Origin of the sequence: Bacteroides luti (genome assembly GCF_900128905.1) — a bacterium.
Classification (GTDB): Bacteria; Bacteroidota; Bacteroidia; order Bacteroidales; family Bacteroidaceae; genus Bacteroides; species Bacteroides luti.
Window position 1 is genome coordinate 115,344 of sequence record NZ_FQTV01000008.1, and the last position, 57,671, is coordinate 173,014.

General features: G+C 35.4%; 51 protein-coding genes, 1 tRNA gene and 1 pseudogene (2 of these 53 cut by a window edge). 34 read left to right on the forward strand and 19 right to left on the reverse strand.

What is annotated here, in order from left to right:
* The 3 genes from BUC21_RS08940 to BUC21_RS08950 form a co-directional block, all read left to right on the forward strand.
* Positions 1 to 936, forward strand: the 3' portion of a protein-coding gene (locus BUC21_RS08940) for a polysaccharide biosynthesis protein (protein WP_073401393.1). The gene continues 606 nt to the left of window position 1, outside the view; 936 of the gene's 1,542 nt are visible here — the last part of the coding sequence; its start codon lies off the left edge, out of view; it ends in the stop codon at positions 934 to 936.
* Between the two features lie 61 nt (positions 937 to 997).
* On the forward strand, positions 998 to 2,014 hold the full coding sequence (locus tag BUC21_RS16770; protein ID WP_175550509.1) for an acyltransferase family protein: 1,017 nt from the start codon (positions 998 to 1,000) through the stop codon (positions 2,012 to 2,014).
* Between the two features lie 30 nt (positions 2,015 to 2,044).
* Positions 2,045 to 2,866, forward strand: a complete 822-nt coding sequence (locus tag BUC21_RS08950) for a glycosyltransferase family 2 protein (protein WP_073401397.1) — start codon at positions 2,045 to 2,047, stop codon at positions 2,864 to 2,866.
* On the opposite strand, the gene BUC21_RS08955 is transcribed toward BUC21_RS08950, so the two are convergent.
* The gene (locus tag BUC21_RS08955) at positions 2,861 to 4,027 is read right to left on the reverse strand and encodes a glycosyltransferase family 4 protein (RefSeq protein WP_073401400.1); all 1,167 of its coding nucleotides are present in this window, start codon (positions 4,025 to 4,027) and stop codon (positions 2,861 to 2,863) included. The two genes, BUC21_RS08950 and BUC21_RS08955, sit on opposite strands and share 6 nt — an antisense overlap.
* Before the next feature lie 370 nt (positions 4,028 to 4,397).
* Between BUC21_RS08955 and BUC21_RS08960 the strand changes: the two genes are divergently transcribed.
* The 12 genes from BUC21_RS08960 (at position 4,398) to BUC21_RS09015 (ending at position 18,893) form a co-directional block, all read left to right on the forward strand.
* Entirely contained in the window at positions 4,398 to 5,537 is a 1,140-nt protein-coding gene (locus BUC21_RS08960; RefSeq protein ID WP_073401402.1) for a glycosyltransferase family 4 protein, read from the forward strand.
* 6 nt (positions 5,538 to 5,543) lie between these two features.
* Positions 5,544 to 6,284, forward strand: a complete 741-nt coding sequence (locus BUC21_RS08965; protein ID WP_073401404.1) for a PIG-L deacetylase family protein — start codon at positions 5,544 to 5,546, stop codon at positions 6,282 to 6,284.
* Positions 6,285 to 6,307: 23 nt separating this feature from the next.
* On the forward strand, positions 6,308 to 7,435 hold the full coding sequence (locus BUC21_RS08970; protein WP_073401406.1) for a glycosyltransferase family protein: 1,128 nt from the start codon (positions 6,308 to 6,310) through the stop codon (positions 7,433 to 7,435).
* Positions 7,432 to 8,601 (forward strand): glycosyltransferase family 4 protein, encoded by a 1,170-nt coding sequence (locus BUC21_RS08975; RefSeq protein ID WP_073401408.1) that lies wholly within the window; start codon positions 7,432 to 7,434, stop codon positions 8,599 to 8,601. Before BUC21_RS08970 ends, BUC21_RS08975 begins: the two co-directional genes overlap by 4 nt.
* Complete coding sequence (locus BUC21_RS08980) at positions 8,591 to 9,739, forward strand: glycosyltransferase family 4 protein (RefSeq protein ID WP_073401410.1); 1,149 nt, start codon at positions 8,591 to 8,593, stop codon at positions 9,737 to 9,739. Before BUC21_RS08975 ends, BUC21_RS08980 begins: the two co-directional genes overlap by 11 nt.
* Position 9,740: 1 nt before the next feature.
* On the forward strand, positions 9,741 to 10,811 hold the full coding sequence (locus BUC21_RS08985) for a glycosyltransferase (RefSeq protein WP_073401412.1): 1,071 nt from the start codon (positions 9,741 to 9,743) through the stop codon (positions 10,809 to 10,811).
* Between the two features lie 14 nt (positions 10,812 to 10,825).
* The gene (locus BUC21_RS08990; RefSeq protein WP_073401414.1) at positions 10,826 to 11,884 is read left to right on the forward strand and encodes a glycosyltransferase; all 1,059 of its coding nucleotides are present in this window, start codon (positions 10,826 to 10,828) and stop codon (positions 11,882 to 11,884) included.
* A 44-nt stretch (positions 11,885 to 11,928) separates the two neighbouring features.
* On the forward strand, positions 11,929 to 12,777 hold the full coding sequence (locus BUC21_RS08995; RefSeq protein WP_073401416.1) for a glycosyltransferase family 2 protein: 849 nt from the start codon (positions 11,929 to 11,931) through the stop codon (positions 12,775 to 12,777).
* 9 nt (positions 12,778 to 12,786) lie between these two features.
* On the forward strand, positions 12,787 to 13,905 hold the full coding sequence (locus BUC21_RS09000; protein ID WP_073401418.1) for a glycosyltransferase: 1,119 nt from the start codon (positions 12,787 to 12,789) through the stop codon (positions 13,903 to 13,905).
* Complete coding sequence (locus BUC21_RS09005) at positions 13,902 to 15,086, forward strand: glycosyltransferase family 2 protein (RefSeq protein WP_073401420.1); 1,185 nt, start codon at positions 13,902 to 13,904, stop codon at positions 15,084 to 15,086. Before BUC21_RS09000 ends, BUC21_RS09005 begins: the two co-directional genes overlap by 4 nt.
* A 93-nt stretch (positions 15,087 to 15,179) precedes the next feature.
* A complete protein-coding gene (locus BUC21_RS09010) occupies positions 15,180 to 17,801 on the forward strand; it encodes an ATP-binding protein (protein ID WP_073401422.1) in 2,622 nt (873 codons plus the stop codon).
* Between the two features lie 3 nt (positions 17,802 to 17,804).
* The gene (locus BUC21_RS09015) at positions 17,805 to 18,893 is read left to right on the forward strand and encodes an endonuclease/exonuclease/phosphatase family protein (protein WP_073401424.1); all 1,089 of its coding nucleotides are present in this window, start codon (positions 17,805 to 17,807) and stop codon (positions 18,891 to 18,893) included.
* A 4-nt stretch (positions 18,894 to 18,897) separates the two neighbouring features.
* Here the strand turns inward: BUC21_RS09015 and BUC21_RS09020 are convergent, their stop codons facing one another.
* Positions 18,898 to 20,025: an ATP-binding response regulator gene (locus BUC21_RS09020; protein ID WP_073401552.1), complete on the reverse strand. Its 1,128-nt coding sequence runs from the start codon at positions 20,023 to 20,025 to the stop codon at positions 18,898 to 18,900.
* 39 nt (positions 20,026 to 20,064) lie between these two features.
* Positions 20,065 to 20,997 (reverse strand): UDP-glucuronic acid decarboxylase family protein, encoded by a 933-nt coding sequence (locus BUC21_RS09025; RefSeq protein WP_073401426.1) that lies wholly within the window; start codon positions 20,995 to 20,997, stop codon positions 20,065 to 20,067.
* A gap of 409 nt (positions 20,998 to 21,406) precedes the next feature.
* On the opposite strand from BUC21_RS09025, the gene BUC21_RS09030 reads away from it, so the two are divergent.
* Complete coding sequence (locus BUC21_RS09030; protein ID WP_073401428.1) at positions 21,407 to 22,423, forward strand: AI-2E family transporter; 1,017 nt, start codon at positions 21,407 to 21,409, stop codon at positions 22,421 to 22,423.
* Between the two features lie 206 nt (positions 22,424 to 22,629).
* On the opposite strand, the gene BUC21_RS09035 is transcribed toward BUC21_RS09030, so the two are convergent.
* Together BUC21_RS09035 and BUC21_RS09040 are read right to left on the reverse strand one after the other, a co-directional pair.
* Complete coding sequence (locus tag BUC21_RS09035) at positions 22,630 to 24,567, reverse strand: sialate O-acetylesterase (protein WP_073401554.1); 1,938 nt, start codon at positions 24,565 to 24,567, stop codon at positions 22,630 to 22,632.
* Positions 24,568 to 24,645: 78 nt separating this feature from the next.
* Complete coding sequence (locus tag BUC21_RS09040) at positions 24,646 to 27,138, reverse strand: glycosyl hydrolase 115 family protein (RefSeq protein WP_073401431.1); 2,493 nt, start codon at positions 27,136 to 27,138, stop codon at positions 24,646 to 24,648.
* A 286-nt stretch (positions 27,139 to 27,424) separates the two neighbouring features.
* Here BUC21_RS09040 and BUC21_RS09045 point away from each other — a divergent pair, with 286 nt between their 5' ends.
* From BUC21_RS09045 to BUC21_RS09055, 3 genes are all read left to right on the forward strand, one after another.
* Entirely contained in the window at positions 27,425 to 28,231 is an 807-nt protein-coding gene (locus BUC21_RS09045) for an AraC family transcriptional regulator (protein WP_175550510.1), read from the forward strand.
* Positions 28,232 to 28,322: 91 nt separating this feature from the next.
* Positions 28,323 to 29,612: an OmpA family protein gene (locus BUC21_RS09050; RefSeq protein WP_073401436.1), complete on the forward strand. Its 1,290-nt coding sequence runs from the start codon at positions 28,323 to 28,325 to the stop codon at positions 29,610 to 29,612.
* A gap of 35 nt (positions 29,613 to 29,647) precedes the next feature.
* The gene (locus BUC21_RS09055; protein ID WP_139261362.1) at positions 29,648 to 30,292 is read left to right on the forward strand and encodes a hypothetical protein; all 645 of its coding nucleotides are present in this window, start codon (positions 29,648 to 29,650) and stop codon (positions 30,290 to 30,292) included.
* Between the two features lie 158 nt (positions 30,293 to 30,450).
* On the opposite strand, the gene BUC21_RS09060 is transcribed toward BUC21_RS09055, so the two are convergent.
* Positions 30,451 to 30,524 (reverse strand) — tRNA-Asp (locus BUC21_RS09060).
* 228 nt (positions 30,525 to 30,752) lie between these two features.
* On the opposite strand from BUC21_RS09060, the gene BUC21_RS09065 reads away from it, so the two are divergent.
* Positions 30,753 to 32,069, forward strand: a complete 1,317-nt coding sequence (locus tag BUC21_RS09065) for a pyridoxal phosphate-dependent aminotransferase (protein ID WP_073401440.1) — start codon at positions 30,753 to 30,755, stop codon at positions 32,067 to 32,069.
* 93 nt (positions 32,070 to 32,162) lie between these two features.
* Positions 32,163 to 32,756: a YqgE/AlgH family protein gene (locus BUC21_RS09070; protein ID WP_073401442.1), complete on the forward strand. Its 594-nt coding sequence runs from the start codon at positions 32,163 to 32,165 to the stop codon at positions 32,754 to 32,756.
* On the opposite strand, the gene BUC21_RS09075 is transcribed toward BUC21_RS09070, so the two are convergent.
* From BUC21_RS09075 to recR, 5 genes are read right to left on the reverse strand one after another with little or no spacing between them, the layout of a single operon-like run.
* On the reverse strand, positions 32,748 to 33,281 hold the full coding sequence (locus tag BUC21_RS09075) for a GNAT family N-acetyltransferase (protein WP_073401444.1): 534 nt from the start codon (positions 33,279 to 33,281) through the stop codon (positions 32,748 to 32,750). The genes BUC21_RS09070 and BUC21_RS09075 overlap by 9 nt on opposite strands.
* Positions 33,278 to 34,468 carry a glycosyltransferase family 2 protein gene (locus BUC21_RS09080; RefSeq protein ID WP_073401446.1) on the reverse strand — a complete coding sequence of 397 codons (1,191 nt, stop codon included), beginning with the start codon at positions 34,466 to 34,468 and terminating at the stop codon, positions 33,278 to 33,280. The genes BUC21_RS09075 and BUC21_RS09080 overlap by 4 nt, the downstream gene beginning before the upstream one ends.
* A gap of 8 nt (positions 34,469 to 34,476) precedes the next feature.
* A complete protein-coding gene (locus tag BUC21_RS09085; RefSeq protein ID WP_073401448.1) occupies positions 34,477 to 34,941 on the reverse strand; it encodes a BT0820 family HAD-type phosphatase in 465 nt (154 codons plus the stop codon).
* A 2-nt stretch (positions 34,942 to 34,943) separates the two neighbouring features.
* Entirely contained in the window at positions 34,944 to 35,420 is a 477-nt protein-coding gene (locus tag BUC21_RS09090) for a hypothetical protein (RefSeq protein WP_073401450.1), read from the reverse strand.
* Between the two features lie 15 nt (positions 35,421 to 35,435).
* The gene (gene recR, locus BUC21_RS09095) at positions 35,436 to 36,053 is read right to left on the reverse strand and encodes a recombination mediator RecR (protein WP_073401452.1); all 618 of its coding nucleotides are present in this window, start codon (positions 36,051 to 36,053) and stop codon (positions 35,436 to 35,438) included.
* A 72-nt stretch (positions 36,054 to 36,125) separates the two neighbouring features.
* Between recR and BUC21_RS09100 the strand changes: the two genes are divergently transcribed.
* From BUC21_RS09100 to BUC21_RS09115, 4 genes are all read left to right on the forward strand, one after another.
* On the forward strand, positions 36,126 to 37,574 hold the full coding sequence (locus tag BUC21_RS09100; protein ID WP_073401454.1) for a sodium:solute symporter: 1,449 nt from the start codon (positions 36,126 to 36,128) through the stop codon (positions 37,572 to 37,574).
* 11 nt (positions 37,575 to 37,585) lie between these two features.
* Positions 37,586 to 38,188, forward strand: a complete 603-nt coding sequence (yihA, locus tag BUC21_RS09105) for a ribosome biogenesis GTP-binding protein YihA/YsxC (protein ID WP_073401456.1) — start codon at positions 37,586 to 37,588, stop codon at positions 38,186 to 38,188.
* 8 nt (positions 38,189 to 38,196) lie between these two features.
* The gene (locus tag BUC21_RS09110; RefSeq protein WP_083547663.1) at positions 38,197 to 38,808 is read left to right on the forward strand and encodes a lipocalin-like domain-containing protein; all 612 of its coding nucleotides are present in this window, start codon (positions 38,197 to 38,199) and stop codon (positions 38,806 to 38,808) included.
* Between the two features lie 66 nt (positions 38,809 to 38,874).
* A complete protein-coding gene (locus tag BUC21_RS09115) occupies positions 38,875 to 39,489 on the forward strand; it encodes a DUF4923 family protein (protein ID WP_073401460.1) in 615 nt (204 codons plus the stop codon).
* 145 nt (positions 39,490 to 39,634) lie between these two features.
* Here the strand turns inward: BUC21_RS09115 and BUC21_RS09120 are convergent, their stop codons facing one another.
* The 8 genes from BUC21_RS09120 to BUC21_RS09155 all read right to left on the reverse strand — a co-directional run bounded on the left by BUC21_RS09120 (position 39,635) and on the right by BUC21_RS09155 (position 47,230).
* Positions 39,635 to 40,174 carry a nitroreductase family protein gene (locus BUC21_RS09120; RefSeq protein ID WP_073401462.1) on the reverse strand — a complete coding sequence of 180 codons (540 nt, stop codon included), beginning with the start codon at positions 40,172 to 40,174 and terminating at the stop codon, positions 39,635 to 39,637.
* Positions 40,175 to 40,193: 19 nt separating this feature from the next.
* Positions 40,194 to 40,796, reverse strand: a complete 603-nt coding sequence (locus tag BUC21_RS09125; protein WP_073401464.1) for a riboflavin synthase — start codon at positions 40,794 to 40,796, stop codon at positions 40,194 to 40,196.
* Positions 40,797 to 41,414: 618 nt separating this feature from the next.
* Positions 41,415 to 41,807: a hypothetical protein gene (locus BUC21_RS09130; RefSeq protein WP_073401466.1), complete on the reverse strand. Its 393-nt coding sequence runs from the start codon at positions 41,805 to 41,807 to the stop codon at positions 41,415 to 41,417.
* Positions 41,808 to 41,958: 151 nt separating this feature from the next.
* Positions 41,959 to 42,441 (reverse strand): DNA-deoxyinosine glycosylase, encoded by a 483-nt coding sequence (locus BUC21_RS09135; protein WP_073401468.1) that lies wholly within the window; start codon positions 42,439 to 42,441, stop codon positions 41,959 to 41,961.
* Positions 42,442 to 42,707: 266 nt separating this feature from the next.
* Complete coding sequence (locus BUC21_RS09140; RefSeq protein WP_073401470.1) at positions 42,708 to 43,283, reverse strand: hypothetical protein; 576 nt, start codon at positions 43,281 to 43,283, stop codon at positions 42,708 to 42,710.
* A gap of 970 nt (positions 43,284 to 44,253) precedes the next feature.
* Positions 44,254 to 45,405, reverse strand: a complete 1,152-nt coding sequence (locus tag BUC21_RS09145; protein WP_073401472.1) for a cytochrome d ubiquinol oxidase subunit II — start codon at positions 45,403 to 45,405, stop codon at positions 44,254 to 44,256.
* Positions 45,406 to 45,444: 39 nt separating this feature from the next.
* Positions 45,445 to 46,992, reverse strand: coding sequence for a cytochrome ubiquinol oxidase subunit I (locus BUC21_RS09150; RefSeq protein ID WP_073401474.1), 1,548 nt, complete (start codon positions 46,990 to 46,992; stop codon positions 45,445 to 45,447).
* A gap of 13 nt (positions 46,993 to 47,005) precedes the next feature.
* Positions 47,006 to 47,230, reverse strand: a complete 225-nt coding sequence (locus BUC21_RS09155; RefSeq protein ID WP_073401476.1) for a DUF4492 domain-containing protein — start codon at positions 47,228 to 47,230, stop codon at positions 47,006 to 47,008.
* A 164-nt stretch (positions 47,231 to 47,394) separates the two neighbouring features.
* Between BUC21_RS09155 and BUC21_RS09160 the strand changes: the two genes are divergently transcribed.
* The 9 genes and pseudogenes from BUC21_RS09160 to BUC21_RS09195 form a co-directional block, all read left to right on the forward strand.
* Positions 47,395 to 48,699: a TolC family protein gene (locus tag BUC21_RS09160; protein ID WP_245797089.1), complete on the forward strand. Its 1,305-nt coding sequence runs from the start codon at positions 47,395 to 47,397 to the stop codon at positions 48,697 to 48,699.
* Positions 48,700 to 48,710: 11 nt separating this feature from the next.
* Positions 48,711 to 49,931 (forward strand): efflux RND transporter periplasmic adaptor subunit, encoded by a 1,221-nt coding sequence (locus BUC21_RS09165; RefSeq protein ID WP_073401480.1) that lies wholly within the window; start codon positions 48,711 to 48,713, stop codon positions 49,929 to 49,931.
* Between the two features lie 5 nt (positions 49,932 to 49,936).
* Complete coding sequence (locus BUC21_RS09170; RefSeq protein ID WP_073401482.1) at positions 49,937 to 50,683, forward strand: ABC transporter ATP-binding protein; 747 nt, start codon at positions 49,937 to 49,939, stop codon at positions 50,681 to 50,683.
* 3 nt (positions 50,684 to 50,686) lie between these two features.
* Positions 50,687 to 51,907 carry an ABC transporter permease gene (locus tag BUC21_RS09175; RefSeq protein ID WP_073401484.1) on the forward strand — a complete coding sequence of 407 codons (1,221 nt, stop codon included), beginning with the start codon at positions 50,687 to 50,689 and terminating at the stop codon, positions 51,905 to 51,907.
* Between the two features lie 53 nt (positions 51,908 to 51,960).
* Positions 51,961 to 53,109 carry a sensor histidine kinase gene (locus tag BUC21_RS09180; RefSeq protein ID WP_073401486.1) on the forward strand — a complete coding sequence of 383 codons (1,149 nt, stop codon included), beginning with the start codon at positions 51,961 to 51,963 and terminating at the stop codon, positions 53,107 to 53,109.
* Positions 53,110 to 53,117: 8 nt separating this feature from the next.
* Positions 53,118 to 53,897, forward strand: a complete 780-nt coding sequence (locus tag BUC21_RS09185) for a LytR/AlgR family response regulator transcription factor (RefSeq protein WP_073401488.1) — start codon at positions 53,118 to 53,120, stop codon at positions 53,895 to 53,897.
* A 315-nt stretch (positions 53,898 to 54,212) separates the two neighbouring features.
* Positions 54,213 to 56,081 (forward strand): annotated as a pseudogene (locus tag BUC21_RS09190) (rhamnogalacturonan lyase); the annotation flags it as partial.
* An 87-nt stretch (positions 56,082 to 56,168) separates the two neighbouring features.
* Positions 56,169 to 56,588, forward strand: coding sequence for a T9SS type A sorting domain-containing protein (locus tag BUC21_RS16620; RefSeq protein ID WP_245797090.1), 420 nt, complete (start codon positions 56,169 to 56,171; stop codon positions 56,586 to 56,588).
* Between the two features lie 138 nt (positions 56,589 to 56,726).
* Positions 56,727 to 57,671: the 5' portion of a 2-hydroxyacid dehydrogenase gene (locus BUC21_RS09195; protein ID WP_073401492.1), read on the forward strand. Its footprint extends 60 nt past the window's final position; the window shows 945 of its 1,005 coding nt (coding positions 1–945); it begins with the start codon at positions 56,727 to 56,729; its stop codon lies beyond the right edge, outside the window.

Below are 57,671 nucleotides of genomic sequence, written 5' to 3' on the forward strand. Positions count from 1 at the left end.
AACTGGAAAATTGATAAAGAATACCCTTGGCTAAAAACCAATAAAAATGAAGGGAAAATATTATTAAAAAAACATCCTGAAATACTAATTAATACCAAACAGGTTTTTGTACATCAAATTAAAGATTTCCTACTGAGTAAGAGCGATGAAATAATGATTTTCGCTTTTGTATCACTAAAAATGGTAGCTTTCTATGGCAATTACGCCATGATAATAAATAAATTGATTACTATGATAAATACAACACTTGATGGTGTTAATGCCGGAGTTGGGAATTTAGTGGCAGAAGGGAATAAAAAAAACACAATAAAAGTATTCTGGGAGTTAATGTCTATTCGTTATTTTATCGCGGGAACTGTAGTTTTCTCACTTTTCCAATTAATGGATCCCTTCGTAACATTGTGGCTAGGGGAAAAATATCAATTAGATCATATAATTTTAATTCTTTTGCTAGTAAATTTATTTATAATGCAAACTCGTGGAGCTGTTGATATTTTCAATCACGCTCACGGTTTATATGCCGATACCTGGTCTGCATGGGCTGAAGGTATTATAAATATAACTGTTACAGTAGCAGCAGCAACTCAGTGGGGAATTTGGGGAATCTTGCTTGGAAAAATCATTAGTATTTGCTTTATAATTGTATTGTGGAAACCTTATTATCTATTCACTAAGGGATTAAAAGTTCCAGTAAAAGTCTATTGGGCTGGAACTATTAGATATTATATAACATTTATAACATCATTTACAGTTATGACCATTGCTGCTAAATTCCTTCCTTTTCATCCAAAAGAAAGTATTCAGCAGTTTTTACTATATGGTGCCTGCACAGTTATTCCATTTACTTTATTCTATTTTATAATACTTTTAGTCTCAACACCAGGAATGATGGATGCTATAAAAAGAGTCCCTATATTTTATAAAATATTTAAATAATAAATATATGTGCAGTAATATGCAAAGAATAAACTTCATAGATTTCATAAAAGGAATTTGTATGATCTTAGTAATATGGGGACATTGCATTGAATATTGTGATCCAATATCTTATCAAAATAATAATTACTATTCTAACCCTCTATTCGAAATAATATATAGTTTTCATATGCCATTATTTATGTTATTAAGTGGATATTTCTTTGCTAATAATTTCTCAAGATCTTTCTATTCAATTTTAAGAAGACGATTTATCCAATTAGTCATTCCATGCCTTACATGGGGAATTATTGGGCTTTTTTTTATATATATCAACTCCTTTTTATCTGACGATACACTCCCATCGATAAAATATGTTCCATATGCATATATAAATATTATTAAAAATTTTTGGTTTATATGGGCTATTTTTTTGAGTCTAATTTTTTCATTCATTAGCTGCAAATTAATAAAAAATAAAATTTGGGCTTTCTGTTTATCTTTTCTTATCTTACTATTGCTCCCAGATAATTCCATCTTTACATCCTTATTTAAATATATGTATCCATTTTATTGGTTAGGATATCTATTAAATAACCAAAAATATTTATTTCTAAAAAGAAGAAAATATATAATATTAACCACTTTTCCTCTTTTTATTATTTTATTTCTCTTTTGGGAAATAAAATACTATATATATATCACAGGTATGGCTTTTTACAAACTATCTCTGCCTAATTTAACGCTCTACCCAATAAAGTTTAATGAGCAAATAAAAATTGTTTTTTTTAGATATTTTATTGGCGCAACGGGTAGTTTATCAATATTTTATATTTTAAAGCATCTTGATAATATTAACAATAGGCTATTTTATTTAATTCAAAATATTGGAAAAAGAACATTAGGCATTTATATAATTCAAAGTATACTTTTGGAATACAAGTTAATCGCATTCAATTTTAATAGTAATAATATAATACTATATAATTTTGTTAGTACCTTAATAACAGCATTAATTTTAATTATATTTGCAACCGGTTTGATAATAATAATGGAAAAAAATAAATCCTTAAATTTTCTTCTATTAGGTAATAGATAACCTAAATAATTACGAAACTAAAATACAAATATGAAGAAACTGTCTATTATAACAATCAATTATAACAACTGCAACGGATTAAAAAAAACAATTGAAAGCATAGTAAATCAAACTTATTCTGACTACGAATATATAATTATTGACGGAGGATCAACTGATGGTAGTGTAGAAATTATCAAAGAATATGCTGATAAAATAGATTATTGGGTTTCGGAACCTGATAAAGGTATTTATAATGCTATGAATAAAGGTATACTAAAATCTACAGGAGAATATTGTAATTTTATGAATTCTGGGGATTCTTATCATCAAACAGATGTATTAGAGAACGTATTACAATTTTGTAATGCTGATATTGTTGCAGGAAAATATATAAAGGGAAATATGGACTATCCTTTCGGACATCGCTTCGATTCAATCACAATGCTCGATTTTGTTAAAGGCACTATACCACATCCAGCTTCTTTTATTAAAAGGAGCCTATTTGAGGATAATCTCTACGATGAAAACTATAAAGTTATTTCAGACTGGAAATTTTTTATCGATGTACTAATTTTCAAGAATTGTTCTTTTAGAAATATAGAAATAATTGTTACTGATTTTGATGATTCGGGCATCAGTTCTACAAATACAGAACTCAGTATATTTGAACGAGAAAAAGTTCTAAAAGGGATTCTTTTAGAGAGAATTTACGTTGATTACATAAGATTTGCTAAAGCAGATTCTCCTCTTTTAGAGCTCACCCCTATTCTAAACAAAACTGATGGTTTTAATAGATTTATCTATAGTCTTGTTGCATTTTTAATTAGAATATATTCAGTAATAAGAAAAATAACTCACAATCCTTTATAAATTAGAAAAAAAAGATAACGCATATTTTTCTTTACTAAACAACTTAGAACGTTCTTTTGCATGTGTAGACATTTTCAATCTTCTATCCTCATCTATATATAATTCTAAAATAGCTGTGGCCAAATTCGAGACTAAGTCAGAGTCTTTTTCAACAATAATTGCACACTCTTCATCTACAGCATCTGGTATTCCACCAGATTTTGTCACTACAAGAGGCAACCCTATGGTCATATTCTCAATACAGGACAAAGGAAAAGCATCTTCACAGATTGAAGGGATAACACCCATATTACAAAGACTCAATATAGAAGGTATTTTTCCATAAGATTGAAAACCAGTAAAAATAACTTTTTCAGGTATTGATAAAGCTAATTTATGCATTTCTGATATAAACTCACTTTCATCATTGTTACCATTTCCACCTCCTACAATCAGAAGTTTTATTTTTTCATAATCAGATAATAATAAGAATGCCTCAATCAATTCTTTAATTCCCTTTATAGGTTCAATTCTGCCAGCATAAACAACAACAAAATCATCATCTTTTAATCCGAAATTACTTCTATTAATTTCTAAAAGAGACGGATTTCTAAACTTTTCAATATCAATACCATTATACACTATCTGAACTTTATCAGTAGGCATAATTGTATCCACTTTAGATTTAATATAATTAGAGACCGTAAATATTTTCGCACATTTATCTAGTATTTTCTTTGCATCTTTTGCTTCTTTATCTAATGTATCGTTATGTAAATGAAGTACAACTTTTGCGTTCGTACATAAAGATAATGGCAAAATAAATCCCGGGCGATTTTCAACAACAACCACATCAAATTGCAAACAAGATATTTCCTTTCTTATTGCAACAGCAAAATAATCTAAAAAAGAATTATAATAGTAATTATAATTAAAATAACTATACAATTTCCTTTTTAATCTATATATAACAGATTGTTGATTAAATAAATGAAATCTGGTTTTTTTAAAATTAGAAAAGTTAAAGTCAGATAGTTTATTATCATCGATACCGTAAACTATTATTTCATGGTTAAGAAAACATTCATTGTATTCAAGTATGTAATCTATTAACGTTTCAACGGCTCCTCCTTTTACTGAAGGAACAGGGAGTATTCCTGGAGTTACAACAGCTATTTTCATTTTTAATTATTATTTAAAACAAATATAAAACAAAAAAAAATGGAACAGCCAATTTTGATTAAAAATTAAGTCTAGATAAAAAGGCTATCTTACTTATGGCAAAAAAACAAAAACAATACAAAAATGCCACATCAAAGACAAATTACGCACATCGAAAACAGTGCTTCAGTATACTTTTCTGTCACTAAAGCAACTTCAAAACAATAAGTTTTATTTGAATATATAAAATTTGTTATAAACTTCAATAAAGCTTCAAAAACACATCTTCTTAAAATAAAAAACATTTAAAGAATCTACAAAATAATCCCCATATAAAAAAAATACAAAAAAAAGTATATCTTTGTATAACACAAAAAAACACGGATAATTAATGAAAATCGCATATATATATACAGCTTTAACAACCGTTGGAGGGGCAGATAGAGTAATTACAGAAAAGGCTAACTATTTCGCTGAATGTTTTGGATATGATGTATATATTATAACCGATTCGCAAGGTAAAGAGGTTCCTAAATTTGCATTATCTCCTAAGATACATCTTATCAACCTCGACATTATGTTTGGGCAACAATACAATCATTCTTTTTTTGTAAGAGGCTTTATTTATTTTAAATTGATGAGAAAATATAAAAAAGAGCTACAGAAACAATTAATGAAAATACGACCCGATTTTACAATTTCCACACTTGGGAGGGATATCGATTTTATAACATCAATTAATGATGGCAGTAAGAAAATTGCGGAAGCACATACTACAAGAAAAAATGTCCGCAACTTCGAGTCAATGATGAAAAGAAATATTATTTATAAATTTGTAGGGAAAATCTGGAGAGCAAAGTTAGAAAAAACAGTTAAGAAGTTTGATTCTCTTGTTGTGTTGACAAATGATGATGCATTAGAATGGTCAAAAGTAAGAAACTCTATTTTAATACCCAATTCGTTGCCTTTTTATCCACAAATAACAAGTAATAACACTAACAAAAAAGTAATAAGTGTAGGGCGATTTGAAATAGAAAAAGGACATGACCGGCTAATCGATGTTTGGAGTGAAGTGGTAAAAAAAAATTCGGATTGGATATTGGAAATTTATGGAGAAGGCACATTAAAAAAGAGCCTTATCAATATTGCTAAAGAAAAAGGACTGTCTGATTCTATTTTATTTAAACCATCATCTCCAAATATCTCTAAAGAATATATTGAGAGCTCTTTTTGTATAATGACGTCTCGCTATGAAGGATTTGGTATGGTATTAATAGAAGCAATGGCATGTGGACTTCCTTGCATAGCTTATGACTGCCCTAGCGGACCACGCAACATTATAAGAGAGGGGATAGACGGATTTTTAGTGACAGATGGAGATACACAACAAATGGCTGAGAAAATATGCTTCCTTATAGAACATGAAAATATTAGAAAAGAAATGGGACAAGCTGGGTACTCTAATGTAAAGAAGTATAAAGCCGATGAAATTATGAAAAAATGGGAACAACTTTTTGTTTCTTTAAAATAAGAAAACATGGATACAATCAGGTATATCTATCGTTACTTTCGGAATAGTATTTTAAGAATATTAGCCTTGATATGTGGACGGAAGCATAAATTATCTACGAATGTTATTATTGTTGCTCCACATCCCGATGATGAAGCCTTAGGATGTGGAGGATTAATCTCTCATCTTACTAAAAGTGGATGTACTATATCACTAATTATGTTAACAGGTGGAGAGAATTGCACTAGTGCTAAATCAATAGAAAAAGAAACATTAAAGGTAACTAGACGTGACTTAACAAATAAATCGGCAATTATTTTAGGTATAAAAGAAGAAAATATATATTTCCTAAACTTTATAGATGGCAATGTTTGCAGCAAAGATCCAGAAATTACAAGACTTAAAGACATATTAAATAGAATAAATGCCGATGCTATTTATGTTCCTCATTTGATGGATGGTTGGAATGATCATGTACAAGCCCATCTAATAATAAAACATATAATAAAAGATACATCTACAAAACTATATGCCTATTGTGTATGGTTCTGGTATACAATGCCTTTTAAAGATACCATAAAGCTTCCATGGAAAAATGTACGCTATTTTTCAATGAACAAAGAAGAACATAAAGCGAAGGTTCAATCTGTAAATATCTATATGAAAGCTATTTCTCCTGATGGTATTTACTACTCAGGCGAATTACCTAAAATTCTTCTTACAAGTTGTTTATGGAAACAAGAAATATATTTTCGCATTTATAATTAGATCGCTAACTTATATACATAAAAATGAAAATCCTATTCCTTGTATTTCATGGTTTTTCCGAAGTTAGTGGAATAAGTAAAAAAATATTCAATCAGGTGAAAGGTTTACGTGATGCGGGACATTATGTAGACTTATGTCACTATGATGTGTTAACTAATGGACACCGCTGCAGAATGATTAACAATAAAATTCTGGAAGATTTTGGTAGTGGGAAACTAGCTTCATTAAAAAAGAGAATCTGCTACAATGCTATCTACGACTATATTATAAAACAAGATATAAAATTGGTGTATATGCGTTCCGATCACAACGCAAATCCTTTTACTATTCATTTTTTGCAGAAATTAAAAAGACAAGGAATAAAAGTAATAATGGAAATCCCTACTTATCCCTATGATCAGGAATATAAAGGTTTTTCATACAAGGAACAAATAGAATTAAAAATGGATCAACTTTTTTGCCGTTCATTAGCAAAACAATTATTCCGAATAAGTACATTTTCTGATTATGATTCTATATTTGGAGCGCAAACAATAAAAATATCAAATGGAATAGATTTCAGTACAATACCATTAAAACAAACTTTGCGTAAACAACCGTCTCCTTTCAATCTTATTGGAGTAGCTGAGGTACATTACTGGCACGGATTTGACCGTGTAATGACCGGCATTGGAGAATATTATAAACAGAATAATAACAGAAAGATATTTTTTCACATAGTAGGTGGAGTTGGAGAAGATTCAGAAATGCCTGTTTTTAAAGAAATAATCAAAAAATACGGTATAGAAAAACATATTATTTTTCACGGCCAATTATTTGGTAAAACCCTTGATGATGTTTTTGAAGAAGCTGATTTCGGCATTGCTAGTTTAGGACGCCACAGAAGTGGTATTATTAATATAAAAACTTTAAAAAATAGAGAATATGCGGCCAGAGGTATTCCATTTATCTATTCTGAAATAGATACTGATTTTGAAAGTATGCCTTATGTATTAAAAGCACCTGCTGATGAATCCCCGATAGATATAAACCGGGTTTTGAATTTTTATGATAATTGCAAATTATCTCCAGTAGAAATAAGAGATTCTGTTAAGGATCTATCATGGGAGATGCAAATGAAAAAAATAACTGATTTATGCAGGGATATATGATTAAACAAGATTCAACCATAAGAAAAATAGCTTATTGTATTCCTTCTCTTTATATTTCAGGAGGTATGGAGAGGGTGCTGACTATAAAGGCTAATTACTTTGCAGAAGTATTAGGATACGATATTACGATCATTTTAACTGATGGAGGTTCAAAACCACCATACTACAAATTGTCTCCAAAAATTAAAGTCGTTCAACTTGATATAAATTTTGAAGAGTTGTGGCATCTTCCTTTTGCAAAAAAGGCACTTAAATATCTAAAAAAGCAGCATGAATATAAAAGAAAACTAACACGTTGCTTAATGGAATTAAAACCGGATATTACCGTATCAATGTTGCGAAGGGAAATAAATTTCATTAACCAAATTCAGGATGGAAGCATCAAAATTGGAGAAATACACATAAACAAAGATAATTTCAGGGATTTACAGGGAAGAGAAAACAGTAGAATAAAAAAACTTATTTCAGATATCTGGATGAAACAATTGATCAGAAATCTGAATAAATTAAAATTATTTATATGTTTGACTAATGAAGACAAGGCTAAATGGAGTGAATTAAACAATGTCATTGTTATGCCGAATCCTCTTGCATTCAATGCAGATAAATTATCCAATTGTTCTTCAAAAAAGGTTATTGCCGTAGGTCGATATGTTCCTCAAAAGGGTTTTGATTTGCTTATAAAGGCCTGGAGCATTGTCTCTAGGAAGCATCCGGATTGGGAACTTCAGATTTATGGAGATGGTAATAACGAGTCTTATATAAATTTGGTAAAAGAATATCAGATAGAAAAAAGTTGTATTTTAAATGGTCCGGACTCTAACATTAAAGAACGATATATTGAAAGTTCAATATTTGTTCTAAGTTCCCGTTTTGAAGGATTTGGAATGGTAATAGTTGAAGCGATGACCTGTGGCGTTCCGGCTGTGTCTTTTACATGTCCCTGCGGTCCAAAAGATATTATTAAAGATAGAGAAGATGGGCTACTTGTAGAAAATGGTAACATTGAAGAATTGGCTGAAAAAATTATTTATCTGATAGAAAATGAAGAAATTAGAAAAACTATGGGTAAAAAAGCCAGTAAAAGTATAGAGCGATTCAGAATGGATAATCTTGGAGATCAATGGAATAATATATTTGATAAATTAATTATGAATGGCAACTAAAATTGTTTATATAATAGGAGGAATATGGAATGGTTCCGGAATGGAACGGGTTCTCACTATGAAAGCCAATTATATGGCTGATGTAGCCGGTTATGATGTACATGTTCTTTTAACAGAAGATGGAGAAGGGCCATCGTATTTCCCATTGTCAGAAAAGATACATTTACATAATGTACATGTAAATTTTGATATACTCTACACTCTACCTATTTACAAAAGAGTATTTGCTTATTTGTGGAAACAGCGACTATATAAACAACGCCTGACTGATTTTTTAATTAAACTAAAGCCTGATATAACAGTCACAGCTATGCGTCGTGAAATCAATTTTATTAATGATATCCAGGATGGAAGTAAAAAAGTTGGTGAAATACATTTTACACGAATTGGGTATAGAGAAGTTAACTTCAAATTTTTGCCAAATTTCGTAAATAAAGGAATCAGTCGCTTATGGATAAACAACTTACTGAAAGAAGTTAAACGGTTATCAGCTTTTGTTGTATTGAGCGAAGAAGATAAACTTAATTGGCCTAAATTGAAAAACATACAAGTTATATACAATCCAATTTCAATCAATACAAATATTTATTCCTACTGCCATTCTAAAAAAGTTATAGCAGTGGGGCGCTATACTTATCAGAAAGGGTTTGATTTATTAACGGATGCATGGAAAATAGTTACAGAAAAGCACCCTGATTGGGTCTTAAATATTTATGGAGGCGGAGATGCTGATCAATATAGAGAATTGGCTATTAAAAAAGGAATAAGTAAAACATTTATCTGCAATGGTCCAACACATAACATTATAGATAAATATCTGGAGAGTTCTATTTTTGTTTTAAGTTCACGGTATGAAGGTTTTGGTCTTGTAATAGCTGAAGCTATGGCTTGCGGCTTGCCCATAGTTTCATTTGCATGCCCATGTGGCCCTCAGGATATAATCAGTAATGAAGAGGATGGTTTTCTCGTAGAAAATGGGAATATAAGTTTATTGGCAAAAAAAATCGTTTATTTGATAGAAAATGAAAATAAAAGAGTCGAAATGGGGCGGAAAGCTATAGAATCTGTCAATCGCTTTAAAATGGAAAATATAGGCACGCAATGGGTGAAATTATTTGAATCAGTTATAAAAGAATAATATGTCTGAAATAAAAATACTAGATTTTAATTATGGGAAAGAATTTGAATATGAACAATATAAATCAGGTCCTTTCCCTAGTCATTCATTATATGGAATGATTGAATTAGAAAAAAAAGGTTATGAGGTAAAACATGTGTCCACTTCACGTAAATCAGGCATTAAAGGCATTATTGATAATACTCGCTTAATACTTAACAGTAAATGCAATATTCTTTTTTGCTCTTACATTTATATTATGCCTTTATTAGGAATTGCATTATTAAAAAAAATTGGATTATATAGAAAAATAAAAATTATAGGAGTAAGCCATACTAGTTTTCACGATGACTATAGTTTTATTAACAGGCTAATTTGTAAATTCGTATACCAGATTTTTGATCGAATATTTTTTCATTCATTAAAAAATATGGAAGAAGGTGCTGCAACTGGTATTTTAAAATCTGACAAACTCAAATTATTACATTGGGGCATTGATCTTAATTATTTAGATGAAACAATATGCTCAAGTGAAAACAAAACTGATTATTTCATTTCAACAGGAAGAGAATATCGTGATTTTCCAATTTTAATATCTGCTTTCTCACAGACAAATTTAGATCTTAAGATATATACTAATAAGACTAATTATGAAAACAATTATGAATTTCTTTCAGAACTTAAGAATAAATATCCAAATATAGATATAGAATTTGTAACTAGAAATAAAGAGACTTCTATTCATCTTGTAAACCTTACAGCTCAATCTTTTTGTGTAGTAATACCTTTACTAAAAGAAGCATCATATTATTGTGTTGGTCATACTTCAATCGTAGAAGCTCTTGCATTAGGAAAGCCTATTATCGTATCAGCAAATAATTATCACCCTATTGATGTAGAAAAAGAAAATGTAGGAATAAAAGTCAAATCTTCCGATCCTTCAGAGTGGATAAAAGCCATAACTTATCTTTATGAACACAAAGAAGAAGCTAAATTAATGGGCGAAAACGGAAAGAGGCTTGCACGTGAAAAATATAATATTGAAATTTGTGCAAATGAAATACTAAATAGTATAAATGAGGTTGCTTATTAAAAATTTGGCTATAAATGAAAATTTTAGATTTTAATTATGGAATAAAAACTCTTTATTCTTTATATCAACAAGGAAAATATCCCAGCCATTTGCTATATGGTATGGTAGAGTTGCAAAAAAAAGGCATTAGTATAGAATATTCATCAGTATCTAAAATGGATGGTATTAGAGGAATTATTAAAAACACACAAATTATTTTAAATAGCAAATGTGATGTAGTTTTTTTACACTATATTTTCACTAAACCATTAATAGGAATTGCTATACTAAAAGCTCTGAAACTTTCTAAAATTAAAACTTTAGGAGTTTCTCATACTACTATTTATACAGGAAAGAACTCTATTGAAAGACTTTATTACAAGTTTTTATATAGAGCTTTTGACCAAATTTTTTTCCATTCTCCCCTGAATATGGAAGAAAGTCTTGCTACGGGGTTCATTACTAAAGAACAAACAGCGACACTACATTGGGGCGTAGAGCTTGATTTCTACAAAGAAATTAATAAATCTACAAATAAAAATAATGAATTCTTTATTTCTACAGGTAAAGAAAACAGAGATTTCAATATTTTACTTCAATCTTTTTCAAAAACAGATTTTAAATTAGAAATATATACAAACAAGATTAACTTTACTCAAGACTATAGTTTTTTATTAGAATACAAGCAAAAATTCCCTAATATTTCAATTAATATAATAGAGAATAATAGACTATCTATGTTTGAGCTATCTAAAAAATCAGCAGAATCATATTGTATAGTAATTTCCTTATCAAAAGAATTATGTAATTATTGTGTTGGTCATACTTCAATCGTAGAAGCTCTTGCATTAGGAAAACCAATTATTGTATCAGCAAACGATTATCACCCTATTGATGTAGAAAAAGAACATATAGGAATCAAAGTCAAATCTTCAGATCCTTCAGACTGGATAAAAGCTATAACTTATCTTTATGAACACAAAGAAGAAGCTAAAATAATGGGCGAAAACGGAAAAAGACTTGCCCGCGAAAAATATAATATTGAAATTTGTGCAAATGAAATATTAGACAGTATAACTTCTCTTTCAAAATAGTAGAATAAATTGCAGTAAAAAATAATCAAAATTTTAATCCTAAAATGTCTTGGTATACGAAATATCTATCAATCTTTGAAAAGTCGCTGGAAGAAATTTCAGAAAATACAATAAAAGAGATTCAGCACAAATTAAAGTTGCAAAAGCAAGACTATCCTCTTGTTTCTGTTGTTGCAATAGCGCATAACGAAGAAAAAAGGATTTTAAGTTGCTTGTGGTCTTTGAGTGAGAATATCTGTGATTTTCCAATAGAAATTATTGTAGTAAATAACAATTCGACAGATAGAACTACTGAGGTATTAGACTTATGTGGTGTAAAATGGTTTGATGAACCAAAGAAAGGACCCGGACACGCCCGACAGTGCGGTTTAGACAATGCAAAGGGGAAATATTATATTTGCATAGATGCTGATACTCTTTATCCCCCACATTATATTCAAACGATGATAGACAAACTAAGAAAGCCAGAGGTAGCTTGTGTATTCTCTCTTTGGAGCTTTATGTCTGACAAAAATCATTCAAAATTTGGTCTGTTTTTCTACGAACTTCTTCGGGATATATACTTACTATTACAATCTATCAAACGGCCAGAATTATGTGTTCGCGGTATGGTTTTTGGATTTAATACTGAAATGGGACGCAAAATTGGATTCAGAACAGATATTATCCGAGGGGAAGATGGTTCATTAGCATATGCTTTAAAAGAATATGGGAAATTAGTATTCATAACTAATAGAAAGGCTAGAGCTCTAACAGGTAATAGTACACTAAATGCCGATGGTTCTTTTTTTAAAAGCTTTTTGAATAGATTGATTAAAGCATTAAATAATGCAACTAATTTATTCTCTGCAAAGAACAATTACAAAGACGAAGACTCTAATCTGATAAAATAGAAAAAATTAATGCAACCAATAAATGTATTAGAAGTTATAAGACAAGGTCAGGTTGGCGGAGGGGAATCTCATTTGCTTGATTTAGTTGCCGGTTTTGATAACACAATAAATCCAATTATTTTAGCATTTACTCCGGGACAGATGATTGATACACTTAGGGCTAATGGAGTGAAATGTTATGTAATAGAAACCTCCCACCCTTTCGATTTTAGAATTATCAAACAAATTGGTGAAATAATTAAAAAGGAAAGTATTCAGATTATTCATGCGCACGGAAGCAGGGCGGCTTCGAATGTTGCTTTAATAGCAAAAATAAAGAATATTCCTTTAGTATATACTGTGCACGGATGGAGCTTTCATCAGGATCAATCTGCCATAGTCGGTTTCTTGAGGGCAAAAAGTGAAAAAGCAATCTGTACTCTTAGTAATCAGGTTATTTGTGTTTCTAAGAGCAACCAGCAAACTGGTATCCAGACTTTTGGACTAAAAAATTCTGTAGTTATTGAAAACGGGATCAATTTATCACGGTTTAATCCAAACAATTCTTTCAAAGATATCAGAAAGGAATTTGGCTTTAGCGATGATGATTTTATTGTGGGCTTTATAGGGAGGGTTACTTTACAAAAGGATCCAATAAATTTCATTAAAAGCATTACTATAGCTCATAAGCAAAACACGAAAATTAAAGCTCTTTTTGTTGGCGAGGGTGAATTGAAAGACGAAGCAATGAATTATATAAAAGAGAATTCTTTGGAAGATATAATAAAAACTTCGAATTTCAGAAATGATGTTCCAGATTTATTAAACTCAATAGATGTGTTCTGCCTGCCTAGTCTATGGGAAGGACTTTCTATTGCACTACTAGAGGCTATGGCAATGAAAAAAGCACTGGTTGTTACTCCAACAGACGGGACAAAAGAAGTTATTACTGATAAACAGAATGGATTAATTGCAAAATATAGCGATCCTGAAAATCTTGCGCTACAATATATTACTTATATCAAAGACTCTACTCTAAAAGAAAAATGTGAAAAAGAAGCTAAAAGACTAATCGAAGAACGTTTCGATAGTAAAAGGGTTTCTGAAAAAGTATCTGAAATATATAAATCATTCATCAAGCACTCATGAAATCTCTTGAAATAACATTCTGGTTAAGCTTGATAATAGTATTTTATACCTATCTGGGATATGGCATCGTTCTTTACTTGCTGGTAAAAACAAAAGAACTATTCTCAAAACAAAAAGCAAAGGCTTTACCAGCAAAAGAAAACTTACCGGAGGTAACTCTGTTTATAACGGCTTTCAACGAGGAAGCTGTGGTGAAGGATAAAATGGATAATTGCCGAGCTCTGGATTATCCCAACGATAAGCTAAAGATTGTATGGGTAACGGATGGTAGCAATGACAACACGAATGAATTACTGAAAGCTTACGCGGAGGTTACTGTATTGTTTCAACCAAAACGCCAGGGAAAGACTGCTGCATTAAACCGAGGAATGAGGTTTATATCCTCTCCTATTGTGATATTTACAGATGCAAATACGATGATTAACCGGGAGGCTATAATGGAAATAACCAGTGAATTCTCTGATTCAAAAGTGGGATGCGTTGCCGGAGAGAAAAGGATTGCAGCAAAAGAAAAGGATGGTGCTGCCGGTGGCGGTGAAGGCATCTATTGGAAATATGAATCAGCACTTAAAGCATTGGATTCCAGACTGTATTCGGCAGTGGGTGCAGCCGGTGAGTTATTTGCTATTCGCAAGGAACTGTTCGAAGAGATGGAAAGAGATACCTTACTGGATGATTTTATTCTTTCACTCCGGATTGCTCAAAAGGGATATAAGATTGCTTATTGCGACAAGGCTTATGCTATTGAATCGGCTTCTGCCAATATGAATGAGGAGGAGAAAAGAAAGGTGAGAATAGCTGCTGGAGGTTTACAATCAATATGGAGATTACGCTCTCTGCTTAATGTTTTTCGTTATGGGATATTGAGTTTTCAGTATATATCTCACCGGGTGTTGAGATGGTCGCTAACTCCTATATTACTTTTTTTGATGTTACCGCTTAATATAATACTGGTTTCAGAGATGAATACTGATATCTATACCATGCTATTATTCTTACAAGTGCTGTTCTATGTATTAGGATTATGGGGATATTACCTTTCTACCAAGCAAATAAAAAACAAAGTCTTGTTTATTCCTTACTATTTCCTCTTTATGAATGTCAATGTTTTTAAAGGATTTATTTATCTGAAAAACAAAAATGCGACTGGAATATGGGAAAAGGCCAACAGATCTGTTTAATTTTTGCACAAAAAGTCAGGTCCTTTTAATTTTTTTTCTATATTTGTTGAATATTTCTTACGTATTAATCTCTAAAATCTAAGACGAAGAATAATGACAAGAATATTGCACGACCCACAAAACTCAGATAAGATTCTACAGATGACTGCAGATACAATGTTTTTAGTTGATTACGAAGGCATCTGTGTTGATTTGGTGGTATATGCAAACCGAGGTTTTTTTAGGAGAAGAAAGAATCTTATCGGTGAAAATTTCTTTAATTTGTTACCGGAAAAAACATATTCTGCTATTAAAAAAGACTTTGAAAAAGTCAAAGAGAACAAAATTGTTTCATCTAAAAATTATGAGCTTCCTCTTAGTGAAGGCACTTTCTATTTTAAGTGCATTATGCAACCTTTCGATGAAAATCTGATATTGTGTCAATACAGAGACATTACTAACAGAGCACGTACTAAATTGCAGCTGGAGAAAACGAATAACGAACTGCGGGAGATTGAAAAAGCAGCCAAAATCAGCCAATGGAAGTATAATTATAGAACTCAGATATTTAGTTATAAAGGATATTCCGGGGGATTGGCTAACAGCGATCATTTTAAAAATATAACTCTGGAAGCTTATCTGGAAATAATACACCGTGATGATCGTGCCGGATTTCTTATATGGATAAATAATATTCTTCATCATACGAGTGCGGATACTGCGGATACTCATGAATACAGAATTTTAGTAAAAAAGGAGTTCTTATTTCTCAGACTTAAGGTTTTAAACATAAGTGCTTCTGAGGAGAATAAAGAGATTGAAGGTTTCTGCCAGAATATCACGGATATTATTAAGCTGGATGAAAATCTGGGAACCATTACCAAAGCTGTAAATTTTGCTTCGGAAGATATTTTTGCTTTTAAACCGGATGGGACACTGGTTTTTGCCAATGAACAGTTTCGCAAGCATTATCTTTTGACTGATGATAATGATCTATCTGCAATCAAAATTAATAAGTTGCCGATAAAAAAAGAGCTGAAGGAAAGATGGATGAATATCCGTAGTGAATTTTCACAGCTAACTGACATTGTGCGGTTTGTTGAAGAAAAACCTTTTCCACATCTGAAAGAGATTCTGGCTTTTGATTTTTTCTCTTATATCATTAAGGACTCTGAAGATGAAGAGATTATCTGGACGTTTGGACGTGATATTTCTGAGCAAATAAGATACGACGAACAAACAAAAGAGGTAAATCAGATTATGAATACTGTTCTGGAGAATATACCTCTTGCTATTTCTGTAAAAGACACGGGAAACGACTTACGATATATCTATCGAAATAAAGTTACCTATGTGAGTATGAAAGATACCAATGTTATTGGTAAAACCGATTTTGATATTTACCCTGACGAAATAGCCATAACATACAGAAATGAAGATTTATCTGTTATTAAAAACAGAGAGCCTATTATATATAGCAAAGAAGTTGTCAATAATGAGAAAGGTAAATTTATTATTCACAAACAGAAGTTGCTTGTAGAGAATGGAAACAGACCTCCACTTATTATTGTTTTAGAATCTGATATCACTAACATGAAGAAGATGGAGAGTGAACTGATTAGTGCTAAAGAGAAGGCTGAAAAGTCTGATATGCTAAAATCGGCCTTTCTTGCTAATATGAGTCACGAAATACGTACTCCATTGAATGCTATTGTTGGATTCTCGAGAGTTATTGCTGATACGCAGAATGCGCAAGAGAGAATGGACTATTACAAAATAGTTGAATCAAACAACAGCAGGTTATTGCAGCTGATCAATGAGATTCTTGATCTTTCGAGAATTGAATCGGGCATAATGGAGTTTGCTGAAGAACCTATAAACCTAGGTGTGATGTGCCAGGAGGTTTTTGATGCACACCGATTCCGTACTCCGGAAAATGTTCAGCTTCTTTTTGAAGAATCAGACGCTGATTTATGGATATACAGTGACAAGAACAGATTGATTCAGGTTTTCTCTAACCTGATAGGCAATGCTTTTAAATTCACTAATGAAGGTAGTATCCGGTTTGGGTATAAGATTAATAATGAGGAAATAGAGTGTTATGTAAAAGATACAGGCATAGGATTTCCTAAAGAGAAAGCAAAGAATGTTTTTGAACGTTTTGCAAAGCTAAATACTACTGTACAAGGAACCGGGCTGGGTCTTTCTATCTGTAAATCGATAGTGGAAAAGCTGGGAGGAACAATCTGGGCAAAATCTGATGTGGGACAAGGGGCTGAGTTTTTCTTTACTCTTCCTTATATAGCGCCTCAAAAAGAGTCTGTTAATGAAATAACAGCTGAAGAAGATGATGATTCAAAGGATATTGAGCTATCTGAAAAGAAGGATACGCTGATATTGGTTGCAGAAGACAACGATAGCAATTTTAAATTGCTAAATGTAATGATTGGTAAAAAGGTTACTTTGGTGCATGCACATGATGGAATAGAAGCAATAACTATGTTTGAAGAGTACAAACCCGACTTAATCCTTATGGATATAAAGATGCCAAACATGGATGGACTGGATGCTACTCGCGTTATCAGACAGGTCTCTCCCGAGATTCCAATCATTGCTTTAAGTGCTTTTGTATATGATGATGATGTAAAAGCGGCTCTTTTATGCGGATGCAACGAATTTATTCCAAAACCTGTTTCTCAAGACAAACTAACTGACATTCTGAGAAAATATTTATAACGAATGGGGAAAAAAGCCACTCTTATATACTTCCGTTTTTTAGGGGTTCTTATAACTACTGCACTAGCAGTATTTACTATTGTTCTGGGGAGATATTCGTACCAGAATCCAAGCAACGGCTTTCTGTTTCCTATAATTGGATTAGGAATGATTCCAGTTTTATTGGCCAATCTTGTTTTTGCCATTTATTGGGGAATTCGCTGGAAAAAATGGATATGGATACCGGTGATTGCTATTGCAGCAAACTATGAATATATTTCTGCAACGTATCAAATTCCGCACAAGCAGCTAAGCTATGCAGATAAAGGGAACTCGATAAGGATTGCAAGCCTTAACGTACAAAGCTTCCACGGAGATCCATCAGTTTACTCTGTTGGGGAGATTACCGGACTGATGAAAGAACAGCGAATTGATGTAGTGTGCCTGCAGGAATTTGCAGAAAGTTCTTATTATAGCTTTGATAGCATAAATGCTCAATTTAAGGAATATCCGTATGTTGCTATGCACAAAAACAACACTCCGGGATTTGGATTGGTGATATACAGTAAGTTTCCAATAACAAACAGAGATGATCTATTTTTTGGCAACTCCAACAACAGTGCTATGTGGGTTGATATAAAAGTTGGGCAAACCCCTCTGCGGGTTTTTAATTGCCATTTGCAAACGACTAATTTTAATCAGACTAAAGGCTTATTGAAGAATATAACACTTGGAGGGTATTATGACACAGAGAAAGAGGCTGCTAGAAAAATAACAGATAAACTATTTGAAAATGCTCTTAAAAGGTCTAATCAGGTTGATTTGCTCTGCCACATAATTGACACAACAAAACATTCGATTATAGCATGTGGTGACTTTAATGCTCCTCCCTCATCTTATTCATTCCATCGGATGAAGGAGAAGTTGCAGGATGGTTTTCAAAGCGCAGGATCCGGACTTGGATATACATATCGTTATCTTCATAAAACCCTGCGCATTGACTATATATTTCACTCAAAGGAACTAACAGGAAGAGAATACAACTCTCCTTCTTTTGATTTCAGTGACCATAATCCTGTGATTATGGAATTATCTCTAAAGAAGGAGAAATAATATTTCAAGATAGCTTTGGTAAGTAGAAACTAAAGACAGAACCTTCTCCTTCTTCTGAGTTGAACCAGAGTTCTCCACCATTCTTCCTTACGAAATCCTGGCATAACAAAAGCCCCAGACCGGAACCTTCTTCATTCTTTGTTCCAAATGTAGAATAATGTGTATCCACATTAAGCAGCTTACTTTGGTCTTCTTTCTTAATACCACGACCATGATCGACCACGTTAACGATAACCTGCTCTTCTTTTTCTTCTACAACAACATGCACTTCACTACCCGGGTTACTAAATTTCAAGGCATTACTGATAAGGTTACGGATAACAGTTTTTATCATGTCAATATCTGCACGGACTTCCAGCTGATCAGGCGCCTGCAAATTAATCTTTATTTGCTTGAGCTCTGCTACCATAGAGAAAATCTCAATAACTCCGGCCGAAACTCCAACAATATCAATATCTTGAGGTACCACATTTAACCGGCCAATCTGGCTCTTGGTCCACTTTAACAAATTATCCAATAATGAAAAGAGTTCCTCTGTTGTTTGATTTGCCATATTCAGCAACTCATGCATCTCCTCTCCTATTTTTTCACCCGGTAAGTTGATCATCAACATATTAAGCACCATCTTAATAGATGCCATAGGCGAACGAAGATCGTGGGCAATAACAGAATAAAGCTTGTCACGACCTTTGATAGTGCGCTTCAACTCTTCATTCTGGTTAAAAATAATTCGTTTAGCCGCTATTAAAGATATTTGATGCTTCACACGAATGATCAGCTCTTCTTTATTAAATGGTTTGGAAATAAAATCATTAGCTCCCATCTGGAATCCTTTTACAATGTCGGCTGTGGAATTCAGAGCTGTAAGAAATATAATAGGAATCTGAGCAAATGCAGGATTATCCTTAAGTTGTCTGGCAACTTCAAAACCGCTAATATCAGGCATCATTACATCCAGTAAAATCAAATCGGGTAATTCCGATTCAACCATTTTTAACGCCTGTGTGCCATTCATGGCAGTTACAACATTATATTTTTCATTAGTCAACAACACTTTGAGCAATAAAACATTGGACAAAACATCATCAACTACAAGGATCTTATATTCAGAGTAGTTTATCTCCATTATCATTCTCTTTATAGGCATTATTAAATTTTTTGGAGGAAATTCTTAAAGTATTGATTTAAAATATTCGATTGTTTTTATTAATCCTTCTTCCAGATAAACAGAGGGCTCCCAGTTTAACTTTTCTTTTGCCAAAGTAATATCCGGCTGGCGTTGCTTGGGATCATCTCCAGGCAAAGGTTTATAAATGAATTTGGATTTAGACCCGGTTAACTCAATAACCTTTTCCGCAAGTTCTTTGATTGTAAATTCATTGGGATTGCCGATATTAATTGGACCAACAAACTTATCATCGGTATCCATCATACGAACCATACCCTCTACGAGGTCATCCACATACTGAAAGCTACGTGTCTGACTACCATCTCCATAGAGAGTGATATCTTCGTCCTTTAACGCCTGAACGATAAAATTGGATACTACCCTACCATCGTTTTTACTCATTAAAGGACCATAAGTATTAAAGATACGGATAATTTTTATACGAAGTTTTTTTTGTCTGTGATAATCCATAAAAAGCGTTTCCGCACAACGTTTTCCTTCATCGTAACAAGACCGAATACCAACAGGGTTTACATTACCCCAGTATTCTTCCAGCTGAGGATGAACTATCGGGTCTCCATAAACTTCACTGGTAGAAGCCTGCAACACTTTAGCCCCTACCTGTCTGCCAAGAGCCAACATATTAATAGCACCCATTACAGAGGTTTTTACTGTTTTAACAGGATCATGCTGATAATGAACAGGGGAAGCAGGGCATGCAAGGTTATAGATTTCGTCAACCTCTGCATTAAACGGAACAGTTACATCATGGCGAACCAACTCAAATCGGGAATTATCCATAAGATGCCATACATTACTTCTGGAGCCTGTGAAAAAATTATCTAAACAAATAACACTGTGTCCGTCATTTATCAATTTAGTACATAAGTGTGAACCTATAAAGCCGGCTCCTCCTGTAACCAATATTCTCTTCATTATTATGTTATTCTTAGCAGATTTATCGTATTTTATGTGTTATATGTGCAAAAAGCTATTATTCATTTAGCAATGCGTAACAAATATATTACTTTTTTTAATACCACAACTATGTTTGCATTACTATTTTAACAATCTAAAAACTAAAAAAAGATTAAAGAAATAAAAACAGAGTAGTAAACTATTGATTTTTGTTAAACAATAAGCAGAGATTAGATATCTATCAATCAAGAACAAATAACACCTGAAACAATTATAAAAATATGCAATGATTAACTCTTAAAATCGTAGGAATTATACAATCATCCAGCCAGGATAAATCCATATTAAAAAACAATATTCAGTTATTCATTGTTTTTTATAATATTTTATTTGCTATATTAATGCCTGAAATACAAAATCCTGATCAATGAATACTAAAGAACAATATTGCAAATTTTCTCTAATAGCCATTATTCTGGTTTTAGGAACAATTTTACTTATTAAATTAAGTCCTTTTCTGAGTGGAATCCTTGGTGCATCTACTATTTATATCCTGGTAAGAAAGCAAATGTTTTATCTCACAGAGAAAAAAAATATGAAACGTTGTATAGCTGCCTCATTGATGCTTTGCGAAGCTGCACTGTGCTTTCTTATCCCTATTTCTCTTGTTGTATGGCTACTGGTTGGAAAACTTCAGCATTTAAATATTGATCCTCAGTCGTACATTTCAGCTATTAAAAACATTGCTAGTCTTATTTTTGAAAAGACTGGTTATAATGTGCTCAATGAAGATAATTTATCAGCTATAACAGCTTTTATACCCAAAGCTGGTCAATATATAGTAGGCAATATAAGTAATTTTACCATAAACATGTTTGTTATGCTTCTAATTCTCTTTTTCATGCTATTAGAAGGAAGAAAGATGGAACTGTATTTATATGATTTATTACCTTTTACCAGCTCTGATAAAACCAATGTGCTTAATAGAATAAAAACAATAATTAGATCTAATGCAATCGGTATTCCTTTAGTTGCCATCTCACAGGGAGGAGTGGCATTCATTGGGTATCTGATATTCGGAGTTCCTAACCCTATTCTCTTTGGTTTTTTAAGTTGTCTCGCATCTATTATTCCTATAGTGGGAATCGGATTAATCTGGGCACCATTGGTTGCATATATATTTCTGACAGGCGACTGGCAAAATGGTATTGGTCTTGCAGCTTACTCAGTTATTGTAACTACCAATATAGACAATTTATTGCGCTTCATGTTGCAAAAGAAACTAGCTAATACACATCCGTTGATTACCATTTTTGGAGTTATTCTGGGACTGAAATTATTTGGTTTTTTAGGAATCATATTCGGTCCTCTTTTACTATCTTTATTTATTCTTTGCATAAATATTTTTAAGAAAGAATACCTGGAAGGAAATTGTAAAGAATAGATTATCATAGATTTTATCAAGCTTCCACAATCCCTAATTTGCCAATATAATTAAATTAAAAGAGATTGTTCAAATTAGAACAACCTCTTTTAAAAGTTCTTTTCTACCAATCTATGTAAGAGTGTATTTCTAAATATCAATTCTCAGAAACCTAATTTTATATTTCAGATAACCTCTTTTGAGTTAAAACTCTGTTGAACTTTAAATTATTTTTCTAATGTCATTTGGAATGGAGAAGCCGGAAGCCCAGCATTATTTTTCAGATTTACTCCCAGAGGATTATCATCCCATGCATAGCGTACTTTTACCGGTCGTAAAATCTCATTATTCCAAACTATAACTTTATTATTTTCTATGACAGCTTCAGCCCATTTAAAACGTCCATCTTCACCCGCCACTGCAAAACCTTTTAAATGATCAACCGGCATCAGATTATTTGTACCATCTTCGAAAGAAAGTATTATTTTTCCATTTTCTACTGTCATTGATTTACAGATAGGTCCATTACAAACTACATCTTTGTGGTCATAAACCATTTTTTTCGTCAATAAAGATATGCGCCTTGCCAGTTCCTTCTTATTCAATGGATGAATATCGTTCCACTCACCCAAGTCAATAGCTACAGCCAAAGAAGTATTGGGAACTTTTAAAGAAACTTGTCGCTGAGCTTCACGCAGACCAGCCCAACCACTTTCTACTGGTTGAGGATGTGTTTGCATAAAATTAGCTAGCTGCACAATAAAAAATGGTAAATCCTTATTGCCTAATTTGGTTCGCCAATCATTTATCATTGCAGTCAACAAAGCTTCATATTCGTCCGGCTTGCCTGTATTCGTTTCACCCTGATACCATAAAGTTCCTTTAAAAGAAAGGTTTCTCAAAGGAGATATCATTGAATTATACATTCCGGTTGGAATATTCTGAAAAGAAACATCTCCATTTTTAGAAGGTAATTCACAACCTAGCTTATATTTCCATTGATTGGAAAGATTTATTGTATCTCCATCAATAGCCATACAATAAAGCTTGTCTTTAACGAATCCCGGGAATCCGCCATAACTAATTAAGCGAACTGTGATTGTGTTATCACCGGCGTGTAATAGTGAAGCCGGAATTTTATAAATACGAGGTGGATATTGATAGGCTGTTGTACCTACAAATGATCCATTTACAAATACTGAGTCGGCATCGCGTATACATCCAAGACGCAGCACAATATTCTTACTTGCCTGTTCTTTGGTAAGACTAACATGCTGACGAAACCAATGTGCACCGTTTAATAGATTACCTCTATTGATTGCCCAATCTGAAGAAAAAATATCGACTGTTTTCCAATCAGAGTCATCCAGTTCGGACTTGTACCAACAAACAGGCGCATGCAACCCTTTATCATTTTTATATAATGTGGTATTCCAGAGATCAGACATCATTCCATTACATTTATTCGCTAATGCCCTATATTCATCTGAATTGAAAATATCTCTTTCACGTAATTTTTTCGGGAAAGCCTGCAACGCGTCTTCACTCATCCATGCTTCAACAGAGCTTCCTCCCCAACTTGAGTTTACAATACCAACAGGAACTTTTGTTTCATTATACATTTCTTTTGCAAAGAAATAGGCCAACGCTGAAAAAGACGGAGCATTTTCTGTTGTAAGAGGTTTCCAATCCATTCTTGAAAGATCATCCTTTGGTCCATGCAAATCATTGCCGTAGGGTGTTTTTACATAACGAATCATTGGATTTGAATAACTCTCTATCTCTTTGCGGAACATATCTGTAACTCTGGCAGCTGTCAATTCCATATTCGATTGCCCTGAACACAACCATACATCACCAATTAATATATCTTTTATGGAAAGGTCATTTACATTCATTTCGTAAGGTCCACCGGCTTTTATTGATGGAAGAACAACCAGCCATTTACCGTTTTCATCTGCTTTTGTACTATACTTCTTTTTCTTGAATGTTATCTCCACTTTCTCTCCGGCATCGGATGTTCCCCAAATCTTAATGGGCTGTTCACGTTGAAGCACCATTCCATCCGAAAAAATAGCCGGTAATTTCACTTTAGCTTCAGTCCACACTGAAAAGCCACAAGTTAATAATGCCAATAAAACAAATCTGCATTTACTATTAATCATTTCTCTTCCCCCTAATATTTTTTGTTGAATAACTAAATGTGCATTTACATCTTTATTCATATTCTATAAAATGTTACATTATTTAATTAAGCTCTCCGGTGCCCCCAGGAATGAAGGTTTCAGACCTCCAAAATCGATCATTACTTTTTGCAATACTAAAGCTGGATCTAACGGACGAATTCTCAATGTATGCTTTTCTTTTTTATCTACGTGATGAAGGGTGTTTGTCACAATAACATGCTCTGCCTGCCATTTACCAAGTTCTCCTTTGTAATGTCCATTGATGTTTACTATTTGTTCTTGATCTCCATCCACACTGACTGCGTACCTCAAGCCCTTGTTATCATTAAAATTCAAAGTGGCAGAAAATCGTAGATAAACTGTTGCATCACCACTTTTATCCGTTTTAAAGTCATACTCCAAATACATATCTTTATCAGGATTTACTGTGCATGGAGATGTTGTAACTCCAGACAAAGTACGTCCCAGATTGGGAATGGTAATCCATTTAGCAGTTGGCCCGTTAGCAGAACGAGTGTAATGCTCTGCTTCCATAGAAACATAACCATCATTCTCAATAAATACATTAGGGATGGCAATGCGAGGCTCCGGTACCATAGTTACTTGAGGCATAATATTGTATCTAGGATCATTCCATGATTTATAACCAATGTGCGTTTGATCCATAAAATGATCCCATTTACCATTACTCATCACTTTATTATAATGATAAGTTAAAACGGAATCACGTTCAAAGCAATCACGTACTTTGAAGGCCCATTTGTTAGCTTCAACATCATTCTTTGCAGCCAAATCACGATTCTTTGCCAAAGCATAGTACATATCATAAAGATTGGCACATGCCTGAATTGGGAAAAGCACTAACTGATCAAAAGCGTCCCGATAATTCTCCGGCATCAGATAATATAGTTTCAATGCATCCAGACTTAGAGCTTCATAATCATCTTTTACACGCTTCCATTCGTCATAATTATTTAAACTATAAGTCTTATCATTCAATGATTCCGGAGTTACCCTACGATTATATTTGGTATAAGTATCAATAAGGCACGCTGCTTCTTTTGCATACTTCGGGCCAAACTGCTTTTCGCAGAATCTTTCCGTATGAGACAATAAATTGTTTTCATTAAACTGCGCCGGATTCCAGGCCATATCTAAAAAGAAAGTAATAGGATACTCCATTGGTTTCAAATCGCCAACATTCACTACCCACAAATTCCGGACTCCATATTCATAAGCAAGATTCATTTGTTCCCAAGTTCGTTGTATCTGAGTAATATTCAGCCATTTTGAATTTCTTGGTGCACCAACATAATCAACGTGATAATACATTCCATAACCACCTTTACGAGATTTTGCATTTAAGTTAGGAAGCTTTCTCACATTACCCCAGTTATCATCACAGAGCAATAAGGTTACATCATCAGGAACTCTCATTCCTTTATCATAATAATCTTGCACCTCTTTATAAAGAGCCCAAACCTGAGGAGTTTCTGAAGCTTTTTTACCAGTAACTGATTCAATAATATTGCGCTGGTCTTTAACTATATTCTGTAATAATGAAATATTAGCACCTTCACTCATCGGCTCATCACCATCACCACGCATACCAACAGTAATGACTGATTCCCAGTTTTTGCAACGTTCTATACCTTTTTTCCAGAAATCACGCAGCACAGTACTATTTGTATTATAATTCCATGCGCCTGTTCCCCTACGTTTCCAATCTTGTTGTGCTAATCCCATAGGTTCGTGGTGAGAAGTTCCCATTACAATACCCATCTCGTCTGCTAACGGACCATTTTGCTTATCATCATCATAAAATGCATTTCCCCACATGGCAGGCCACATAAAATTACCTTTCAAACGCAAAAGCAACTCAAAGACCTTTTCATAAAACTTGCTATTGAATCCGCCAAAAGTATCGTGCGACCAACCACTTAATGACGGCGCTTCATCGTTTAAGAAAATTCCACGGAATTTCACTGCAGGTTCACCATCTGTATAACGTCCCTCCTTAATGCTAATTTTATCATGCTTTTCAACCGGAACATCTGCCCAATAATACCATGGAGATACTCCCATTTGATTGGAGAGCTCATAAATACCATAAATAGTACCACGCTTATCACTTCCTGCTATAACAACTGCTTCATCTACACCTTCAAATGGTTGTTTCACAGTTTGAAGAATATATTTCTCACGCTTTCCAACTAAATCAGCAGAATTTATCTTTCCTGACTTTAACAATTTCTTAATCCAGCTACTATTTTCAACAGAACCAATAATCAACATTTTACTTCCAGATACGGAATTAGATACATCAGGCATCACTCCTGTGACTTTATTTGCATCTGATTGCAAATTAGACACGGCACGCAAAACACCTTTATATTCCTGCTGATCGACTAAGATTGGATATGCTTTCCCGTTTTGTATCCAGGAAAATCCATTACCATTATAAGTTACAAAACTATCGGCGGCTAATAATTGCTGCAGGAAGAACAAATTAACCAAACAGCAAACAGTCCAGATCTTTCTTATTTTCATAGTATAATCATTAATTTTAAGTACCTACAAAGATACTTTATAATATCAGGACTTTCAATAATTATAAGTTCCCAATTGTAGAATAAGGGTTACATTATCTTTGTCTGCGCTACATAAATTATCGCTTATGTAACATTGTATGCTCCACAACATAAAACACGGTTCAAATGATATTAAATCTTTAGTCAAAGTATTAATGGATTTCTGCAAATTTATGCGTTTTAAATATCTTCAAATCATATATTTTTTTATTTTTGTAAACATGTCCGGCAATATAGTAAAAACTATGTTTAATGTAGAATACTGTAAAGCGACAACTGACCAAGATTGGCTTGTCAGACAATTTGAGGCTTTCCATTTTGACCAGCCTTTTTTGACGGAGAAATTTATTCCTCGTCCTGATGTTTCTATTATTTTTCATTTCAAAGATGCTCCTCTGATTTTGAATGAAAAAAAAATCCAGCTTGAACCTTTTTTTGCAGCACCAATTATTCCCAAATCGTTATTATTAAATTTCCATGGATTAATGGACACTTTTGTCGTTATATGTAAACCTACTGTTTTCTCTCGTATTTTCGGTATCGATTTGTCTCCCATGCCTAGACATAGTATAACTTTGCCTCATTCCATTTTTTATCCTGCATGGGACGCATTGTCTGCGCTTAAAACCACAAGTGAACGAATTGATTATTTCATCGGATTTATTAATAAAGTTCAAAACACTCCTTATATACCTGATGCTGTAGATCAGCTTTATGACAAAATCTTAGAGAAAGGAACAACTACCTTACTGAAAGATATAATGCAGGATTGTTGCGCGTGTAAACGAACTCTGGAACGAAACTTCATTAAACGCACAGGCGTTAGTCCAAAGACAGTAATGAGAATTATAAGACTAGATTATTTATGGTCAAAAATTATAGATGAAGGTGCAATTGATTATCAGGAGCTGGTCTTTGATGGGAATTATTTTGATCAGGCTCATTTCATCAATGATTTTAAAAACATTGTTGGCGAAACACCAAGCTTCTTTTTTAAAAGGAATCTACAACTTACAAAAATGTTCTCAGGCCGGGAAATAACAAATATGTAATTTGTCGTTTTTTTCCAATCAATACATTTTTTACTTATATACTTTTGTTATTATTTTCTAATTGCAAAAACACTCTTAATAACAAATCATTATGAATAAAGGGATATTAATAGTATGCCTATTTGTATTTGTTGGTTTAGAAGCAAATGCTCAGTCATGGATTGAAAAAGTAGGCAAACGCGTAAAAGAAAAAACTATAGATAAGGTAGAAGAACGAATAGAAAACAAATCTGATGAAGCCATTGAAAGTGGATTAGACAAGACTGAAGAAACTGTGAAAAAATCCGGTGGAAAAAGACAAAAACAAGCTTCAGAAAAAGGGGCGACAAAAACAATTAACCAAGATACAGAAGAAGAAAACAATTCTCAGTCTGCACAACAGAAAGTGGAATCTTACACAAAATACGATTTTGTTCCAGGCGACAAGATTCTCTATTTTGAAGATTTTTCTCAGGACGCAATTGGAGATTTCCCTACTTTATGGACAACAAATGGAGGCGGAGAAGTTAAGACATTAAATATTGCTTTGGGTAACTGGTTTCACATGAATAAGGAAGGAAGCATGTACTGTTACACCAAAACAATTGACTTCCCTCAAAACTTCATTATGGAATTTGACGTTATCCCAGACGAGAACTTTCAAAGTGCATTTGATTTGTGCTTATATGAAGAACAAGAAAAGAAAGAAATGAATGACGACCTTTATCCTGGAAAAAAAGGATTGCAATTATTTATGGATGAAGAAAGCTGGAGCACTAAAGGATATATTGATGACCCCAATTCAGAATGGCTAGAATCACGATCAACGACAAATCCTTGTGAAATAAATAAAGTAAACCATGTCATTATATGGATTCAAAACCGGCGGATCAGGATATACCATAAAGGTTCCAAAGTTTTGGATTCACCAACCAATATTTATGCTGGATCTAAATTTAACAAAATTCGCTTTAGCAGTTGGAATACTGGATGCAAGCCTTATATTTCGAATCTGAAAGTTACTACTGCAACACCCGACACTCGAAGCAAACTCATTACCGAAGGAAAATTGGTAAGTTATGGCATTTACTTTGATGTAAATAAAGACATTGTGAAACCGGAATCTTTCGGAACACTCAGTGATATAGCTAAAACACTGAAAGAAAATCCATCCGTCAATATTAAAATTGTTGGTCATACTGATAGCGATGGAGATAATGCCAAAAATTTAGATCTATCTAAACGAAGAGCAGTATCAGTAAAAAATGTACTTTCCAGTGATTTTGGGATTGATAATAATCGTATTCAAACAGACGGCAAAGGGGAATTAGAACCTCTTTCATCAAATACAACTGCAGAAAATAAAGCCAAAAATAGACGCGTTGAATTTATAAAGTTGTAACTATCCAAATAAAAATAGAATAATAACATCAAAGAATGAATAAAAGGAAACGATATTCAATCCTGTTTGTGAGTATTTTGTTCGGACTAACCCTTGCAGCACAAGCTCCACAACAATACGGCATAAAATGTGGAACGCTTTATTACACAGTCCAGTCAGCAATTAATATTCCGGGAATGCCTTCTTTGAAAGTAACAGTAACTGGCAAAAGTTGTTTTGATGAATATGGTCTTAAAGAAGCGACTCAATACACTGAAACAGCTGATCCTGGTGAGGCAACGCTTCGTCATACCAAACATTATTTTTCACTTCGTTTGCCAGATTATTACTGTCTGATAAATGCAGATACAAATGAAAAGGTAGACGAAGATAACCTATCAAACACTACCAAAGAAATACTCGCTCAGCATACTATTACCAATTATGATAATTTATCTGATATTGAAGCCGAAATTTATTCTTCACAGTTTATTGGAACGATTGTTTATCTCGCCAAAAACTGCAAAAAATATAAGATTACAGAAAAAATACCTTTATATAATAGTGAGGATATTGTAGTTGTATGGAATAATATCGTATTGCATCGAATAAGTAAGACCTCCGCGCTTCAATATGAATATAAAGTAACAAAAATAGATGAGAATATACCAGAAGCTAATGCATTTAAAATTCCCGAATAAAGCAATCTTAATATTTTAGAATTGATTCCATATTTGCATAAAATAAGAACCAACCAGTTTTTAGGATTGATCCAGATTTCCCATCTGGTAAAAAAAGAATAGAAAAAGCCTGTAATAAATTCATTATTACAGGCTTTTAAACATCACTTTCAATGTTGCGGTGCGTACGAGACTCGAACTCGTGACCCCATGCGTGACAGGCATGTATTCTAACCAACTGAACTAACGCACCATTAAGTTTTTATCGTTGCTTTCTCTCTCGATTGCGGTTGCAAAGGTAGATGTTTTTTTGAATTCTGCAAGCGTTTTAGAATTTTATTTTTAAACTTTTTTATACTTATACTGATAATGAATAAGTTAAGCTGATTCATTTTTTTGCAGATAGAAAGTCTTTCGACAGGGAATTATTGAGTATATTTGCAATTCAATTAAAATAACGGACAAAAAATATAATAACCAGATGAAAAAGACTCCTATCGATTGTAAATTCGTTGATGAAGCAATCAATGAAATGCATATCGCCGATTTATCAAAAGCAACAATTCGTGAAGTAAAAGCTATTGCCGCAAAAGCCGAAGCGCTTTCGGGCATAGAATATATAAAAATGGAGATGGGAGTTCCCGGCCTTCCTCCTTCTGCCGTAGGAGTAAAAGCAGAAATTGAAGCTTTACAGAATGGTGTTGCCAGTTTGTATCCCGATATAAACGGACTACCTGAATTAAAACAAGAGGCTTCCAAATTTGTGAAGGCCTTTATTGATGTAGATATTAATCCGGAAGGTTGTGTTCCTGTTACAGGATCCATGCAAGGAACTTATGCATCATTTATGGTATGCAGCCAATGTGACGAGAAAAAAAATACGATTCTGTTTATTGATCCGGGATTTCCTGTACAGAAACAACAGCTGTCTGTTATGGGAGAGAAATATGAAACATTTGATGTTTACAACTATCGTGGAGAGAAACTACGTCCAAAACTGGAAAGCTACCTTAGCCAGGGGAATATTTCGGCTATTATTTATTCTAATCCTAATAACCCAAGCTGGGTATGTCTTAAAGAGGAAGAACTAAAAGTAATTGGAGAGTTGGCCACCCAATATGACATTATTGTTCTGGAAGATTTAGCTTACTTTGCCATGGATTTCCGCACCGATCTGAGTGTTCCTTATCAGGCACCATACCAACCAACAGTTGCACATTACACTGACAATTACATCTTATTGATTTCAGGATCTAAAGCATTTAGCTACGCCGGTCAGCGAATTGGGGTGAGCTGTATTTCTAATTCATTATACAACAGGGTTTATCCGGGATTTGCAAAACGATTTGGAAATGTTTCATTTGGTAGTGCATTTATACACCGTGTTCTCTATGCGCTTTCTTCCGGAGTTAGTCATTCTGCTCAATATGCAATGGCGGCAATGCTTAAAGCAGCCAATGAAGGGAAATACAACTTCTTGAAAGATGTTAGTATATACGGAGAACGTGCCCGCAAACTTAAAGAGATTTTCCTTCGCCATGGTTTTCATATTGTATATGACAAAGATCTTGACGAACCGGTAGCTGACGGATTCTATTTTACAATCGGCTATCCGGGAATGACAGGAGGACAATTAATGAAAGAGTTGATGTACTACGGGGTCAGTGCAATATCACTTGATACTACCGGAAGTAATCAGGAAGGACTTAGGGCCTGTACTTCTTTTATAAAAGATCACCAGTACGATCAACTGGAAGAAAGAATGCAATTATTTGAAACAAATAATCCGATTATTTAAGAAAAAAATAACAGATAAAATCTTTGAAATGATAAAATTGTTATTATATTAGACGCCAGATGCACTAGCTCTTAATATAATAACAATTCTATTATGACGGGAAAAAACCAGGATTATTTCAAAATTGAGTCGAACAACGCAATTCCTTCGAGGGGGAAAATTCTCATCTCCGAGCCTTTCTTGCGTGATTCAGTTTTTGGACGTTCGGTTGTTCTTCTTATTGACCACACAAAAGAAGGAACCATGGGGCTTATCATGAATAAATTACTACCCATGAAACTGAATGAAGTTGTAAAGGAGTTTAAATACTTAGAAGACATTCCTCTCTATAACGGAGGACCGATGGGAACGGATACACTATTTTATTTGCATACATTAAAAGACATAGAAGGAGCACTAGCTATTGGAAGCGGGTTATATCTTAATGGCAATTTTAATGAAATAAAACGTTACATTCTTCAAGGGAATCCCATAGAAGGGAATATCCGTTTCTTTCTTGGCTATTCAGGTTGGCAAGATGGCCAGTTAAATCAGGAAATAGAAGAAAATACCTGGATGATTGGAAAAGGAGAAGCTCCAAGCCTTATGCTTGATGAAATAAAAAGTATGTGGAAAAAAGCTTTAGGTAAGCTAGGCGGGAAATATGAAACCTGGTCACACTTCCCTATAAACCCGTCACTAAACTAAATTGATCAGCTGCATAAAGAAGACATCTTCGTACTTATCTTTTTCCCGAAGCCAGTCTTTCATAATCCCGGTCTGAACAAAGCCACAAGAGCTGAATAACCTCTGGCTAGCTTCATTTTCCACTGACACATACGCATATAGTTGTCTTAAATGTAAAAAATCGAAAGAATACCTGATTAGTAATTCTAATGCCTGGCGGGCAAACCCTTGTCGGCGAAATTCTGTTTTCACAGCAATGCCAACTCCTGCACGTCCATGCATTGGAACAAAATCAGTCAGGTCTATTGTGCCTACCACCTGATTATTATCACGCTTAACTATCATCAGTCGCAATTGTTTGTCGGCAAAAACATCACATTGAGAATCCTCAATGTATTGTTTGAGAACATAGCGTGAATATGGCACAATAAAACTACTCACATCCCATGATCCCGGATCATTCTCCATCTCATACATTACTTCAAGATCTTCGGGTTCTGCTGCGCGAAGGTATATTTGTTGGTTGTTCAGAAATGTTTGCTTCATTTATAACAGTTTTGAGGGGTTACTAATACTCCGGTTTGCACAGAGTAAATACCCAGTTCTACTCTTTGTCCCTGAGTAGTTGACATTAATTGAATTATTTTTTTAAATGAGTAAGCTTCTCTATCATAAACAATATGGGTAAACTCATTACCTACACGCTGAATATTTAAATGCCCATCAGGATACAATTCCTCATTAGCCACTTCATAGCGATGCTTTCCTTTCAAACCATTCCTCAGACAAAGCTCCTGAACTTCAGAAATCATATCTTCGCTACCTAACACCAAAAAGCATGGTCCCGCAGAAAGAGCTTTTTTCCCGGTATAGCTAAACAGCTTTAAAGGTATTCTATTAAGAACCGCAAGTAAAGCACGGAGATATATTCCACTCTTCACCACACAAGCAAAAAAGATACTATAATGAGGATAATGTTTCCGAAAGAATATCATCATGGCCTCATAAAAGACACGGACATATTTAATAGAATTCTTCTTAGTACTCTCTCCTTTATAATGAATAAAAGGAAAAGGAAGATAACAGTTCTTATATCCAGCCTTAGTTATGCGATAAGATAAATCTATATCTTCTCCATACATAAAGAAATCTTCATCCAGAAGTCCACACTTGTCGAGTGCTGATTTCCGGAGAAACATAAAAGCTCCGGCCAATACATCTACCGAATGAATTTGATTCTCGTTAAGGTAGCGAAGATGATACTTTCCAAAACGATGTGAGTTTGGAAATAGTTTACTGATTCCGGTTAATTTATACAAAGAAGTCATCGGAGTAGGAAAGCCTCGTTTACTTTCGGGAAGAAAAGAACCGTCTCCGGTAATCATCTTCACTCCTGCTCCACCCACATCCGGATTGTTCTCCATAAAATCAAGACAATCCGTTATTGTATTCTCTCCTAGAACCGTATCCGGGTTGAGTAATAAGATATATTCGCCTTTAGCAACGGCAATAGCCTGATTGTTTGCGCGGGCAAATCCCACATTTTCCTTATTTGCTATAAAGTTCACCTTCGGGAAGCGAGGAGTAAGATACTCCAGCGATCCGTCCGAAGAAGCATTATCTACAACAAAGACCTCTACCGGTAGCTGATCAATAGCGCGATATAACGAGCACAAACACAATTCCAGAAAGTGTTTTACGTTATAATTCACTATTACTACCGATAGTTTCATTTCCTTATTTAATAGTCTCCGTTATGGTTTTCCAAGGCTTCTCCAATACGGATAAATATATTTTTCTTTTTATTGCTGGTACGTTTTCTTTTAGGTTTATCATCAACATTTTCAAACCCTCCGGTTCTGTAGGAGCCATCTTTTATCATCTGATAAATTACTCCCCAATCGGGCAGACCACCCAAATTACGGTCATCAATAAAGAGATCAGCTTTCAGTTTACGTGAATATCCTTTGCCTTTTCCATGTTCTTCCGGAAAATCTTTATTTGCAGCATAGAACTCCAATCCGCGTTCACGACAAAACTCAATTGCTTCTTCCAGCAAATGTCCTTCGCGAACACTCCACAGAATAAGTCTGTGCTGATCGGCCTGAAGTTTCTTCAATGTATCAATGGCGAAAGGAATTTCTTTACCAATCTTTGGATATTCATGTTCTACGATAGTTCCGTCAAAATCTACAGCTATAATCATATTTATTCTTCGTTTTCTTTATTTTCCTGGTTTTCTGTAACTAAATTCAATTCTTCACGCATTTTTTTCTCTCCCGGCAAGCAGAATACTGAAGCGGTAATAGCAATCAATGCACAAAGTCCCCCAATGCTATTCAGGGTCATATAATAAATAAAAATATTCATATAAGTAAGGATAGCAAGGATAACAAGGCGAATATTGCTCCAGTGCTGATAAAGTTTCAAGGCATTCTCAAAGTTAGCTCCTTTAATTACCTTTTTCAGTTTTACACTAAATAATTTCAGTGACAGAGGCACAAGAGCAATAGTGGCAAGTATCCCGACTGTTTCCAATATGTATTGCATCATAAAATCATCGGCATACATTCCTTCCAGAAAGATATCCGACTGATATAAAACTACTAAAACAACTGCAATACCAATATAAATACCAAATTGTGTTTGCATGATGCGGTTCACCGCCTTAATTTTCTTATCCATTTATGTTTTTTATTATTAGACTGTTCCTGTAAATGTTGTACGGTTGACAATAGAGCGACCCAACGTTACTTCATCAGTGTATTCCAGTTCATCGCCAATGGATATACCTCTTGCAATGACACTCAGTTTAACGTTCGCCTTAGCCAGCTTCCGGAATATATAGAAGTTTGTTGTATCTCCTTCCATGGTAGAGCTCAGCGCAAGAATCACCTCTTTTACACTTCCCTCTTCAACTCGTTTTACCAGACTTTCTATCTGTAAATCACTCGGCCCTACACCATCCATGGGCGATATTACCCCGCCCAACACATGATATAATCCTTTAAATTGCTGGGTAGCCTCAACAGCCATCACATCGCGGATATTCTCCACTACACAAACTGTGGAAGCATCTCTGAGCGGATTGGAACAAAGCTGACAGGTATCAGTATCCGAAATATTGTGACACACTTTGCAATACTTTACCTCTCTTTTCAGCGTAACAATGGCATTGCCAAAAGCCTCGACTACCGACGAATCCTGACGTAAAAGGTGAAGAACCAGCCTCATAGCTGTTTTCTTGCCTATACCCGGTAATTTAGCAAACTCCCCTACTGCTTTTTCAAGCAAAGCCGATGGATATTGTTGATTCATAAATACATTTCTCAATTGTCAGCGCAAAGATAAAAAATTAATTCCTACCTTTGCACATTCAAAATGTAATTTATGAACAGTTACTATATATTACTAACCATAGCTCTTTATTTCGGGATTCTCTTGATTATAGCCCGCATCACGGGACGAAAAGGAGGAAGCAATGCGGCTTTCTTTAAAGGAGAAAACAAATCGCCCTGGTATATAGTATCATTTGGAATGATAGGTGCTTCTATTTCAGGGGTTACTTTTGTTTCTGTTCCCGGAATGGTTCGGGGTATTGATATGACTTACATGCAGACGGTTTTCGGTTTCTTTTTTGGTTATCTTATCGTTGCACATGTACTCCTTCCCCTTTACTACAAACTGAATCTTACCAGCATATACACCTATTTAGGCACACGCATAGGCAACAGAGCTTATAAAACAGGAGCTTCATTCTTTTTGCTTTCCCGTTTAGTTGGCGCTGCTGCAAAACTATACTTGGTTTGCCTTATACTTTATACGTATGTTTTTCAGCACTGGAACGTTCCTTTCTGGAGTATTGCCGCTGTGACTGTTTTTCTAATCTGGCTTTACACGAAGAAAAGCGGGATCAAGACTATTATCTGGACTGATACCGTACTTACTTTCTGCCTGCTGGCTGCTCTGATTCTTATTATTGTTGAGACAGCACAGATATTGCATCTCGATTTTGGTGGTGTGGTATCTACCATTCAGCACAACGAACACTTCCGGATATTCGAGTTTAACGACTGGCAATCAAGGCAGAACTTCTTTAAACAGTTCTTTAGCGGAATATTTATCGTTATTGTAATGACAGGGCTCGACCAGGATATGATGCAGAAAAACTTAAGCTGCAAGAATTTGAAAGAGGCACAGAAGAATATGTATTGTTACGGATTCTCATTTATTCCGGTAAACTTTCTGTTTCTCTGCCTAGGCATCCTTTTACTGGTACTTGGACAAAGCATGAATCTTACTCTTCCCGCTTTGGCCGATGATATTCTTCCCATGTTTGCCGCACAGGGATATCTTGGTCCATCGGTTCTGGTTCTTTTCTCTATTGGAATAATTGCAGCTTCCTTCAGCAGTTCGGATTCTGCACTGACCTCGCTTACCACCAGTTTCTGCGTAGATATTTTAGGAATTGGCAAAGAGAGTGAAGAAGTCGCTACCAGAAAACGCCGACGCGTGCACTTTGGAATGTCCATTGCACTGGTATTGGTTATCATCATATTCCAGATCGTTAATAATAAAAGCGTTATTGATGCTATTTATACCATAGCATCATATACATACGGCCCGTTGCTTGGTTTGTTTGCCTTCGGATTATTTACCCACCTGCAACCACGTGATAAATATGTGCCTTATGTGGCAGTAGCTTCGCCCGTAATTTGTTACACAATTAGTTCTTTAGTAGAACAACATACAGGATATAAGTTCGGTTACGAAATGCTGATGTTCAATGGAACATTGACTTTTGCCGGACTACTTTTAATTTCACAGAAAAATAAATAAAAACAAGAAATATGGAAATCTTAAGCGCAGAGTTCGTAATCAGTAATGCAGAAGCCTCGAAATGCCCTGATAGTAATTTACCCGAATATGCATTTATCGGACGCTCCAACGTGGGAAAATCCAGTTTAATAAATATGCTTACCAAGCGTAAAGGGCTAGCTATGACCTCCGCTACTCCGGGAAAAACAATGTTAATCAATCATTTTATTGTAAACGATAACTGGTATCTGGTCGATCTACCGGGATATGGCTACGCCCGCCGCGGAAAAGCCGGACAAGAAGGCATTCGCACACTTATTGAAGATTATATTCTGGAACGTGAACAGATGACGAATCTTTTTTTATTGATTGACAGTCGACTGGAACCTCAGAAAATTGATATGGAATTTATGGAATGGCTTGGCGAGAATGGTGTTCCGTTTGCCATTATCTTTACCAAGGCAGACAAGCTAACTTCGGGTAAGCTGAAAGATAACATCAACCGTTACGTAAGGCAGCTTCGCGATCAATGGGAAGAATTGCCACCTTATTTTATTTCTTCCTCTGAAAATAAACTAGGACGTATGGATATTCTGGATTATATAGAAAACATAAACAACAGTATTAAACGATAATAAAAAAAATGAAACGTAACAGTATTTTGGCAGCCTTGTTATTTGGCATGCTATTATTCTCGGGCTCAATGAGCGCACAGTCATTAGGTGACATCCTAAACAGTTCAAGTGTTAACGAAGCGGTTAACAAAGTCAGCGGTACGGCCGTAACCAAACCAGCAAGCATTGTAGGCGTATGGAAATACAAAGGTGCTGCATGTTCTTACGACAGTGACAATGCCATTACTAAAGCAGGCGCTAAGGTTATAACAGATAAAGTTGAAAAGCAACTGGACACATATTGTTCACAAGCCGGATTCTCTACTGCAGGAAGTAACTTTATCTTCACAGCGAAAGGCACTTTTGTAAATACGGTAGGTACTCAGAAATTTACTGGTAGCTATACATACAACAAAGCTACAGGCGCATTGGCACTGAATTACTCTCAATTAACAGTAAGCATAAACGGAAGCGTTGCCACCGAAAGCGGTTCAACAGCTCTTCTTTTCGACGCAAACAAAATGATGAACCTGGTTTCTGCCATGAGCAAATCTACTTCTGCTGAAGAAACAATGAAGACTGTTTCTGCCATGCTTAACGATTGCAAAGGTGTTAAAGTAGGATTCAAAATCGGTAAATAAGCTAGTTTTTACCGAAAAAGCAGTTCATTTGCAAAGGAATAAACAAGAATCTTAATTTTTGAAAGTATGAAACGTAGCAGTTTACTTATAACACTCTTATTGGGAATGTTATTTTTACCAGGAGCATTGAAGGCTCAGTCATCTTTTTCATTGGGTGACATCTTAAACAACAAAACACTTAACGGCATTGCAGAAGCGGTAACCGGAACTTCATCGGCATCTGCCATTGATCTTACCGGCACATGGAAATACAAAGGATCGGCTTGCGCTCTGGAAAGTGATAATATAGTTAAGAAGGCAGGAGCTTCTATTGCAACTTCTACTCTCGAAAAGAAACTCGATACAAAGTTTGCCAGTGTAGGTATAAAGAAAGGCGCATGTAGTTTTACATTCAGCAATGATAGTTCATTCGTTACTAAAGTTGGGAAAAAGAGCTATTCGGGTACTTACTCTTACAATAAGAGCAACGGTACATTAGTTCTGACTTATCTTCAACTGATGAATCTTAATGCAGCTGTAAAGACTAGTGGGAATAATGTTTCTCTTCTTTTTGATGCCAATAAGTTTGTAAAGCTCGTTACTTATCTAAGCAAAACCAGCTCAAAAACCAGTATCAAAACACTTGCAGCCTTACTTAATTCATACGAAGGAGCGAAAGTTGGATTTAAACTAGAGAAATAAGCAAAGATCCGGTGAAAGAATTTTTGTTTGATGTACATCAAAGCACCCTTTTGATGTACATCTAAAGAATCGTTTGATATACATCAAAAATAGGTTTAGATGTACATCAAACGATTATTTTATTTAGTAGTATTTGAAAAGACTCCTAGTACTTATTAAAAGAGATAACTTTAGATTTCTCTTTCCTCAGTTTGGTTCTTTTGGGTTTAGCAGAATACCCGATGGTAATAACCAGTAGCAAGCGTTTTCCGGCGGGTATACCTGTCAGTGATTTGATTTTATTTTCGTCAAACCAGCCCAATATACACGATCCCAACCCTTCACTTTCGGCAGCCAGCGTAATATGCGCAGCAGCTATACCCACATCAATAAGCGGGAAATGCTTGTCCTTCACTTTTCCACCCAGCAAAGAGCTAATATTAGCCGACTCTTCCACTACAAGAATCTGCACCGGAGCATCTTTGGCGAACTTATTCATCCCCAGTCCGGCGGTAGCTTTTCCCACTTCCTTGGAGAGTTCCTTATCAGTAATAGCTACGAACTTCCAGGGCTGAGCATTGCATGCCGAAGGAGCCAGACGGGCAGCTTCGAGTACACGCTCAAGTTTTTCGGGCTCAACATCGCGTGTCATATCATAAGCCCTGTCACTCTGACGCGCTTTGACTAATTCCAGAAAGTCTTTCATTGTCAATTGGTTCTGAAAATTACTTGTATTGAATCATCCGGCTGATATATTTTCCAATAATATCAAACTCCAGATTAACGATTGTGCCAACCTCAAAAGTATGGAAGTTAGTATATTCGTAAGTATAAGGAATGATGTTTACCTGGAAAGTATCTTCTGTTGGATTACAAACCGTGAGGCTCACGCCATTCACCGTAACCGAACCTTTATCTACCGTGATATATCCACGCTTTGCCATCTCCTTATCAAAAGCATACTTAAAAGTATAAGTCCAGCTTCCACCAACTTCCTCAACAGCCAAACAAGTTGCAGTTTGATCCACGTGTCCCTGAACAATATGTCCGTCAAGACGTCCGTTCATCATCATACTTCTTTCCACATTAACCTTATCGCCCGCTTTAAACAGTCCGATGTTTGAACGGTCAATGGTTTCCTTCATGGCAGTTACAGTATATGTGTCATCCGTTTTGCTTACTACAGTAAGGCAAACCCCATTGTGAGAAACACTTTGGTCTATTTTAAGTTCGTTTACGAACGAGCACTTCATTGTAATGTGTAGGTTCTCGCGGTCTTTAACCACAGCAACTACTTCTGCATATTCTTCAATGATTCCTGAAAACATAATCTTAAGTTATTAATGTTACGGCGGTAAAAATACAAAGAAATAACGAAAAGCAAATGAAGAGATAATCCAATTATTTAAGTTTTTGTTGGTTGAAGCAAAGTTTATCTTGGGAGAATTAAAGTTTTTCTTGACTGATTTAAAGATTTTGTTGATTAAAAGCAAAGTATTTCTTGGCAGGATTCAAGTTTTTCTTGGTTTAAAGCACAGTTTATCTTGATTGAAGCTACTGTTTCCTGGTTTAAAGCAAAGTTCATCTTGATTGAAGCTACTTTTTTCATTAGAGCAAAGTTCTTTATTCAGCCAAACAATGACAGTTATTTTGCAGCCTTAACAGAAACAAATTAGCTGCACAGACGAAAACATGAACTTCTAAGCAAACTAAAGCCTTGAGGTATGGGCAAAAAAAAAGGAGTCACGCCTGACTCCAACCTTTGTTAACCTTAAATCTAATACTATGAAAAACACACTACAAAGGTACGGCTTTTTGCTATATCTCCAAATATTTCCCAAAGAAAAACGTGCTCAATAACATAGTTTAATATTTGGATATCATAAATGTTTATTTTCTCTAATTGTTAATAATCAAACTTATAAAAACCATTTCTTTCAGAACATTTATTTTACACGTTTGTACCTAAAGTTATTAAACTCAGCCAGAACATTGGTAATCAACAAATCCATTTTATCTTCATGAAAACTGTATTTATACGCAATAGAGCCTACATGCAACAAGGAATCCATATAATACGTAGACTTTACGGAATCGTATTTTTGTGTTTCATAAGAAAAATGCCTGATGGTATTATCGGACAGATATTCATAATATCCTCCCGTTTTTTGCACAACAATCATATTATTCCAGGAATTACCAAAAGCCACAAGCTCCCATTTGCCTAAAAGCTGCCTTTTGGAACTGTAATACGGATCGTCTTCATCAGTGCAACTTACAGCTACGCATAAAGCGAACACTGTAAATAATAAGAATGATAAAACTGTTTTTCTTTTCATGATGCTAATTTTTAAAGTCTAGTTTACCCAATTAACTCTCACACATGAATTCATTACTGATCCATATATAAAACAAATAAGGATATGGATTGGTTACAGGTGAGAAAAACAGCTTCAGTATATTAATCAATATTATACATTGAAATCTATATTAAGAGAGTAGCGCTACCTCCCACTCTTTTTGCTTGGCTTCAAAATTCTTCATTGCATTGGCCGGACTGGTTGAAGGCATCACACGGTATTCAATGCCAGGCAGTTGTCCGTAAGCCTTCATAAAGTACTTATAACTATTCTGTCCGTTAAAAATAAGTATCTTCACGTTAGGATGTTCTTTAAGCAGCGCCGGAAAATCGTTGAGCGATTCTTCTTTAATATTGCTGTCCAAACTTCCCTCCCGCTTACAGGAAGCCAGAATATCCCACAAACCTACACCATGACGATGAGCTGTTGCTACTTTATCTTCGTAATCCGCCGGAACACGTCCGCCTTCAAAAACAGCAAAAAGTATTTTCCAGAACTGATTTCGGGAGTTTCCGTAATATTCACCGAAGCGAAGTGAATCTACACTAGGCATTGTACCCACAACAATACGGGTAGTATCCTTATCTACAATAGGAGAAAAACAGGTAATCATCTATTTCAAAATCAAATTTCACTCGTACTCACCATTTTGCAAAAATAAACATTTTAGAATACGAAATATTAATTCATGTTATAAAACACATAATTTTAATGAAAACATTTGGAGATACAGCAAAAACCTGTACCTTTGCAATGTGTTTTTCATAGTATTAGATTTAAGGTTAACAAAGGTTGGAGTCAGGCGTGACTCCTTTTTTTTTGCGCATAAGTAAGGCAGACAATATATTAGCCTGCCCCTATTTACAATAGAACCATAATTTAGCAATCGAACTTTTTATCTACTGTTACTTTCTGATACTTATATCCCAAACGTTTCAACGCTATAGACACTCCTACTTTAAATAACACTTTCACCGAACGGGCAAATACATAAAAAGCATCCGGACTTTGAGGTTCAATATTTTCCTTTCTAATCATGCTGATTGCTGTTTTGCCGCAACTGCGCATCACTGATTCTATTTCTGCATACTCATTTGATTCCAGACCGATGCCAAGCAATTCTTCCATTATATATTCGTCCATGCAATCAAAACCACGTGGTTCAACAAACACATTGTATAAAGCTGAGTTATCTTTGTACTTCTCCCAATCTTTATCCCAAAGAGCAGCAATACCCAGACCAATATAACCAGCCCAGGCAACAGACACGGTAGGATATTCCTGTATTTGAGGAACGGCATTCACCATATACTCTGGCGCCATCTCTTTCCACTTATCTTCCAATTCCTCTGCTGCAAGAAGTTGTCCGTCCATCATTCCCAAAGCAGTACATTGCTGCACCAATAACTCGGTCAGCCTTTCTTCATACTTATCAAAATACTCTATATTTTCCATTACTTCTATAAATCATATAAATAAAGTATTAACCCCAACAATGCAGGTAATACAATTCCAAATAAAGTTCCGCAAAGGTATTACATTTTTAAGTTGAATAACGAATCTTTGCTGCACAAAAAATAAAGGCTACACTTCTACACGCTTTATAGATGAAAAGAAAAAGTTGGAGGTGCAATTGCAAAACGTAATAATTCACCTCTACATACTTTAAAGATAAGAGGAATAGATCCGGTTGTTGCAGTTGAGAAACCTAACGATACACCTTTGCACGTTTTAAAGATGAGAAGAATAGAGCCGATTGTTGCAGTTGAAAAGCTAACAATAAGCCTTTGCTCGTTTTAAAAGAGAAAAGAATAGAGTTGGAGGTGCAGATGTAAACCTAATAATTCACTTCTACACGTTTTATAGATGAGAAGAATAGAACTGGTTGTTGCAGTAGAAAAGCTAACAATACGCCTTTGCTCATTTTAAAAGAGAAAAGATTAGAGTTGGAGGTGCAGATGTAAACCTAATAATTCACTTCTACACGTTTTATAGATGAGAAGAATAGAACTGGTTGTTGCAGTTGAGAAACCGAATGATTCACCTCCACATGTTTTAAAGGAGAGTATACGATGCTCTTTTTCATCAAGAATCTATAAGCTAAAAAACTTAGTACTCACTTTACTCAATCCTTTTGCATAATTAAACATTTAGAACATCAAAATATTAATTCATGTTATAGAACATACATTTCTTATGAAAACATTTGGAGATATAGCAAAAAGCCGTATATTTGCAGTGTGTTTTTCATAGTATTAGATTTAAGGTTAACAAAGGTTGGAGTCAGGCGTGACTCCTTTTTTTTGCATATAACTCAAGTATCCTTTTTTATATCTTTCCCCCCATAAAAAAGAGGCTACAAACTTTATTCATAGCCTCTGTATATAATATAATCGCAAAAATTACGTAAAAACAAGCTCTTCTATCAATAAGAGTGATCTTCTTCTTTCAATTCCTGAGAATCGATCTTCTTATTATCAATGGCACGCCATGCATAAAATATATATGCTACGACGAATGGCACTAAAATTGAGACGAAAGCCATAGTTTTCAATGTGAAAAGACTCGAAGAACTATTTGCTAAAGTCAGAGAGCTCTGCAAATCGGCATTCGAAGGATAGTAAGCAGTGTTATTTAGTCCGGCACAAAGAAATAAAGCCAAAACGGTCAACACCGTACCAACACCAGTAAACCATATTCCACTCTTAAATTTACTATCAAAAAAGGATTTAATAATTCCAAAAAGAACCAGAACAACCCCTGCTAGAAAAGAGATAAGTACAGCCGGCAACTCAATAAAGTTAGTCAGATATTTATGTGGTTCCATCACAATCATTCTTGTTTGCGAATTAACAGCAAAGCCATCCTTCAGCAAAACATAAACAGCAAAAGCAAGGAAGAATACCAAAAACAAAAGAGCATTGGGAAGTAATGCCTTATGAAACCTTGGATTTAATTCCTTATCATCTATATTATTGGTAAAATATAGCAAACCTAAAACACGGGCAAGGAAAAACACAGCCAAGCCAAGGCATACATTCCACAGATTAAGTAATGCATCCAGTCCATGAGAACCATTAGCCCAGGAAGAGATAACCGGCATCAGCTGATCGGCCATATTATCTTTATTGATATAGAAGTTAGATCCGGTAAAGAATGTAGCTACAGCTCCACCTAAAAGCACAGGACCTACTACTCCATTTATCACAAGAAATATCTGATAAGTCTTTTTTCCAAGTAAGTTTCCAGCTTTAGACTGAAACTCATAAGAAACAGCCTGCAAAATAAAGCTGAAAAGGATAATCATCCATAGCCAATAGGCTCCGCCAAAGCTGGTACTATAAAATAAAGGAAACGAAGCAAAGAATGCTCCACCGAAAGTAACCAGTGTAGTAAAAGTAAACTCCCATTTGCGCCCGGTTGAATTTACCAGTAGCTTTCGTTGTTCATCCGTTTTAGCAACTTGAAACAGTAACGAATTACCTCCCTGAACAAAAAGCAGAAAGACCAGCAATGCTCCCAAAAGAGAGATGATAAACCACCAATATTGCTGCAAAAATATATAAGTTGTATTCATAATATTCTCCTATTATTTATCTGTTTTAATAAAACTTCATCAAGCCTCGGGACCTTTTTTAATTTCCTTAAGCATAATACCTATTTCTGCAATCAGCATTACAGTAAACAGGAACAGGAATATAAAGAAGGTTGTCTGCACCGAACCAACATCCAGTTTGGATATTGAAGCAGACGTAGGAAGCATATCCTGAATAGCCCATGGCTGACGACCAACCTCGGCAACTACCCATCCCGCTTGTCCGGCAATATATCCCAAAGGAATGGTAAGTATAGCAATCCAATGCATCCATTTCATTTCAGCCAGATTTTTTCTATATGCAAAGAAAAGAACCAATGCAAAGAATAGTATAAAATAGCCGCCCAGTATCACCATAATTCGAAATGCATAGAACGTAAGCGTTACATTAGGAATCAGTTCATTCACATCCTTAATATATCCATATCCGAAGTACTGTATATTATCTTTTAGTATCTTACGGCAAAACATTGCGTCTTCTTTATTTCCTGCTTTCATGGCTGCCCGATATGCACCTAAGGCAGAAATTGCCGTTTTACCCATAGCAATCTTATCAGCAGCAGGGATAGCTGTTGTTCCATCGTTTAATTTATATCCCCCCTCTATAATATTCTTTATGCCGGGAACATAAGCATTCAAATCTCTGGTAGCCAGAAAAGAAAGAATCTTGGGCATTTTTACATCAACAATGAAAGGTCGTATACCATCATTATATCTTTCCTTATCAGGATTTAGCACTCCAGCCGCAACAAGAGGAGCTCCATTTTGTCCTTCATAGAAACCTTCCATAGCCGCCAGCTTCATTGGCTGAGTTTGTGCCACCAGATAAGCAGAACTATCTCCTGTCCAGGCAACAAGTAAAGAAGCAACCAAGCCAACAATTGCACCAATTTTCATACTGGCAATAGCAAATTCATGATGACGCTTCTTCAGCAGAAACCATGCACTGATGCCAACCACAAAAATCGCTCCCAATATCCAGCCTGAAAGTACACTGTGAAGAAATTTACTGAGAGCTACCGGAGAAAAGGCTACTGCAATGAAATCCATCATTTCATTACGAACCGTATCCGGATTAAATGTCATACCTACAGGATTCTGCATCCATGCATTTGCAACCAGAATCCACCAGGCAGAAAGAGTTGCTCCAATTCCGGTAAGCCAGGTAGAAGCTAAGTGAAAGCCTTTACTTACCTTATTCCATCCAAAGAACATCACGGCAATAAAGGTAGACTCCATAAAAAAGGCTAATATACCTTCAATAGCTAACGGAGCACCAAAAATGTCTCCCACAAACCAGGAATAGTTACTCCAATTGGTACCAAATTCAAATTCAAGGATTATGCCGGTTGCCACACCAATCGCAAAATTGATACCAAACAGTTTCATCCAAAACTTAGCAGTCTTTTGCCAGAACTCCTTACCTGTTTTATAATACAAGGTTTCCATAATGGCCATAATTACCGCTAATCCAAGTGTAAGCGGAACAAAAAGCCAGTGATACATAGCGGTAAGAGCAAACTGCGCTCTCGACCAATCAATTAAAGAGACGTCTATACTTTCTATCATATTACATAATTTTTTAAGGTCGTGCCCTATTTATTAATTCATTTCCCACATAATTTTGTTTCTGCTCTTCTGTTTTTTGCTTTCCAAGAAAGTTTGGAAAGAAAAACATTTTTAAAATAAAAAACAAGATGAAAAGCTTGATTATTATAATTGTCCACAAAGTTTTTCCTAAAGTCATAGAGCGAAAACCCTCCAAATAAAAGTAAAATATGCGAACTATAAAGTTTCTTTTAACCATATCATAGCTAATTTAACACAATACATAATGGTAAATAATCGATAAAAATAAAGCATCCGTCAAGATAATCGCCTCATTTGTAGATATTTATTTCATTTTTTAAAACCCGCCCATACATTTGCTCATCACTAATGAGTTTAATTATGAATAAATGTAAATTTATAATGTTTTTTCTTTTTTTGTTCGTTTCGCAGATAATATTTTCGCAAGAACAACAAAAAAAATGGGATTTGGCTACTTGCATAAAATATGCAATGGAGCAAAACATTCAAATCAAGAAAAGCAAGATAGCTTTTGATGAGAGCAAGGAAGATACAAAAACTGCCCGTGCAGCGATGTTTCCTTCTCTATCCTTTTCAAGTAGTCACAGTCTTGTAACTACTCCGCTTAACAATACCGGAACTGGGAATAGAAGCAGTTACAACGGGAATTATGGACTTAACTCCTCATTAACTGTTTACGATGGAGGTAAGCGTACAAAGACTATCACTCAATCGGGCATTCAGGAACGTATTCAGGAATTAGCTATTGATCAAGCTGAAAATAACATCCAGATAGCTATTACACAGAATTATATCCAGATTCTGTATGCTTATGAATCTGTAAAAACGAACCAAAGCACTGTTGATGTTTCGTTAGCCCAATTAAATCGTGCCAAAGAAATGCTTAAAGCTGGTTCCATATCTAAAGCCGATCTGGCTCAACTGGAATCTCAATACAGCACAGACAAATATCAGCTAGTGCTATCAGAAACTACTTTAAATGATTACAAGTTACAATTAAAGCAATTATTGGAATTAGATGGAAACGAAGAAATGGATCTTGTTCTTCCCGAATTAGATAATAATTCAGCTTTGCTTCCATTACCGAATAAAATGCAGGTTTATAGCACAGCACTAACTATTATGCCAGAAATTGAAAGCAGTAAATTAAGCACAAAGACTGCTAATCTAAATGTTGATATTGCAAAAGCTGGATATATGCCAACTCTTAGCTTGAGTGCAGGCATAGGAACAAGTCACACAACCGGAACCGACTTTACATTTGGTGAACAGGTTAAAAACGGATGGAATAATTCGATAGGACTTTCAATCAGTGTTCCCATTTTTAATAACCGCCAGACAAAAAGTGCTGTTCAAAAAGCTAAATTAAAAGTATTAACCAGTGAGTTAAGTGAACTCGACGAACAAAAGACTCTTTTTAAAACAATTGAGACTATTTATCTTGATGCAGTTTCTTCTCAGACTAAATTCAAGGCTGCAAAGGAAAAACTACAATCCACTCAAACCAGCTATGAATTAGTTAGCGAACAATTTAATCTGGGTATGAAAAATACTGTAGAACTACTGACCGAGAAGAATAACCTACTTAGTGCTCAACAAGAAGTTTTGCAGGCCAAATATATGACCATACTCAATACCAAACTATTAAACTTCTATCAGGGAGAAGAATTATCATTGAATAATTAAAAAATCAGCATATGAACAAGAAAAAGAAAATAATCATCACATCTTTTACAGGAATTCTTGTTATTGGAATTGCCGTATGGATGTTCTGTGGACCAGCTAAGGAGAATAAAGTAGCTTACGAAACAGCTAAAGTCTCTAATGAGAATATCAGCAATACAGTTACAGCAACCGGAACAGTAGAACCAGTTACTCAGGTAGAAGTCGGAACTCAGGTATCAGGTATCGTAGATAAACTTTTTGTGGACTATAATTCAGTAGTAAAGAAAGGACAGGTTCTTGCTGAATTAGACAAAAAGACGTTGCAGTCAGAGCTTGCATCTAAAAGAAGCAATATGGCTTCGTGCAAAACTGAATATGAATATCAACTAAAGAATTACACACGTGCCAAAACTTTACACGAAAAGAATCTGGTAAGCGACACTGATTATGAAACAGCATATTACAATTATCAGAAAGCTAAGAATTCATACGACATCAGTAAGAATGATTACCAGAAAGCGCAAACAAATATAGGATATGCAACCATCTACTCTCCCATTGACGGAGTTATTCTTTCACGTTCCGTTGAAGCCGGACAAACAGTGGCTGCAAGCTTTAGTACTCCAACTCTGTTCATTATCGCCAATGATCTGAAAAAGATGAGAGTAATTGCTAATGTTGACGAAGCTGATATAGGTAATGTAAAAGTTGGACAGCGCGTGAGCTTTACTGTTGATGCTTACCCGGACGATACATTCGAAGGAGAAGTTACCGAGGTTCGTCAGGAAGCTACAACAACAAACAATGTAGTAACTTATGAAGTTGTAATCAGTGCGCCCAATCCTGATTTAAAACTTAAACCAGGATTGACTGCTAACATAACAATCTATACGTTAGAGAAAAACGGTGTATTAAGTGTTCCTTCGAAAGCATTACGCTTTACTCCGGATCCTACAGTTATAGGCAACGAAGATAAAGTTGTAAAAGCTGGAAATATAAAGGAAGATGCGACCCACAAAGTATTGTGGAAACGTGAGGGAAAAACATTCACAGCTATTCCTGTAGAAATTGGAATCACTAATGGTACACTAACAGAAATTATATCAGGTATTCAGTCTGGACAAGAAATTGTTACAGGAGCCACCGCAGGACAAATGCCGGGACAAACAACGCAGGCTGCTAAGGGTGAAGAACAAAAAAGTGAAAGCTCGCCATTTATGCCGCAACGCCCCGGAGCTAACAAAAACAAATAGCAAAGATGAATAAAGAACCCATAATTGAATTAAATAACATCAAGCGGGAATTTATTGTCGGAGAGGAAACGGTACATGCCCTAAGAGGAGTATCATTCTCCATCTACGAAGGTGAATTCGTTACCATCATGGGAACCAGTGGTTCAGGGAAGTCAACCCTTCTGAATTTGCTGGGTTGCCTTGACACACCAACTTCCGGAGAATACCTGCTTGATGGGGTAAAGGTGCGGGATATGGAAAAAGCCGAACGAGCAGTTCTGCGTAACCGTAAAATTGGTTTTGTATTCCAAAGCTATAACCTGTTACCCAAAACAACTGCCATAGAGAATGTAGAATTGCCTTTGATGTATAATCCAGGAGTATCAGCTGCTAAACGAAAAGAAAAAGCAATCCAGGCACTTATAAAAGTTGGATTGGGTGATCGGTTGCAGCACAAGAGTAATCAGATGTCTGGTGGACAGATGCAAAGAGTTGCCATTGCCCGCGCATTGGTAAACGATCCGGTAATTATCCTGGCCGATGAAGCTACTGGTAATCTGGACACTCGTACATCATTTGAGATATTGGTGCTCTTCCAGGAACTTCACAAAGCTGGAAGAACTATTATTTTCGTTACTCATAATCCTGAAATTGCACAATTCTGCAGTCGGAATATTATTTTGAGAGACGGTCATGTTGTGGAGGATAGAATTAATGAAAAGGTATTATCCGCCAAAGAAGCACTAGATGCTTTGCCCATTGAAAAAGAATAAAAAATGAACGGAACCAATTTATTTAAAATAGCGCTAAAGGCTCTGAACAATAATAAGTTCAGAACATTTCTAACGATGCTGGGAATCATTATTGGTGTGGCATCTGTTATCACCATGCTTGCCATCGGACAAGGCTCCAAAAAAAGTATTCAAAGCCAGATTTCGGAAATGGGAAGTAATATGATTATGATTATGCCGGGAAACATGGAACGTGGTGGTGTTCGTCAAGGAGCAAGCGACATGCAAACGTTGAAACTTGAAGATTACAAATCTTTGGTCAACGAATGTAAGTATCTGGCAGGCGTATCACCGGTTGTAAGCAGCAGCGGACAGTTTATTTACGGCGCAAACAATTATCCAAGCTCTATCTCGGGTGTAGGAGAAGATTATCTTAAAATTCGTCAGCTAACAGTAGAAAGCGGTGAAACTTTTACTCTGCATGACATTCAGGCATCGGCAAAAGTATGCTTGATAGGTAAAACAATTGCCGACAATCTTTTTACCGGTGGAGAAGACCCCGTTGGTAAAGTGATTCGTTTCAATAAAATTCCGTTTAAAGTAATCGGAGTTTTGAAAAGTAAAGGATACAATAGCATGGGGCAAGACCAGGATGCCGTAGTTTTATCACCATACACAACTATACAAAAAAGAGTTCTGGCCATAACACATTTGCAAGGAATATATTGCTCGGCCCTGACAGAAGATATGACAGACAATGCGACAAAGGAAATTACATCAATTATTCGTCACAACCACAAGCTCAAAGATGCAGACGAAGATGATTTCAACGTCCGCAGTCAGAAAGAACTCAGCACAATGTTGAGTTCTACTACTGACCTTATGACTATTTTATTAGCATGTATTGCCGGTATTTCATTAGTTGTTGGTGGTATTGGTATCATGAATATCATGTATGTCAGTGTAACAGAACGCACCCGCGAAATTGGTTTGAGAATGAGTGTTGGTGCAAGAGGCATTGACATTCTGAGTCAGTTCCTGATAGAAGCTGTCCTTATCAGTATTACCGGAGGCATTATCGGAGTAATAATAGGCGTTGGAACATCTTATGGAGTGAAGTTTCTTGCAAGTTGGCCTATCTACATACAACCATGGAGTGTTTTCTTATCCTTCGGTGTATGTACTATTACAGGTATATTCTTTGGATGGTACCCTGCAAAGAAAGCTGCAGATCTAGATCCGATTGAAGCAATCAGGTATGAATAATTTAGCTAAAAAAGCAAAGAAAAGAGCTTCATTTTATTATATTTGCAACTATTATGAAGCAGCAAATCAATAATCAGCGTCCCCTGGAATTAGTTATCCATATAATTGGATGGGGTATATTATTTGGGTTTCCTTTCTTTTTTACTAATAAGTTAGGAAGCAACAATATTAATTGGCAAGAGTACCTTAGGCATACAATGGTACCCTTGTCATTGCTGGTTGTGTTTTATATAAACTATCTCTATTTAATTCCTAACTTTTTCTTTAAGAACCTTACAAAGCGCTATATCATAATAAATATATTTCTGGTAATTATTATGAGTATAGGACTTCATTTCTGGCAAGAAATCAATTTCCCGTCTGGTATTGACGTTCCTCCTCCACCTGTTAGCAAGGTAGTGGAAGAACTTCATCCCGGCAATTTCCCCAGATCTAACTGGATTTTCTTTGCCCGTGATATGTTCTCGCTTATGCTAACCGTAGTATTAAGCTTATCCATAAAGATGAGTTCGCGCTGGACAGAATCGGAAACAGCTTTGCGCGAAGCAGAAAAAAGTAAGGCGGAAGCTGAAAAGAGTAAAGCAGAAGCAGAAAAGAGCATGACAGAAGCTGAACTTAAGAATCTTAAGGATCAGCTAAACCCACATTTCCTGCTTAATACACTGAACAACATTTATGCCCTGATTGCTTTTTCTCCGGAAAAAGCTCAGCAAGCCGTGCAAGATTTAAGTAAGTTGCTAAGATATGTGCTCTATGATAACAATCAGACTTATGTATCTCTGAGAAAAGAAGTAGAGTTTATGCAAAACTATATTGAGCTGATGAAAATCCGCTTGTCGGACAATATTAAGATCGACGTAAAGATGCATACGCTAAACGGCACAGATACCAAAGTAGCTCCCTTACTCTTTATATCACTTATAGAGAATGCTTTTAAACACGGCGTAAGTTACAGCGTTCCTTCATTTATAAATATAAGTCTGGAAGAACAATTAGACGGCTCTATAGTATGCCACATTGAAAATAGTTTCTTTCCTAAAAGCGAGCACGATAAAAGCGGTTCGGGCATAGGACTGGAATCTTTGCAGAAACGTCTCGAATTGCTCTATCCCGAACATTACAAATGGGAGAAAGGCATAAAAGATAACGTATATATATCTCATTTAGTAATAAGTAATAGTGACAATATAACGACTAAATAAACTAAACTATGATTCTGAATTGTTGTATTATTGACGATGAACCTTTAGCTTTAGATCTTCTGGAAAGCTACGTGCTCAAGACTCCATTTTTAAAGCTTACAGGTAAGTATCTAGGAGCGTTACAAGCAATGCATGAACTTCAAAGCAATGATGTTGATCTCCTGTTCCTGGATATTCAGATGCCGGGACTCAACGGACTCGACTTCTCTAAAATGGTTCCTGAAAAAACGCGCATTATATTTACCACAGCTTTTAATCAATATGCTTTAGATAGTTATAAAGTAAACGCTCTCGACTATCTGCTAAAGCCTATTAGTTATCTTGACTTTCTGCAAGCAGCCAATAAAGCACTGCGCTGGTTCGAGATTGTTCGTCGCCCTTCTCCTCTTGTTGCAGAGCCTGTTGCCAATGTTGCACCTGCAACACCAACTGCAGCTCCTGAAAAAGAAGAAATAGACAGCATCTTTGTAAAAAGCGATTATAAGCTGATTCAGATTAAACTGGCGCATATTCTTTATATAGAAGGATTAAAAGATTACATAAAGATTTATACAGAAGATGAGCCGAAGCCAATCCTTTCTCTGATGAGTATGAAGTCTATGGAAGAGCTCCTTCCATCAGGACGCTTTATGCGGGTACATCGTTCGTATATTGTACAGATAGAAAAAATTAAAGTAATTGATCGTAACCGTATCGTTTTTGGCAAAACATACATACCAATAAGTGACACATACAAAAAAGATTTTGCAGCATTTCTTAGTGGAAGATCGCTCAATCATCCTATGTAAATCCAGAATATACAATTACTGGTATTCATTCCCGTAGTAATTCAGAAATAAAGGACAATCCAGATGCTATTTTAACAAATAAATAGTATCTGGATTGTTCTTTATCTTTTTATGCCCCACTCCTCTAAGTCAAACGCGTCTTCTTTCAACACTTTGTAGCATAAAGAATAATTATTATCGGTTTATATTGAATTTATGTGCTAATCAAACAATTTTTCCATGCATTTGAACAAAATAACATCCTTATTTTCAATGCAAAACATAATCTTTGTACACATAATAAATAGAAACCGAATCTAGACTTTATATACTACTATGAAAAAGAACATCCTTACACTTTTATTATTATTCACTTTATTTGGAATCCCCTTCCAATCTATAGCTCAGACTAATTACAATCTCAGCCAGATGAAAAAGGAAAAAATAGGTCGCGGAGTGGTGGCAGTGCGTAAAAACAGTGAAAACGTATTTGTTTGTTGGCGTTATCTTTCCTCCGATCCCATTAGTTCTACCTTCAATATATACCGGAACGGAACAAAAATCAATAAGGCACCAATAGCAAATAAGACTTGTTATGTAGATACAATAGCCTCAACCAGCAGTTGTACTTATACCGTAACACCTTTAATTGATGGTGTTGAAACGGCAAATTCAAGTGCTACTTATACTTTACCCGAGAATGCACCCACCGGATATATAAATATACCTGTGGATTTGCCGGTAGGCGGAACTACTCCGGATAATGTGAGTTACAACTATTCTCCGAATGATGCAAGCGTTGGCGATGTAGACGGAGATGGAGAATATGAAATTATCCTTAAATGGGATCCATCTAATTCAAAAGATAATTCTCAGGCCGGGTACACAGGAAATGTATTTGTTGACTGTTACAAGCTGAACGGAACCAAACTCTGGCGAATTGATTTGGGTAAGAATATCCGTGCCGGCGCTCACTATACCCAATTTATGGTATATGATCTTGATTCGGACGGGAAAGCTGAGGTTGTAATGAAAACAGCCGATAGCACTATTGATGGTACAGGAGCTGTTATTGGTGATGCTAATGCAGATTATCGCACATTAACTCCGGCAAATGGATATACCAGAATAGGAATGATACTTGCCGGACCGGAATATCTGACTGTTTTTAACGGGCAAACCGGTGCAGCAATGAAGACGATAGACTACAAGCCTGCAAGAGGCGCAACCAATGCTACTGAAATGAAATCTATGTGGGGCGATGATTACGGTAACCGGGTAGACCGTTTCCTGGCATGCATTGCTTATCTTGACGGCATTCATCCCAGTGTAGTTATGTGTCGCGGATATTACACTCGCTCTGTTCTTGTAGCTTACGACTGGCAAAACGGTGAACTAACTGAGAAATGGAATTTCGATTCAAAGGATTACGGCAACAGCGGGTATGCGGGACAAGGTTATCATAGCTTACGGGTAGGCGATGTTGACGGAGACGGAAAAGATGAAATAGTATATGGTTCGTGCACCATTGACGACAATGGCAAAGGACTTTATACAACCGGACTGGGACATGGTGATGCTTTGCACATGACTGTATTCGACCCTGCCGATGGAGGATTACAGTTATGGTCATGCCACGAAAATAAAGTTGACGGTTCAACGTTCAGAGACACAAAAACCGGAAATATAATTTTTCAGGTAAAGAGTACCGATGATGTGGGACGTTGTATGGCTGCAGATATTGATCCCAATCATAAAGGAGTTGAAATGTGGTCGTCAAGATCCGGTGGTATAAGAAATATCAAGGGAGAAGTGGTTAACAGCTCCACTGGTAGTGTATCATCAAACATGGCTGCCTGGTGGGATGGCGATTTATTACGTGAGCTGGAAGATGGTGTTGGGGTTACCAAATATAACTATTCCACCGGTGGAAAAACTACTTTGCTAAATGCCAGTGAATGTTCATCGAACAACAGCACAAAAGCCACCCCTTGTCTGGCAGCCGACATATTAGGTGACTGGAGAGAAGAAGTTTTGTTAAGAACACTGGACAATAAAGCCTTAAGGTTATATGTATCTACCGAAGAAACCAATTACCGCTTTCATACCTTTCTTGAAGATCCGGTATATCGCATTAGTGTTGCCACACAAAACGTAGCGTATAATCAGCCAACTCAGCCCGGATTTTATTTCGGAGCAGATTTAGGTAAATGCTTCACCGAAAAAACAATCGTTGGTAAGGAGAACGCTGTTACTCTGGATGCCGGAATGAATTATGACAGTTATCAATGGATGGCCAACGGCAAAGTTATAGGTAGCAGCAGAACCATTAATCTTACGGCCAATGAGCTTCCACTTAACACCCAAACAACCGTCACTCTGGATGTAACTTTCAGAGGCTTTAAATTTGAGGATTCTGCCGATGTAACCTTAACCTCAAGTTCCACTGCCATTGAAACAAACCAACTAAACAATCAGGTTAAGGCTTTCTACTGTTCACCGGATAAATCTATTCAGATTGAATTTCCCGATAGTTATTCAGATATAGAAGTATCGTTAATCAGCATTGAAGGGAAAGTTATTTGTAAACAGCGTGAGACAAGCGGAAGCAAAGCAATAAAAATTCCAGCCTCATCAATTGCTAAAGGTGTTTATATGGTACATATTAATTTCGGAGCTCAAAATGTGATTAAGAAAATAGTATTGATGTAAAAAAGATGTCGGCAAATGCAATTTTTCCTGTTTTTTGATTAAATTTATTGCAAATTTTAAAAGCACAAAAGAGCTGAGAGAACTGAACTTTTCTTCCCAACTCTTGCTTGTTTATTAATCTCAAAAAAAAGACAGAATATGAAGAAATACAGAATTGCTTTTTTCGATACCAAGTCTTATGACGAAGAATCTTTTAATAAGATTAATGAGAAGTACAATTTCGAAATTAAATACTTCAAAGGTCATCTCAACGGAAACAATGTAATCCTTACTAAGGATGCCGATGCTGTATGTATCTTTGTTAACGATATTGCCGATGCTGAAATTATTGATGCCCTGGCCGAGAATGGAGTGAAGTTAATCGCTTTACGATGCGCGGGATTCAACAACGTAGATCTTTCGGCCGCACAAGGAAAAATAGCGGTAGTTCGTGTTCCGGCTTACTCACCTTATGCTGTGGCAGAGCATGCCGTGGCACTAATGATGGCACTGAACAGAAAAACTCACCGTGCATACTTGCGCACACGTGATGGCAACTTTGCATTGAATGGCCTGATGGGGTTTGATATGCACGGAAAAACAGCTGGTATTATAGGAACCGGAAAAATTGCCAAGATTCTGATTCATATATTAAAGGGCTTTGGCATGAACATTCTTGCCTACGACCTTTACCCTGATTATAATTTTGCACGCGAAAACGATGTTGTTTACACCACAATGGATGAGCTTTATCACAATTCGGATATTATTTCTTTGCACTGTCCGCTTACGGATCAGACTAAATACCTGATTAACGATTACTCTATCAGTAAGATGAAAGATGGTGTGATGATTATAAATACCGGACGCGGTCAGCTTATTCATACCAATGCGTTGATCGAAGGGTTGAAAAACAAAAAGATTGGTGCAGCGGGGCTTGATGTATACGAGGAAGAAAGTGAGTACTTCTACGAAGATAAATCGGATAAGATTATTGATGATGATGTATTGGCACGTTTACTCTCCTTTAATAATGTAATTGTTACTTCGCATCAGGCATTCTTTACTCAGGAAGCATTAGCAAATATTGCCAGTACAACACTT

Excerpts from the sequence above, each read along its gene's own strand:
- BUC21_RS16770 (WP_175550509.1), top strand. The coding sequence starts at position 998 with ATGATCTTAGTAATATGGGGACATTGCATTGAATATTGTGATCCAATA.
- BUC21_RS08950 (WP_073401397.1), top strand. The coding sequence starts at position 2,045 with ATGAAGAAACTGTCTATTATAACAATCAATTATAACAACTGCAACGGA.
- BUC21_RS08955 (WP_073401400.1), bottom strand. The coding sequence starts at position 4,027 with ATGAAAATAGCTGTTGTAACTCCAGGAATACTCCCTGTTCCTTCAGTA.
- BUC21_RS08960 (WP_073401402.1), top strand. The coding sequence starts at position 4,398 with ATGAAAATCGCATATATATATACAGCTTTAACAACCGTTGGAGGGGCA.
- BUC21_RS08965 (WP_073401404.1), top strand. The coding sequence starts at position 5,544 with ATGGATACAATCAGGTATATCTATCGTTACTTTCGGAATAGTATTTTA.
- BUC21_RS08970 (WP_073401406.1), top strand. The coding sequence starts at position 6,308 with ATGAAAATCCTATTCCTTGTATTTCATGGTTTTTCCGAAGTTAGTGGA.
- BUC21_RS08975 (WP_073401408.1), top strand. The coding sequence starts at position 7,432 with ATGATTAAACAAGATTCAACCATAAGAAAAATAGCTTATTGTATTCCT.
- BUC21_RS08980 (WP_073401410.1), top strand. The coding sequence starts at position 8,591 with ATGGCAACTAAAATTGTTTATATAATAGGAGGAATATGGAATGGTTCC.
- BUC21_RS08985 (WP_073401412.1), top strand. The coding sequence starts at position 9,741 with ATGTCTGAAATAAAAATACTAGATTTTAATTATGGGAAAGAATTTGAA.
- BUC21_RS08990 (WP_073401414.1), top strand. The coding sequence starts at position 10,826 with ATGAAAATTTTAGATTTTAATTATGGAATAAAAACTCTTTATTCTTTA.
- BUC21_RS08995 (WP_073401416.1), top strand. The coding sequence starts at position 11,929 with ATGTCTTGGTATACGAAATATCTATCAATCTTTGAAAAGTCGCTGGAA.
- BUC21_RS09000 (WP_073401418.1), top strand. The coding sequence starts at position 12,787 with ATGCAACCAATAAATGTATTAGAAGTTATAAGACAAGGTCAGGTTGGC.
- BUC21_RS09005 (WP_073401420.1), top strand. The coding sequence starts at position 13,902 with ATGAAATCTCTTGAAATAACATTCTGGTTAAGCTTGATAATAGTATTT.
- BUC21_RS09010 (WP_073401422.1), top strand. The coding sequence starts at position 15,180 with ATGACAAGAATATTGCACGACCCACAAAACTCAGATAAGATTCTACAG.
- BUC21_RS09015 (WP_073401424.1), top strand. The coding sequence starts at position 17,805 with ATGGGGAAAAAAGCCACTCTTATATACTTCCGTTTTTTAGGGGTTCTT.
- BUC21_RS09020 (WP_073401552.1), bottom strand. The coding sequence starts at position 20,025 with ATGATAATGGAGATAAACTACTCTGAATATAAGATCCTTGTAGTTGAT.
- BUC21_RS09025 (WP_073401426.1), bottom strand. The coding sequence starts at position 20,997 with ATGAAGAGAATATTGGTTACAGGAGGAGCCGGCTTTATAGGTTCACAC.
- BUC21_RS09030 (WP_073401428.1), top strand. The coding sequence starts at position 21,407 with ATGAATACTAAAGAACAATATTGCAAATTTTCTCTAATAGCCATTATT.
- BUC21_RS09035 (WP_073401554.1), bottom strand. The coding sequence starts at position 24,567 with ATGATTAATAGTAAATGCAGATTTGTTTTATTGGCATTATTAACTTGT.
- BUC21_RS09040 (WP_073401431.1), bottom strand. The coding sequence starts at position 27,138 with ATGAAAATAAGAAAGATCTGGACTGTTTGCTGTTTGGTTAATTTGTTC.
- BUC21_RS09045 (WP_175550510.1), top strand. The coding sequence starts at position 27,425 with ATGTTTAATGTAGAATACTGTAAAGCGACAACTGACCAAGATTGGCTT.
- BUC21_RS09050 (WP_073401436.1), top strand. The coding sequence starts at position 28,323 with ATGAATAAAGGGATATTAATAGTATGCCTATTTGTATTTGTTGGTTTA.
- BUC21_RS09055 (WP_139261362.1), top strand. The coding sequence starts at position 29,648 with ATGAATAAAAGGAAACGATATTCAATCCTGTTTGTGAGTATTTTGTTC.
- BUC21_RS09065 (WP_073401440.1), top strand. The coding sequence starts at position 30,753 with ATGAAAAAGACTCCTATCGATTGTAAATTCGTTGATGAAGCAATCAAT.
- BUC21_RS09070 (WP_073401442.1), top strand. The coding sequence starts at position 32,163 with ATGACGGGAAAAAACCAGGATTATTTCAAAATTGAGTCGAACAACGCA.
- BUC21_RS09075 (WP_073401444.1), bottom strand. The coding sequence starts at position 33,281 with ATGAAGCAAACATTTCTGAACAACCAACAAATATACCTTCGCGCAGCA.
- BUC21_RS09080 (WP_073401446.1), bottom strand. The coding sequence starts at position 34,468 with ATGAAACTATCGGTAGTAATAGTGAATTATAACGTAAAACACTTTCTG.
- BUC21_RS09085 (WP_073401448.1), bottom strand. The coding sequence starts at position 34,941 with ATGATTATAGCTGTAGATTTTGACGGAACTATCGTAGAACATGAATAT.
- BUC21_RS09090 (WP_073401450.1), bottom strand. The coding sequence starts at position 35,420 with ATGGATAAGAAAATTAAGGCGGTGAACCGCATCATGCAAACACAATTT.
- recR (WP_073401452.1), bottom strand. The coding sequence starts at position 36,053 with ATGAATCAACAATATCCATCGGCTTTGCTTGAAAAAGCAGTAGGGGAG.
- BUC21_RS09100 (WP_073401454.1), top strand. The coding sequence starts at position 36,126 with ATGAACAGTTACTATATATTACTAACCATAGCTCTTTATTTCGGGATT.
- yihA (WP_073401456.1), top strand. The coding sequence starts at position 37,586 with ATGGAAATCTTAAGCGCAGAGTTCGTAATCAGTAATGCAGAAGCCTCG.
- BUC21_RS09110 (WP_083547663.1), top strand. The coding sequence starts at position 38,197 with ATGAAACGTAACAGTATTTTGGCAGCCTTGTTATTTGGCATGCTATTA.
- BUC21_RS09115 (WP_073401460.1), top strand. The coding sequence starts at position 38,875 with ATGAAACGTAGCAGTTTACTTATAACACTCTTATTGGGAATGTTATTT.
- BUC21_RS09120 (WP_073401462.1), bottom strand. The coding sequence starts at position 40,174 with ATGAAAGACTTTCTGGAATTAGTCAAAGCGCGTCAGAGTGACAGGGCT.
- BUC21_RS09125 (WP_073401464.1), bottom strand. The coding sequence starts at position 40,796 with ATGTTTTCAGGAATCATTGAAGAATATGCAGAAGTAGTTGCTGTGGTT.
- BUC21_RS09130 (WP_073401466.1), bottom strand. The coding sequence starts at position 41,807 with ATGAAAAGAAAAACAGTTTTATCATTCTTATTATTTACAGTGTTCGCT.
- BUC21_RS09135 (WP_073401468.1), bottom strand. The coding sequence starts at position 42,441 with ATGATTACCTGTTTTTCTCCTATTGTAGATAAGGATACTACCCGTATT.
- BUC21_RS09140 (WP_073401470.1), bottom strand. The coding sequence starts at position 43,283 with ATGGAAAATATAGAGTATTTTGATAAGTATGAAGAAAGGCTGACCGAG.
- BUC21_RS09145 (WP_073401472.1), bottom strand. The coding sequence starts at position 45,405 with ATGAATACAACTTATATATTTTTGCAGCAATATTGGTGGTTTATCATC.
- BUC21_RS09150 (WP_073401474.1), bottom strand. The coding sequence starts at position 46,992 with ATGATAGAAAGTATAGACGTCTCTTTAATTGATTGGTCGAGAGCGCAG.
- BUC21_RS09155 (WP_073401476.1), bottom strand. The coding sequence starts at position 47,230 with ATGGTTAAAAGAAACTTTATAGTTCGCATATTTTACTTTTATTTGGAG.
- BUC21_RS09160 (WP_245797089.1), top strand. The coding sequence starts at position 47,395 with ATGTTTTTTCTTTTTTTGTTCGTTTCGCAGATAATATTTTCGCAAGAA.
- BUC21_RS09165 (WP_073401480.1), top strand. The coding sequence starts at position 48,711 with ATGAACAAGAAAAAGAAAATAATCATCACATCTTTTACAGGAATTCTT.
- BUC21_RS09170 (WP_073401482.1), top strand. The coding sequence starts at position 49,937 with ATGAATAAAGAACCCATAATTGAATTAAATAACATCAAGCGGGAATTT.
- BUC21_RS09175 (WP_073401484.1), top strand. The coding sequence starts at position 50,687 with ATGAACGGAACCAATTTATTTAAAATAGCGCTAAAGGCTCTGAACAAT.
- BUC21_RS09180 (WP_073401486.1), top strand. The coding sequence starts at position 51,961 with ATGAAGCAGCAAATCAATAATCAGCGTCCCCTGGAATTAGTTATCCAT.
- BUC21_RS09185 (WP_073401488.1), top strand. The coding sequence starts at position 53,118 with ATGATTCTGAATTGTTGTATTATTGACGATGAACCTTTAGCTTTAGAT.
- BUC21_RS16620 (WP_245797090.1), top strand. The coding sequence starts at position 56,169 with ATGGCCAACGGCAAAGTTATAGGTAGCAGCAGAACCATTAATCTTACG.